The 57,671-nt window shown below is 34.2% G+C and carries 46 protein-coding genes; 27 read left to right on the forward strand and 19 right to left on the reverse strand.

Going from position 1 to position 57,671, the window contains the following annotated elements; translation table 11 throughout:
* The 7 genes from A4F88_RS20595 to A4F88_RS20625 form a co-directional block, all read right to left on the reverse strand.
* Positions 1 to 8,345: DUF7507 domain-containing protein (locus A4F88_RS20595; protein WP_082815826.1), on the reverse strand; the 8,345-nt coding region annotated here is incomplete at its 3' end.
* Positions 8,346 to 9,017: 672 nt separating this feature from the next.
* Positions 9,018 to 11,561: a sodium-translocating pyrophosphatase gene (locus A4F88_RS20600; protein WP_068844661.1), complete on the reverse strand. Its 2,544-nt coding sequence runs from the start codon at positions 11,559 to 11,561 to the stop codon at positions 9,018 to 9,020.
* A 112-nt stretch (positions 11,562 to 11,673) separates the two neighbouring features.
* Positions 11,674 to 12,204: an inorganic diphosphatase gene (locus A4F88_RS20605; RefSeq protein ID WP_057121406.1), complete on the reverse strand. Its 531-nt coding sequence runs from the start codon at positions 12,202 to 12,204 to the stop codon at positions 11,674 to 11,676.
* 133 nt (positions 12,205 to 12,337) lie between these two features.
* Positions 12,338 to 12,937, reverse strand: a complete 600-nt coding sequence (locus tag A4F88_RS20610; RefSeq protein ID WP_068844662.1) for a DNA-3-methyladenine glycosylase family protein — start codon at positions 12,935 to 12,937, stop codon at positions 12,338 to 12,340.
* 47 nt (positions 12,938 to 12,984) lie between these two features.
* On the reverse strand, positions 12,985 to 14,037 hold the full coding sequence (locus tag A4F88_RS20615; RefSeq protein ID WP_068844663.1) for an acyltransferase: 1,053 nt from the start codon (positions 14,035 to 14,037) through the stop codon (positions 12,985 to 12,987).
* 50 nt (positions 14,038 to 14,087) lie between these two features.
* Positions 14,088 to 16,589: a DUF5686 and carboxypeptidase-like regulatory domain-containing protein gene (locus A4F88_RS20620; RefSeq protein WP_068844664.1), complete on the reverse strand. Its 2,502-nt coding sequence runs from the start codon at positions 16,587 to 16,589 to the stop codon at positions 14,088 to 14,090.
* A 67-nt stretch (positions 16,590 to 16,656) separates the two neighbouring features.
* The gene (locus A4F88_RS20625) at positions 16,657 to 17,634 is read right to left on the reverse strand and encodes a pyruvate dehydrogenase complex E1 component subunit beta (RefSeq protein ID WP_068844665.1); all 978 of its coding nucleotides are present in this window, start codon (positions 17,632 to 17,634) and stop codon (positions 16,657 to 16,659) included.
* 490 nt (positions 17,635 to 18,124) lie between these two features.
* On the opposite strand from A4F88_RS20625, the gene A4F88_RS20630 reads away from it, so the two are divergent.
* The 4 genes from A4F88_RS20630 to A4F88_RS20645 all read left to right on the forward strand — a co-directional run bounded on the left by A4F88_RS20630 (position 18,125) and on the right by A4F88_RS20645 (position 21,705).
* A complete protein-coding gene (locus A4F88_RS20630; RefSeq protein ID WP_068844666.1) occupies positions 18,125 to 18,871 on the forward strand; it encodes an electron transfer flavoprotein subunit beta/FixA family protein in 747 nt (248 codons plus the stop codon).
* 145 nt (positions 18,872 to 19,016) lie between these two features.
* A complete protein-coding gene (locus A4F88_RS20635; RefSeq protein WP_068844667.1) occupies positions 19,017 to 19,985 on the forward strand; it encodes an electron transfer flavoprotein subunit alpha/FixB family protein in 969 nt (322 codons plus the stop codon).
* 168 nt (positions 19,986 to 20,153) lie between these two features.
* On the forward strand, positions 20,154 to 20,777 hold the full coding sequence (locus tag A4F88_RS20640; protein WP_068844668.1) for a bifunctional nuclease family protein: 624 nt from the start codon (positions 20,154 to 20,156) through the stop codon (positions 20,775 to 20,777).
* A gap of 76 nt (positions 20,778 to 20,853) precedes the next feature.
* Positions 20,854 to 21,705 (forward strand): thymidylate synthase, encoded by an 852-nt coding sequence (locus A4F88_RS20645; RefSeq protein WP_068844669.1) that lies wholly within the window; start codon positions 20,854 to 20,856, stop codon positions 21,703 to 21,705.
* A 35-nt stretch (positions 21,706 to 21,740) separates the two neighbouring features.
* Here A4F88_RS20645 and A4F88_RS20650 read toward each other — a convergent pair whose 3' ends face one another.
* Positions 21,741 to 22,037: an isoamylase early set domain-containing protein gene (locus A4F88_RS20650; protein WP_068844670.1), complete on the reverse strand. Its 297-nt coding sequence runs from the start codon at positions 22,035 to 22,037 to the stop codon at positions 21,741 to 21,743.
* A gap of 238 nt (positions 22,038 to 22,275) precedes the next feature.
* Here A4F88_RS20650 and A4F88_RS20655 point away from each other — a divergent pair, with 238 nt between their 5' ends.
* From A4F88_RS20655 to porT, 4 genes are all read left to right on the forward strand, one after another.
* A complete protein-coding gene (locus tag A4F88_RS20655; RefSeq protein ID WP_068844671.1) occupies positions 22,276 to 22,620 on the forward strand; it encodes a 2TM domain-containing protein in 345 nt (114 codons plus the stop codon).
* Positions 22,621 to 22,632: 12 nt separating this feature from the next.
* Entirely contained in the window at positions 22,633 to 23,115 is a 483-nt protein-coding gene (locus A4F88_RS20660; protein WP_068844672.1) for a dihydrofolate reductase, read from the forward strand.
* A gap of 583 nt (positions 23,116 to 23,698) precedes the next feature.
* Positions 23,699 to 24,430: a bifunctional demethylmenaquinone methyltransferase/2-methoxy-6-polyprenyl-1,4-benzoquinol methylase UbiE gene (gene ubiE / locus A4F88_RS20665; RefSeq protein WP_068844673.1), complete on the forward strand. Its 732-nt coding sequence runs from the start codon at positions 23,699 to 23,701 to the stop codon at positions 24,428 to 24,430.
* Position 24,431: 1 nt separating this feature from the next.
* The gene (gene porT / locus A4F88_RS20670; protein ID WP_068844674.1) at positions 24,432 to 25,142 is read left to right on the forward strand and encodes a type IX secretion/gliding motility protein PorT/SprT; all 711 of its coding nucleotides are present in this window, start codon (positions 24,432 to 24,434) and stop codon (positions 25,140 to 25,142) included.
* Between the two features lie 9 nt (positions 25,143 to 25,151).
* Here porT and A4F88_RS20675 read toward each other — a convergent pair whose 3' ends face one another.
* Positions 25,152 to 25,880 (reverse strand): TrmH family RNA methyltransferase, encoded by a 729-nt coding sequence (locus tag A4F88_RS20675; RefSeq protein ID WP_068844675.1) that lies wholly within the window; start codon positions 25,878 to 25,880, stop codon positions 25,152 to 25,154.
* A 37-nt stretch (positions 25,881 to 25,917) separates the two neighbouring features.
* On the opposite strand from A4F88_RS20675, the gene tamL reads away from it, so the two are divergent.
* From tamL to accD, 3 genes are all read left to right on the forward strand, one after another.
* The gene (tamL, locus tag A4F88_RS20680; protein ID WP_068844676.1) at positions 25,918 to 28,479 is read left to right on the forward strand and encodes a translocation and assembly module lipoprotein TamL; all 2,562 of its coding nucleotides are present in this window, start codon (positions 25,918 to 25,920) and stop codon (positions 28,477 to 28,479) included.
* 60 nt (positions 28,480 to 28,539) lie between these two features.
* Complete coding sequence (fbaA, locus tag A4F88_RS20685) at positions 28,540 to 29,607, forward strand: class II fructose-bisphosphate aldolase (protein WP_068844677.1); 1,068 nt, start codon at positions 28,540 to 28,542, stop codon at positions 29,605 to 29,607.
* A 70-nt stretch (positions 29,608 to 29,677) separates the two neighbouring features.
* On the forward strand, positions 29,678 to 30,532 hold the full coding sequence (accD, locus tag A4F88_RS20690; RefSeq protein WP_068844678.1) for an acetyl-CoA carboxylase, carboxyltransferase subunit beta: 855 nt from the start codon (positions 29,678 to 29,680) through the stop codon (positions 30,530 to 30,532).
* 94 nt (positions 30,533 to 30,626) lie between these two features.
* Here accD and A4F88_RS20695 read toward each other — a convergent pair whose 3' ends face one another.
* The 3 genes from A4F88_RS20695 to A4F88_RS20705 all read right to left on the reverse strand — a co-directional run bounded on the left by A4F88_RS20695 (position 30,627) and on the right by A4F88_RS20705 (position 34,180).
* The gene (locus A4F88_RS20695) at positions 30,627 to 31,511 is read right to left on the reverse strand and encodes a cupin-like domain-containing protein (RefSeq protein WP_068844679.1); all 885 of its coding nucleotides are present in this window, start codon (positions 31,509 to 31,511) and stop codon (positions 30,627 to 30,629) included.
* A gap of 277 nt (positions 31,512 to 31,788) precedes the next feature.
* Positions 31,789 to 32,835, reverse strand: coding sequence for an NAD(P)-dependent alcohol dehydrogenase (locus A4F88_RS20700; RefSeq protein WP_068844680.1), 1,047 nt, complete (start codon positions 32,833 to 32,835; stop codon positions 31,789 to 31,791).
* Positions 32,836 to 32,932: 97 nt separating this feature from the next.
* Positions 32,933 to 34,180, reverse strand: a complete 1,248-nt coding sequence (locus tag A4F88_RS20705; protein WP_068844681.1) for an ABC transporter permease — start codon at positions 34,178 to 34,180, stop codon at positions 32,933 to 32,935.
* A 166-nt stretch (positions 34,181 to 34,346) separates the two neighbouring features.
* Between A4F88_RS20705 and purH the strand changes: the two genes are divergently transcribed.
* The 6 genes from purH to rodA all read left to right on the forward strand — a co-directional run bounded on the left by purH (position 34,347) and on the right by rodA (position 41,587).
* Positions 34,347 to 35,873: a bifunctional phosphoribosylaminoimidazolecarboxamide formyltransferase/IMP cyclohydrolase gene (gene purH, locus A4F88_RS20710; RefSeq protein ID WP_068844682.1), complete on the forward strand. Its 1,527-nt coding sequence runs from the start codon at positions 34,347 to 34,349 to the stop codon at positions 35,871 to 35,873.
* A 54-nt stretch (positions 35,874 to 35,927) separates the two neighbouring features.
* The gene (locus tag A4F88_RS20715) at positions 35,928 to 36,956 is read left to right on the forward strand and encodes a rod shape-determining protein (protein ID WP_007804822.1); all 1,029 of its coding nucleotides are present in this window, start codon (positions 35,928 to 35,930) and stop codon (positions 36,954 to 36,956) included.
* Between the two features lie 110 nt (positions 36,957 to 37,066).
* Positions 37,067 to 37,891 carry a rod shape-determining protein MreC gene (gene mreC, locus A4F88_RS20720; RefSeq protein ID WP_068844683.1) on the forward strand — a complete coding sequence of 275 codons (825 nt, stop codon included), beginning with the start codon at positions 37,067 to 37,069 and terminating at the stop codon, positions 37,889 to 37,891.
* The gene (locus A4F88_RS20725) at positions 37,884 to 38,390 is read left to right on the forward strand and encodes a rod shape-determining protein MreD (RefSeq protein ID WP_068844684.1); all 507 of its coding nucleotides are present in this window, start codon (positions 37,884 to 37,886) and stop codon (positions 38,388 to 38,390) included. Before mreC ends, A4F88_RS20725 begins: the two co-directional genes overlap by 8 nt.
* The gene (gene mrdA, locus A4F88_RS20730; RefSeq protein ID WP_068844685.1) at positions 38,387 to 40,336 is read left to right on the forward strand and encodes a penicillin-binding protein 2; all 1,950 of its coding nucleotides are present in this window, start codon (positions 38,387 to 38,389) and stop codon (positions 40,334 to 40,336) included. The genes A4F88_RS20725 and mrdA overlap by 4 nt, the downstream gene beginning before the upstream one ends.
* Positions 40,337 to 40,351: 15 nt before the next feature.
* Positions 40,352 to 41,587 carry a rod shape-determining protein RodA gene (gene rodA / locus A4F88_RS20735; RefSeq protein ID WP_068844686.1) on the forward strand — a complete coding sequence of 412 codons (1,236 nt, stop codon included), beginning with the start codon at positions 40,352 to 40,354 and terminating at the stop codon, positions 41,585 to 41,587.
* A 231-nt stretch (positions 41,588 to 41,818) separates the two neighbouring features.
* Here rodA and A4F88_RS20740 read toward each other — a convergent pair whose 3' ends face one another.
* The 6 genes from A4F88_RS20740 to xrtF form a co-directional block, all read right to left on the reverse strand.
* Complete coding sequence (locus tag A4F88_RS20740) at positions 41,819 to 42,499, reverse strand: DedA family protein (RefSeq protein ID WP_068844687.1); 681 nt, start codon at positions 42,497 to 42,499, stop codon at positions 41,819 to 41,821.
* 131 nt (positions 42,500 to 42,630) lie between these two features.
* Complete coding sequence (locus A4F88_RS20745) at positions 42,631 to 42,972, reverse strand: heavy-metal-associated domain-containing protein (RefSeq protein WP_068844688.1); 342 nt, start codon at positions 42,970 to 42,972, stop codon at positions 42,631 to 42,633.
* 54 nt (positions 42,973 to 43,026) lie between these two features.
* Entirely contained in the window at positions 43,027 to 45,033 is a 2,007-nt protein-coding gene (locus A4F88_RS20750; RefSeq protein ID WP_068844689.1) for a TonB-dependent receptor plug domain-containing protein, read from the reverse strand.
* Between the two features lie 114 nt (positions 45,034 to 45,147).
* Positions 45,148 to 45,546 (reverse strand): HYC_CC_PP family protein, encoded by a 399-nt coding sequence (locus tag A4F88_RS20755; RefSeq protein ID WP_068844690.1) that lies wholly within the window; start codon positions 45,544 to 45,546, stop codon positions 45,148 to 45,150.
* Between the two features lie 45 nt (positions 45,547 to 45,591).
* Positions 45,592 to 46,038 (reverse strand): exosortase F system-associated membrane protein, encoded by a 447-nt coding sequence (locus tag A4F88_RS20760; RefSeq protein WP_068844691.1) that lies wholly within the window; start codon positions 46,036 to 46,038, stop codon positions 45,592 to 45,594.
* Positions 46,028 to 46,564 (reverse strand): exosortase family protein XrtF, encoded by a 537-nt coding sequence (gene xrtF, locus A4F88_RS20765; protein WP_068844692.1) that lies wholly within the window; start codon positions 46,562 to 46,564, stop codon positions 46,028 to 46,030. Before xrtF ends, A4F88_RS20760 begins: the two co-directional genes overlap by 11 nt.
* A gap of 72 nt (positions 46,565 to 46,636) precedes the next feature.
* Here xrtF and A4F88_RS20770 point away from each other — a divergent pair, with 72 nt between their 5' ends.
* From A4F88_RS20770 to A4F88_RS20790, 5 genes are all read left to right on the forward strand, one after another.
* Positions 46,637 to 47,092 (forward strand): GAF domain-containing protein, encoded by a 456-nt coding sequence (locus tag A4F88_RS20770; protein WP_068844693.1) that lies wholly within the window; start codon positions 46,637 to 46,639, stop codon positions 47,090 to 47,092.
* Between the two features lie 33 nt (positions 47,093 to 47,125).
* Positions 47,126 to 47,821 carry a toxin-antitoxin system YwqK family antitoxin gene (locus tag A4F88_RS20775; protein WP_068844694.1) on the forward strand — a complete coding sequence of 232 codons (696 nt, stop codon included), beginning with the start codon at positions 47,126 to 47,128 and terminating at the stop codon, positions 47,819 to 47,821.
* Between the two features lie 48 nt (positions 47,822 to 47,869).
* Entirely contained in the window at positions 47,870 to 48,811 is a 942-nt protein-coding gene (locus A4F88_RS20780; RefSeq protein ID WP_068844695.1) for an energy transducer TonB, read from the forward strand.
* Positions 48,812 to 48,971: 160 nt separating this feature from the next.
* Positions 48,972 to 49,238, forward strand: coding sequence for a 30S ribosomal protein S15 (rpsO, locus tag A4F88_RS20785; RefSeq protein ID WP_007804772.1), 267 nt, complete (start codon positions 48,972 to 48,974; stop codon positions 49,236 to 49,238).
* Between the two features lie 163 nt (positions 49,239 to 49,401).
* A complete protein-coding gene (locus A4F88_RS20790) occupies positions 49,402 to 51,546 on the forward strand; it encodes a polyribonucleotide nucleotidyltransferase (protein WP_068844696.1) in 2,145 nt (714 codons plus the stop codon).
* A 99-nt stretch (positions 51,547 to 51,645) separates the two neighbouring features.
* Here the strand turns inward: A4F88_RS20790 and A4F88_RS20795 are convergent, their stop codons facing one another.
* A complete protein-coding gene (locus tag A4F88_RS20795; RefSeq protein WP_068844697.1) occupies positions 51,646 to 52,716 on the reverse strand; it encodes a fatty acid desaturase family protein in 1,071 nt (356 codons plus the stop codon).
* Between the two features lie 106 nt (positions 52,717 to 52,822).
* On the opposite strand from A4F88_RS20795, the gene A4F88_RS20800 reads away from it, so the two are divergent.
* The 5 genes from A4F88_RS20800 to A4F88_RS20820 all read left to right on the forward strand — a co-directional run bounded on the left by A4F88_RS20800 (position 52,823) and on the right by A4F88_RS20820 (position 57,668).
* A complete protein-coding gene (locus A4F88_RS20800; RefSeq protein WP_068844698.1) occupies positions 52,823 to 53,785 on the forward strand; it encodes a hypothetical protein in 963 nt (320 codons plus the stop codon).
* 237 nt (positions 53,786 to 54,022) lie between these two features.
* Positions 54,023 to 54,451: a hypothetical protein gene (locus A4F88_RS20805; protein WP_068844699.1), complete on the forward strand. Its 429-nt coding sequence runs from the start codon at positions 54,023 to 54,025 to the stop codon at positions 54,449 to 54,451.
* A gap of 146 nt (positions 54,452 to 54,597) precedes the next feature.
* On the forward strand, positions 54,598 to 56,328 hold the full coding sequence (locus A4F88_RS20810) for an ATP-binding protein (protein WP_068844700.1): 1,731 nt from the start codon (positions 54,598 to 54,600) through the stop codon (positions 56,326 to 56,328).
* A gap of 143 nt (positions 56,329 to 56,471) precedes the next feature.
* Entirely contained in the window at positions 56,472 to 57,218 is a 747-nt protein-coding gene (locus A4F88_RS20815; RefSeq protein ID WP_068844701.1) for a LytR/AlgR family response regulator transcription factor, read from the forward strand.
* 198 nt (positions 57,219 to 57,416) lie between these two features.
* Positions 57,417 to 57,668: a hypothetical protein gene (locus A4F88_RS20820; protein ID WP_068844702.1), complete on the forward strand. Its 252-nt coding sequence runs from the start codon at positions 57,417 to 57,419 to the stop codon at positions 57,666 to 57,668.
* Positions 57,669 to 57,671 lie beyond the last annotated feature (3 nt).

Below are 57,671 nucleotides of genomic sequence, written 5' to 3' on the forward strand. Positions count from 1 at the left end.
ACATCATCTCCTTTTGGATCTTTTCCTGTAGCAGTGGCTAAATTATATACCATACCGGCATCGATATCTGCCTGGGTTACGGTGTGGACAGCTGTAAATGTTGTGCTGTCTGAAGCTCCAACAGCTAAACTTGCCAATGGCCCTCCGCTTACTACTGCATTGTTATCGGTTACAGTGATGTTGGTCAAGGTTGTATTACCTGTGTTTTTAACAACAAAGGTGTATTTTACCTGATCTCCTACGTTGGTTTTTCCATCACCGTTCACGTCTACAAATGCTCCGTGTTTGGTAATTGAAATACCTGAGTTTGGATTAGTTGGGATGTCGGTTGGACAACCTGCCGGATTGGTACAAGCCGGATCTGGGTTACCCGGATTCTTTGGATCTTCTGGTGTAGAAGGTACATCTTTTCCGTCTCCATCAACTGTCGCCAGGTTCGAAACTACGCTCACTCCTGTAAGGTCTGCAGCTGTTTTTACTACAAAACTGTAACTTCTGCTGGCGCCTACTGCAAGGTTGGTATCTGTAAAGCTTACAGTGCTGCCTGTTAGTGTTCCGCCACTTACATAAGTGGTATGGGCCGGTAGGGCATCACTTACTGTTAGGGTATTGATGGTGGCACTTCCGGTATTTTTTACCGTAATGGTATAGGTTAAATTTTCATTGGCTTCTGCTTTGCCATTGTTGTTGGCATCGGCTACGGTTTTAACGACTGTGAACTGAGGCGCTGTATCGGTTGGGATGTCGGTTGGACAACCTGCCGGATTGGTACAGGCCGGATCTGGGTTACCCGGATTCTTTGGATCTTCTGGTGTAGAAGGAACATCTTTTCCGTCTCCGTTTACTGTCGCCAGGTTCGAAACTACGCTCACTCCTGTAAGGTCTGCAGCTGTTTTTACTACAAAACTATAACTTCTGCTGGCGCCTACTGCAAGGTTGGTATCTGTAAAACTTACAGTACTGCCTGTTAGTGTTCCGCCACTTACATAAGTGGTATGGGCCGGTAGGGCATCACTTACTGTTAGGGTATTGATGGTGGCACTTCCGGTATTTTTTACCGTAATGGTATAGGTTAAATTTTCATTTGCCTCGGCTTTTCCATTGTTGTTGGCATCGGCTACGGTTTTAACTGTCGTAAAAGCTGTACAATCGTTAACCGTTACAGTTACTTTTTTTCTAGGACTTTCGCAGAAGTCTGTTCCCTGTACTGTTACATAATAGTCTTTTGTTGATGTTACTGCTGGCGAATATTTTGCTCCTGTATACAAAGCAACAGTTGCCACTGCATCATTATACCAATTAAATATAGGATTTTCGATGTTAGTAGTGGCTGCCTCAAGAGTCGCTGTACTGCCTTTGCATATTGTTACATCACTAACCGTGAGATCTGAAATTCCAGCCGGTTTGTTCACTTTAACTGCTGCTGGCAATGAAGATGCCAGGCAATTAAATTTGCGGGATGCAATATTCGTTGGTGCCCCTACAACAACTCTGTAAAATCCTTCCTGAACAGATGATTGGTTCAAAACTGCTGTATTTGCCCCGCTTACTGCTGTCCATGAATCCCATGAAGTTAAATCATTAGTTGGACTGTAATACCATTGATAAGAAGGAGTTGAACCAAATGTACCATCATCAACATAAGAAGCTGTCAGGCTTAATTTGTCATCTTCACAATATTTTGCAGCCAATCCGCTTATGGTTACAGGTGGTGTACAAGCATGTATTTCTATATCATCTAAAGCAAAATCATTTCCTGTACCTCCACTAACATTATTAATGATACGTAAACGTAAATCATCCATATCTACTGGCACTGTAAAATTGAATCCGTATTGTACCCATTTAGCATTATTAGCCGGGATATCTCCTGTATAATATTTTGTTACAACACTGCCATCAACAGGGTTTTCTAAAACAAATGTCAAATTAGGTTTAATGGTATTATTGTTCTTATATACATTGGCAATCCATGTTGAGAAATACAGTTTAGTTCCTGAACAAAGTTTACCTAAATTTGCCTGATAAAATTGTGCTGGTGGATAATCAGCATTTATCTGTAATGAATATCCTTTAGTAGGGTCTCCAAAAGAAGTATGATCGTCTATATTGTGAATCCATGCCGGATGGTTTTCTCCTGCTATCTTTGTAATAATATATTGTCCATCATCAGGATGCCCATCATTAGGATAGATACCCCCACTAATTGCATTTGCTATTTGTGTAGCATTAACATAACTCAGACCTACTACCTGAGCTATTCCTGAAGATTTAACAAGAGGATCTGAAGAATTATTTCCTCCAAAATCTTCTTTATATAGTAATGATCCTGTAGTTGCACATTGATCAGGATTAATGATGCCACAAGCATTGCTTAAATAAACGTTTACCTGTTTTGCGGCTGCTTTATTTTCAAGTATTCCTGTACCTTGTACTGTAACAAAGTAGGTTAAAGCTGCAGAAGATACCGGAGCAATAAAACTCGTGGTGTTGGTACTTGTTCCTGCTATTGTTGTTAATGAAGCATTACTATACCATGTGAATATAGGACTGCTAACTGTTGTGCTGGTTGCTGTTAAAGCTGCGGATGTATTAGGACAAGCTGATACATCAAATACATCTAAATCAGCTAATGTTGCTGTACAAGAACCAACTGTAACGGGTAATGTAGCTGTTGCAGTACATCCGCCTCCGGCACTTGAGGCTGTATATATAATATTGGCATTTCCTACTGTCAATGCAGTTGCAAATCCTGTTATAGAATCTATAGATAGTACAGCTGAATTACTACTACTCCATTTTCCTCCTGCTGGCGTTGCTGCCATAGTTGCAGTACCGCCTATACAAGTAGGTACTGATCCTGTTGTACTAATAGTTGGTGTAGTTGGTGGTGTATCTAAGGTAACAGCTAATGTTGATGTAAAATTACATCCCGCCGCAGATGTTACGGTTATTGCATATGTACCTGCATTTGCAGATGTAAATGAAGGAATAGTTAAAGTTGTTGATGTTGCATCAAGACCTGCTGTAAATGGTGTACCATTTAAAGTCCATACAATACTATTGATAGGGCCAATAGGTGCTACACTAATTACAGCCTGTTGTCCTTCGCAAACAGCAGGTGCAGGTGTTATAGTTAACAAACTTGTTGCCGAAGTGCTTAACATTGTAAGTGTTTCTTCGATACTGATACAAGCTCCAATTATTTTAACATCATAATCTCCGGCTGTAAGACCCGGGAATTCATTTGAGGTTTGTGCAGCAGAATACGTAGCTGAACCTTTAGGTTTATATTGATAAGTAAAAGGTCCTGCTCCGATAGCATTTACAATTAATGTACCTGTAGTTCCAGAACATACTACCCCACCAGAATTGGTTTTATCTAATGTTAAAGTACCTCCATCTACTATTGTGATTGTTTTTTCTATTGGGTAGCCCGAAGACAAACATTCTCTGTCATTATACATGAAATACTCCGGATATACGCCTATTTTATAAGTTCCTGCTGGTAATGTATAAAGTGGTGTTCCAGTTGAACTAAGTGCAGGGAAGCTAAATTGAGTTCCGTCCTGTGGCATCATTACTTCAGAATCTTTACCAGTAGGACCTGTATAAGCAGGTGGACCAGATATAATTTCTGCATGTGCATTTGCAAAGATATTATCAGTCATACCAGGACCATTATCAGTATCATAAGTATGAAATACTTTACCGTTTCCGTCGACACCTGTTATAGAGCCATAAATAGCATGGTTAGAACCACTCGCACAACCTGTATACCACAATTTGTCCAGCTCATAAGATACAATAGGGGCAACAACATTTCCAGTAATTGTTTGATTTCTGCAAATACCTCCTGCTCCATCGCCATAAGCAACATTCAGTGTGTAATTACCGGCAGGAAGATCCTTAAATATTGTTGTATAACCATAAACCCCTGTACTGCTTGTTTGCACATAAGGAGCCGGAATAGGGCTTAAAGCAGCTGGTGCACTGGTAATCGTATAGGTAATAGGAAACGGTCCTGCTCCTATAACACCTGTTATACTTATATTTACCTTGCCCAAAGTACATCCTTGTGATATCTGAGTCTGGACATCCTGAGTTACAGGCTTGTATTTGTATTTACCTCCAGGAGAAGTAGCCGTAATATTATATAAATGACCTATAGCATCTTTGGCTGTTATATAGTAAGTTCCCGCAGGTACGCCAGGAAGCGCGTACGTCCCTTGAGTCGAATCTGTCCAATCAGGGAAAGTGTATACTTTTGATGGGTCGTTTGCATCAGTTACCGTTATATTTGTTATAGGAAAACATGGTCTTGTATTCCATTGTACCATTAAAGCCAATCCTCCGGATGCACACATATCTGGAGATGCATAGCTATCTGTAGTTACAGAAATTGCCGGATTCTGAATGTTGACCCAAGCAGAATTAATATAGGTACCTGTACATGGGTTTAATATTCTAATACGATATTGGGTTGGGGTAAACGGAGTATAAGCTACATCCAAACTTGTATCTCCCGGTGGCAAAATCGTGTAACTTGTTGTAACAGCAGGTGATCCTGTAGTAAAATCCAGTATGTAAGTCAGTTTACTAGTGTCTGCTGTAATAGGGGTAACACCATCAGCTTTATATAGTTCGATATAGGGTGTAATAGCCCACAAATCTAATGCCATATGATTACAATCGCTGCCACGACCAAAATAGGTTTGTGCATTACGTATTTTAACTGAACCTAAAGCAGAAAGATCAAGACCTGTAACTTTTACATTATCTTCCCACACTGTTGTATTACAAGCATCTTTGGCATATGCAGTATATGTTCCCGGAGGTACTCCTGTAAAAGTTACAGTACCAAGAGAGTTTGTCTCTGATGCTATTGTAGTACCTCCACTATTAACAATCCAATAGTCTACTGGCTGCTTTCCTAATGTGGAGCCGTAAGTAATTGTACCTGCACCTCCACAACCCGTACCGCCTGACACTGTTATTGGAGTTAATTTTAACTGTTTATATGGTGAAGTAACTGTTACTGGTGCTGATGTTAAACCAGCAGCTCCAGTAGTACCATCATAAATTGTAACTGTATAAGTACCCGGAATCAGGTTATCAAATATATTAGCTGTTGGTCCGGTTACTGGTCCAACAGAAACTCCTGTTGTTGTATTGGTAAGTTTATATTGTGCCACTAGCGGATCTACTGTCCAGGAAGTAGAAGCCGTAACACTACAATCGCTTGCACAGGTACCATTTGTACCTGCAACTGTAATACTTGGTCCTACTGCTGTTATAGCTACCGGTTTAATGTCTGTACAACCACCTGTAGCAGTTGCTTTTATATAATACGTTTTATTGCCAGTGATCGTCACAGCACTTGGTGTAGTTACTGGTATAGTACATGCCGCATCTGTATAATAATCTAACGTAGCAATATTCGTGCTTCCTGCTGTAATAGCAGCCACCGTTAGATTTACAGTCGTTCCGGAAGTTACTGTAGCCGGGTTTGTAATAACCAATGCAGGTACTGGATTTACTGTTACGGTTATTTTTTGTTTAGGCAAAATACAGCCGCTTGCAGATGTTCCTTGTACATAATAATCTGTTGTTGTGGCAGGGGTTACCATAGCTGATGCCAATACTGTTGTCTGGTCAGCAGCATAGTAAATATAAGACGCGACACCGCTTACGGCATTGGCAAGGTTTACAGTAGTTCCTGCACAAACTGCAGCAGGATTTGCAACTACTAAGTTAAGATCTGTAGCTACAGTTAATGCAATAGTAGATGTTACTGAACAACCTGCAGCAGATGTAGCCTCTACGGTATAGCTGCCGTTGTTTGTCGTTGTAAAATTAGTAATATCTATATGATCTAATGCAGCACCTTGTTGGATAGTACCATCTGGCAATGTCCATTGATAATTGGTAACTGGACCAATTGGTATCGTTTTTAATTTAACAGAACCTCCTGAGCAGACACTGCCACTTGTAGCGCCCTCTACTGAAAGCAACGAAATTGTTTCTGCTATTGATACAGTCAAATCTTGAGTAACGGTATTATTACATTGGTCTTTTACCGCCACTGTATATACTACACCTGCAGTTAATGCTGGGAAAACATTACTGGCTTGAAATGCACTGTAACTAGTATCCGGATCACCTTTCTTTTTATAAGCATATTGCAAAGGTGCTGAAGTACCTGTTGCTACTACAGTCAAATTACCCTTAGTAACTCCTGAACAAACCAAACCTCCAGAATGCTGTACATCTACTACTGGTAAGGAATAACGATCAATTGTGATAGTTTGACTGTCCGAATAACAATTTGGATCGACATACTGCCCTTTAGCTGGCGCAATTCTTATAGTATATGTACCCGGATTTATGTTAGTCCAAAGGTAATTTATACTATTTTGAGACTGGCGTTTAACAACTGTGCCACTTGCATCAATAAGACTAATCCAAACCCCATCTGCAGTGCTAGAACTAGCCGGAACAGGGTTTCCTGCCATATCTGTGTAATAATATGGAATGTTAAGATCGTACACACCACAACCATTAACATTAGTAACAGAGGTTACATTTCCTAAATGCAAGCCTTTATAATTTTGTGTGTTATCGAAATTTGTAATGGGTACCGTTCTACAAGGACCAGCTCCAGTGTCACCAAACGCAAGTGTAAAGCTATAGGTACCATAAGGAAGATAATAACCAAATGGATAAGTAATTTGTGTTGACCCATCCAGATTTTTATCGGTTGTATTATTTACTGTAACACTCTTGCCTACCATAGAAGCGGGACCAGATGTGACAGTAAACGTAACAGGGAAAGGACCAGTATTTGTTTTACCTATACCATAATTAAAATCATAAAGTCTTCCCGTAAAACCGCAATTATTAGAAGCTAAACTATTTCGAGGATTTGGGCTCATTGCAAACGCTGGCAACACTGGTGATGGCACCACATATGTTCCCGATATTGTAAGTCCCTTTGCATCTGTCATGATTATTTTAAGCGTATGACCAGGAATAAAACCAGTAACATCCCCAGTAGTATATGTGCTTGTTATCTTATAAGAAGTGGCACCAAACGAAGGGTCGGCTAACAAGGTATTACCAGCTGTTTGATCATACACTTCTATTTTCATTGGCATACAAGTTAAGTTATCACCAGCATTATTGGCAGTCACTTGCAAACCAGTATTAGTTACACTACAATTGTCACTGTATGTATAGTTCATTGACCCAGTTAAACCATTAAAGGCTTTATAGGAGTAAGTTGCAGTAGCTGTAACAAAGTGATCACACCCATTTCTAAATTGAAAAGTAAAGTCAACATTTGCATTAGTTGTTAACGTGAATGGTACAGATGCAGGCATATCAGAGGCAACCCAAGCCGACCAATTACCATCAGGTGTCCCCACCCTATACTCTATATCTTTTTGATATATATTTAAGATTTTACCTGATGCATTTTTCATTGTGCAGCTAAAAACAGTTATCCCAGGTGTTGGGGTTACTGTCATCATATCACAACCACTATTTTCTCTAAAATATACATTGGGGCTTGGGCTACCTGTTGAAAGAATTGTTGCGCTCAAAGAAGTTCCGGTCGAAACATCATCATAATTAGTTACTGTTATTCCTCCAGCCGCACTTGTCATTGTATTACCACAAGCATCTTTTACTTCTACAGAATAGGTTCCTACGGGTACACTGGTAAACCTATTTGAACTCTGTGGCCCCATAACAAGTGCTCCTGTAGTCTTATTAATCAAAGAATAAGACAGAGGAGCATTGCCTCCTGTAGCGTTTACAATTAGTATCCCTCTAGGTCCACATACAGGTGTGGTCAAATTATCATAAGTAGGTACTACCGAAGAAATAGAAATACTTGTATAGCTGTAATTGATGGTTACACTTTGTGTAATTGGTGTTCCATTAGTATTATCATCCCAAACTTGTACTGTATAAGTACCATTGGCCAAGCCTGGAAAACTACTGCCCGGACCAGGGATTGTATAGGTAGACGGCCCTCCAAGTAACGCATACTGCACTGGACCAGTTGCACCCGATACTGTTACATCAATTATGCCACCGTTAATACAACCAGTAGTCGATGTTACCACACTAATTGTAGGCCCTACAGTTGTTTCAAAAAATAAAGTACTGTTATGTTTAGACAACATAGCATAGACACTCTCAACGTCCTTTTTGCCAGTAGTCCAGTGTTTCGGATCACTCCAATCTTTCTTACTTTCTGTATGATAATGCGTAGTGGCTCTGGTGTTTAGGGAAACCAGTAAAAAAAGAGCCAATAAAATAAAGTACTGTTTTTTCATGAGATTAAATTATTATGCTTTTATTATTCTTTAAGTAACTAAAATTCAAAACTGTAGGTTTTAATTCGCAAAACTATTTTGAATATAGATTTAGAATAGCCACAAGAAGTTTTTAAAATAATATTTAAAGACACAAAATTTTAATATGTAGGAAATAATCCCTTATATATTTTTTTTAATGCTTTTTGACGGTGTTTTTTAACATATAAGCCCAAAAAAGAGTGTGTTTTTATCCCCTTTTTTCTCTGTTAAATCATAAAAAAGAGCTCAAATGAGTAAAAAAAGGGCAAAAAAAAGCTGATACAGGAAATTTTGTACCAGCTTTACTCACTCATTTATCGCCAAAAATGACTAAACTCTTATTTTTTATAAATTGCCTGCTTTTAATTTAACTTTAAGATTTTATTAATAAGCCTTTTTTATAACTCATAAAACAGGTGTTGAATCTGCTCAAAAATGGCGTTTTATTTATTTTAAAATACCTGCCTCATTTATAGAAGTGAAATATATTTTCACACCTGGATTATTGCATTCAAAAACCTGTATTTTGAGGTGTTATAATTGCTTTTATAAATTGTAAATAGCAGGATTAACAATGTTATTCTAAAAGAAAACTGCCCGAAAAATACTTTCGGGCAGTTTTTTTTAAGTTTTACTTTATATTGTTAGAGCTTATTTTGCGGCTTCAATTTTTGCTTTTACCTCAGCTTCGGTGCCTTCATAAACTTGGGTGGTTGTTTTACCGTTTTCTGTTTTGGTTACTGTTCCAACCGTTTTTCCGTTTACAGTTGACAGATTCACTTCGACCCTTTTGCTATATTTGGTTGTATCAAAACAATCGGTTTTTTGATATTTTCCATCTGCATCATAATGTGCCATACATTTTGCTGTTTCCTCAGCAGAGCATCCTTTTTCCTTGCACATTTTAATGCATTCTTCTTTGGTTAACATCGAATGGTCACCACATTTGGAGATTGTTCCTGCATGCATTTCGGTTTTGGTACAGCAAGATCCCATTCCGGCATTATTGGCTGTAGCATGTCCTGCTCCTAAAATTGGGGCAATGACTAAACCTATTAAACAGGTTAATTTGATCAGGATATTCATTGATGGTCCTGAAGTATCTTTAAACGGATCTCCTACAGTATCTCCGGTCACAGCCGCTTTGTGTGCATCTGAACCTTTATAAGTCATTTCACCATTGATTAAAACTCCGGCTTCAAATGATTTTTTGGCATTGTCCCACGCACCTCCGGCATTGTTTTGAAAAACAGCCCAAAGTACTCCTGAAACGGTAACTCCTGCCATATATCCGCCCAGCATTTCAGCAATCAATTGGTTGTTGTCGCTATATACCAGTTTTCCTAACAATACAATTGCAATTGGAAAACCAATAGTCAGGATTCCTGGCAACATCATTTCGCGTAAAGCGGCTTTGGTAGATATTTCTACGCATTTTCCGTACTCAGGTTTACCTGTTCCTTCCATAATACCCGGAATTTCCTTGAACTGACGACGTACTTCGTATACCATATCCATTGCTGCTTTTCCAACAGAATTCATCGCCAGAGCTGAGAAAACTACCGGAATCATTCCACCAACAAACAACATGGCCAGAACTGGTGCCTTAAAAATATTGATTCCGTCAATTCCTGTAAAGGTTACATAAGCTGCAAACAAAGCCAGCGAAGTTAAAGCTGCAGATGCAATCGCAAATCCTTTTCCGGTTGCAGCGGTTGTGTTTCCAACTGAATCCAAGATATCGGTTCTGGTACGAACTTCTTTTGGCAATTCGCTCATTTCGGCAATTCCTCCTGCATTATCAGAGATTGGTCCAAAGGCATCAATTGCCAATTGCATGGCTGTTGTTGCCATCATTGCAGAAGCTGCCAAAGCCACTCCGTAAAAACCTGCCAGAGCATACGAAATCCAGATTGCCACAGCAAACAATAATACAGTTGGAAAAGTGGAGATCATTCCGGTTGCCAAACCTGCAATTACGTTTGTTCCTGCTCCTGTAGATGATTTTTGAACAATCGCCATAACTGGTTTTGTTCCTAATCCTGTATAATATTCAGTCACTGATGAAATCGCCCCACCTACAACTAATCCTACCAAAGTAGCATAGAAAACACGCATGGATGAAATGGCTTTAGATCCTTCTCCAAAGAAACTCATTTGCATGGTTTCTGGTAACATATGTTTTACTAAGAAGAAACAGGCGATTGCGGTTAAAACAATCGATACCCAGTTTCCTATATTTAATGCTTTTTGCACTTGTGCTTCTTTGGCATTATCATCTGAAATTTTTACTAATGTGGTTCCAATAATAGAAAATAAGATTCCGAAACCGGCAATGGCCATTGGCAATAAAATTGGACCAATTCCGCCAAAAGCATCCTGAATGCTTCCGCCCATATCTTTAATTACATAATTTCCTAATACCATTGCAGCTAAAACGGTTGCTACATAAGATCCGAACAAATCGGCTCCCATTCCGGCAACGTCTCCTACGTTATCTCCCACATTATCTGCAATTGTGGCAGGATTACGCGGATCATCTTCCGGAATTCCGGCTTCTACTTTACCTACTAAATCAGCTCCAACATCGGCAGCTTTAGTGTAAATTCCGCCTCCTACTCTGGCAAACAGAGCAATTGATTCTGCACCTAATGAAAACCCTGCCAGCGTTTCTAAAACTACTGTCATAGTCTCAGTATCTTTCCATACTCCGCCTGAAAAAAGATTAAAGAAAATGATAAAAAAGGTTGTTAGACCTAAAACAGCTAAACCTGCAACACCCAAACCCATTACAGTCCCGCCGCCAAAAGACACTTTTAATGCCTGTGGCAAACTGGTACGTGCAGCCTGTGTAGTTCTAACATTTGTTTTGGTGGCTATTTTCATTCCCATATTCCCAGCCAAAGCTGAGAAAAATGCTCCGAAAATGAATGCGATTACAATTAATAAATGTGTTTTTACTCCCGGAATAAAGGTAATGCCCGCTAAGGCTATACTTGCAATAATAACAAAAATGGTTAATAGTTTATATTCTGCTTTGAGGAAGGCTAATGCTCCTTCGTAGATGTAGTCTGAAATCTCTTTCATCTTGCCATCTCCGGCATCTTGTTTTAAAACCCAACTCCTTTTTATTCCCATGAAAAGTAATCCTAAAATTGCCATGACAATTGGCAAGTAAATCATAAATGCATTCATAATATTTTAATGGTTTTGGTTAATAGTCAATAAACTAACTAAAACGAATTTAAACAAAAAAGCAATACTCCTAACGGAATATTGCTTTTTTTATAAAATATGAAGGCGAAAATTATTTAATGCTAAATAATCCTGCTGGTTTGTTTTCGATGTCGTCAAAACGTTTTGTACACTCTGCAATAATAGCATAAGCTTCGTTTACATCTCCCCATCCTTCTACATCTACTTTTTTGTTTTCAAGATCTTTGTAAACCTGGAAGAAATGCTCGATTTCTTTTACTAAGTGTGGGTTAATATCTGAAAGGTCGTTTAGAGAATTCCAGATTGGATCTGAAACCGGTACACAAATAATTTTTTCATCCGGTCCTTTATCGTCTGCCATATGGAAAACCCCAATTGGTTTTACTTCCATAACACATCCTGGAAAAGTTGGTTCGTTTACCAAAACCAATACATCAAGAGGATCACCATCAAGAGCTAAAGTTTCCGGAATAAATCCGTAATCAGCCGGGTACATCATCGAAGAGAATAACATTCTGTCAAAACGCATTCTTTTAATTTCAAAATCGTACTCGTATTTATTTCTGCTTCCTCTTGGTATTTCGATTAATACATCGAAAGTTGTTAGTTTGTCTGCGGTCATTTTCGTTTTTTATTATTTCTATAATTTCGACTGCAAAAGTAACTAAACAATCCTTTTTTACAATGAAAAAAGTGTATTAATCTCTGTATTTTATCCATTAATTAATATACTTTTCTTTTTATGTAACAGACAGTTAATATGTAATTTTCCGATTGCGCTTTTTTAGGTAATAATGCCAGAGCAAATAGGTTGCATAAGATCGATACGGACTCCATTGTTCTGCATGAATTTCCATTTCCTGCTTATCATGAATATCCAGTAGTTCTTTGATGGTATTTATAACTGCAATATCGCCTAGCGGAATTAAATCGGGTTCTTCCAGACAAAACATTAAATAGATATCAATCGTCCAGTTTCCGATACCTTTTAATTTAATTAATTCTTCGCGAACTTGTTTTGCTGATTTTGAAGCCAGACTTTCGATGTCCAGTTCTTTGTTTAAAACGGCTTCTGCCAAAATTTTAATGTATTTAGTTTTTTGCCGGCTTACGCCAAGATTTCGAAATTCTTCATCTGATAAAACTGCCATCGTTTCAGGATTGCAGGTCGTATAGGCTTTGATTTTTAAAAATGTGGCTTTTGCCGAATCTACAGAAACCTGCTGTTCGAGAATTAATAAGACTAAAGTATCAAAACCCTGCGGACGCCTTGGAATTTGTGGTAATCCATATTTCTCGATAATTTCCTGAAATATCGGGTTTTTATTGGTTAAAAAATCAATGGCTTCCTGCATAACTGAGATTGTTTATCCTAATAATACCATTTTATTTTTTCATTATTCTACCCTGATATGTATTTCCCGTAAGGTATTTTGTTTATGGAATATATTACGACTGCCGAAATAAACAAGCAAAGTAAAGCTATAACAGGTACTGCAAATATAGGATTTGTAACATAATTATGGATTCCTATTTCTTTTATTACAGTTAATGTTAAAATATGTACCAAATAAATTCCATAGCTATATTTGCTAATAAAATTAACAACTTTATTTAAAGCAGGATTGAAGATTTCAAAATTCTTAAAAAACAGAAAAACTCCAATAGACACTATCAAAACATTTAAGGTATCATAATTATAAAAATACCCGTTAAAACTATTCGTCTTTTGGGATAAAAAATAAGTTCCAAATGCAGTAATACTAATTCCGATTATGATTAAAAACAGGGCAATTAAATAAATCGATTTTCTAGTAAAACCAAAAGATTTAATTGATAAATAATATCCTAAAACAACATACCCTATAAACCCTGAGAAATAAGTCAGATCAATATTAATTTTAAATCCGGACAAAATGGGCTGATTGATGGTTAATGTAAAAACCCATATCGACAAAAAATATAAAATTTCTTTTTCGGTTGCGTTTTGAATCCATTTACTTATGATTGGAATGAAAAGGTATATTCCAATAATCATGTAAATATACCAAAGATGATAAGAACTCCCTTTTTGTAATAAATGAATTATCCATTTAATACTTTCGAGAAAAGACATTCCATGATCTTCAGAAATTTTATGCCTTAGAGCAAGAATTGCATAAATAAAACTCCAAAATAAAAAAGGAAAAACTATTCGGGAGAATCTTTTCTTTAAGAAATCATTTAGTTCATAAGTCTTTCCCAGCATTAATGCACCTGTAAGCATTACAAATACTGGTACACAAAAACGTACCATGCTGTCATAAATATTACCGGTCCACCAAACAAAATCAGAAACACGACCAAATTGATATAAAATCTCTGAAGTGACATGTAAAAAAATCACACTAAAAGTTGCTACGACTCTTAGATTAGTTGTCCAAATCATTTTACTACCAACCTGGTTTTCGCTCATAAAACAATACTAATCAATTATAATCACAAATTACAAAGTTTCCAAATTAATTAGAAATAGAACCCGAAAGATCCTTTTACTGCAAATTTATTAGCATCGGGAGTGTTTAGATAACTGCCTCTCCAAGAGAAATCGATACGGAATACTTTGAAGATATTTCCAATTCCGGCATTGTATTCCCAATATACATTTTCAGGAGCATTATAAGGCTGACCTGAAGCATTTATGGCTCTGTTGGCATTCGAAATAGTTCCGTGAACAGCTTTAATACCTACAAATTCTCTCCAGTTTAACTTTCGCATAAACGGAACTCTGGCAAATAATCTTCCGCCAAAATCATGGTTCCATTGCAAAGTGGTATATTGATCTGTAATGAATTCGTAGAAATTCAGGTTACTAAATGTGTTCTCAATTGTAAAATAAGTCTGGTTACCCGGAATTACACTCATTAAGCCTAACGGAATTGTTCCCCAGGTTTTTCCGGTTTCCAGAATAACATTTGATCTTCCTAATGGTCCTATAATAATAGGCTGTTTATAAAACAATTGTACTTTTTCGTAAGCAAAGTCACTGTCTAAAACGCCTTTAAGTCCATAACTAAAGTTAACAAAGAAATGGCTAAAAGGACTGTCGACTAAATCTCTTTCTACTCCGTAACCAATCGTTTTACGGTTTGGCATATATTCAAACTGAATATTGGCTTCTGATTGTTTTACACTGCTTTGTATTACTCCGGCAGGATTTGCTGCAGATGGTAAAGTCGTATAATAATCTAAACTAAAAGTTTTGGATGCCGACTCTAATGTACGGTATGAAAAACCTGCCTGAACAATGAAGTTCTTTTTAGGTTCCATTTCAATCGAAACATTACTCAGGTTGATGTTGGTCAGTTTTCCGTTACTTCCGGTTGTAAACAAGGCAGATGACGCAAAACTTCGTCCCAAAATATCATTGGTTGTGGTTAAACTGGCTCCTATTTGTTCAATATCGCGCCTGTTTCCTCCTGAAATAATGAGTCGATTTTTCTTATCCAGCATCCATTTTCCGGAAACACCATATTTAAATTTATTATCGTCAAATCCGTAAGCTGTATAAGCTTGTATACGCCAGGGATCATTTGGACCAAAATAGGTTCTTCCTCCTGCTCTTATTCGTAATCCTTCGACTTCATTGTATCCAAATGTGGAGAAAATTGGCCCGTAATCGAAGTTCTTAAATTCGACATAACCGCTTCCTAAAATCGAGACCAGACTATAGAGCTGCTTAAACCGCTTAACCGTTTGCAGTGTATCTAACATTTTATAAATACCTGCTTCGTCTTTATTTAATTTCTCAAATCGGTTTGCTTCCCAAAATTCAGGCGGTCGCTCGTAAACTGTATTGTCTATAAAATTGACTTCTTCTTTATAAAACTTCTCCGGTTTCTGAATATTGAATTTATGGTTTCGATACAAAGTAGTTCGCTTTCCATAAACTCCTTTTGATTTTTCTTTTTTATTTAAAGCAAAATCAGACATCATATAGTCACGTGTCAATAGAAAAACTGAATCGTTTTCTACTTCAAATTCCTGCTCGATATAAATATCTTTTACCCAGTTAATATTGGCGCTTTTGGTAACACCCATATTAATTTTCTTGATAGCAAAAGTGGTATCATTAACCCAAAAATCTCCTTTAAAAGTCAATTCGTTTTTACGTCTTGGATAAAAAACAATATTATAACACCATTTTTTATCGACATAAGCACTGTCTTTTAATACATAATTATAAACATCAATTCCGGTTCTTGATAGCGGACTTGTAAAACTTTTATCAAAAAACTTCAGGTGATTGTCGTAAATATTATAATCTGAATAAAGATCTTTTACAAAAGATAAAATCTGTTGATTCCCGTTAAAACCAGACATTTTATTTCCGGTCAGGTTTTCTTTTACTTTCTTTATCTTGTTATCGCCGTAAACATCATAAACGGATTCGTTGATAAAAATAGGCAGATAGGTTTTTCCTGTAACTTCTGAGGTATCTACATGCTTAAACACAAACTCCATTCCTTTAAAGAGCTTGTTTTTCATAAAAGCACTATCAATCGTGTTCATATCGAACTCGACTTTTTCGTACTTCTGCATTTGATACTGATTGAATTGGTACAGACCGTTTTTACGTTTTCTTTCCCAGATTTTTCGAAGAATATCTAATGCCGGATTATTCTTTTTCGAGGTTTTTCCGGTATAAATTACAACTTCATTAAGTGCTTCGGCTTCGCTTAAAACAATTTTAAAATCATAATTTACTGCTTTTTCCAAAGGAACTTCACGATCAGAAAATCCTGCCGAGGTAACCAATAAAGCCGTGTAAGTATTTGGAGATTCAAGATAAAAACGTCCGTCTTCATTAGAAACTATTCCGGTATTTGAACCTTTAAAAACCACATTCGCAAACGGAACAGGCTGATTTGATTTATCCAAGACAATTCCGCTCACTTTCGTTTGTGCAGTAGCAATATTTACAAGAGCAAATACAAAAAACAGGCTGAGTAAAATTATTCTTTTCATAATCTGGCAAAAAAAAACTTCATCAATTAATATGACTGATGAAGTTCTATAAGTATTGTTTATTTTCTTATTTGTACATTACTTTCTTTACTGCTTTCACTACATCACCAGCATTTGGTAACCAGTCTTTCAGTAAAACAGGAGAGTAAGGTGCTGGAGTATCTGCAGTTGTAATACGCTGAATTGGCGCATCAAGGAAATCGAATGCTTGTTCCTGAACGATATAAGTAATCTCAGATGAAACACTCGCAAATGGCCAGGCTTCTTCTAATACTACTAAACGGTTTGTTTTTTTAACCGATTTAATGATTGCATCTTTATCCATTGGACGAACTGTTCTTAAGTCGATAATTTCACAAGAAATTCCTTCTTTAGCTAATTCATCAGCAGCGATAAAAGCTTCTTTGATAATTTTACCAAAAGAAACAATAGTTACATCTGTTCCTTCGCGTTTAACATCAGCAACTCCTAACGGAATTGTGTATTCTCCGTCCGGCACTTCACCTTTATCACCATACATTTGCTCAGACTCCATAAAGATTACCGGATCATTATCACGAATAGCCGATTTTAAAAGCCCTTTTGCATCATAAGGAGTTGAAGGTACCACTACTTTAAGACCCGGAGTATTTGCAAACCAGTTTTCTAAAGCTTGTGAGTGAGTTGCTCCTAATTGACCTGCAGAAGCAGTTGGTCCGCGGAAAACGATAGGCACATTAAATTGTCCACCTGTCATTTGACGCATTTTAGCAGCATTATTTATAATCTGATCAATACCAACTAAACAGAAGTTGAAGGTCATATACTCTACAATTGGACGACAGCCGTTCATTGCTGAACCTACTGCAATTCCTGTAAAACCAAGCTCAGCAATTGGAGTATCGATTACTCTTTTTTCACCAAACTCAGCAAGCATTCCTTTTGAAGCTTTGTACGCTCCGTTGTATTCTGCAACTTCTTCGCCCATTAAATATATGGATTCATCGTGACGCATCTCTTCGCTCATCGCTTCACAAATGGCCTCTCTAAATTGTATTGTTCTCATATTTTATATTGTATGTTGAATTTTCTGAAGAGCAAAAATAAATATTTTAAATAACTTAAAAGCATAAATTGAATTTAAAATCGCATGAACTTCTTTCTCTCCTTAGCTTTTAACTTTTTAAAGTTTATTGTGATATTTACGAAATCGATATAATAGACTTAAAATTCATTAAAATTATTTTTCAGACAAACTTCAATTCATTTGTTAATTCCTGCCTCTTTAAAATCCTTCCATCTAAACGTAAAAATTCAAAAATTAGTATTTGTAACCGTAAAATTTAACCTTTGTCTGAGCTCTAAGCATTATGAAATTCCTAACAATCAGACCAAATGGATATTATTTTTATTTTAGTTCCCGATAAAAGTCATTCAAAAACACACAATCTTCGAAATCGTAATAGTTTTAAAAAATATTATGCATGCATAGTATAATTATTCCAAATTAAATTCTAAATTTGTAAAAGCATATTATAAATTCAAAATATATACTTATGAAAATACTAGTTTGCATCAGCCATGTGCCTGATACTACTTCAAAAATCAACTTCTCCAATGGTGACTCAGAATTTGACACTAATGGCGTTCAATATGTAATTAATCCTAATGACGAATTTGGACTTACACGTGCTATCTGGTTTCAGGAGCAACAAGGTGCAAATGTAACTGTTGTAAATGTTGGAGGTCCTGATACTGAACCAACATTGCGTAAAGCTTTGGCAATTGGTGCAAACGAAGCAATTCGTGTTAATGCAAACCCAACTGACGGATTTTTTGTTGCAAAACAACTTGCTGAAGTAATTAAAAACGGAGGATATGATCTTGTAATTGCAGGAAAAGAATCTCTTGACTATAATGGCGGAATGGTTCCTGGAATGATTGCAGGAATTTTAGGTTTTAACTTTTTAAACTCTTGTACAGCTTTAACAGTTGACGGAAATAATGTAAAAGCAGTTCGTGAAATCGATGGTGGAAAAGAAACTGTAAGCACTACCCTGCCATTAATTATTGGAGGACAAAAAGGTCTTGTTGAAGAAAAAGATTTACGTATCCCGAATATGAGAGGAATCATGACAGCAAGAACTAAAGCCTTAACTATTCTTGAGCCAGTTGACGCTCCTGTAAATACAAAAGCGGTGAAATTTGAAAAACCAGCTCCAAAATCAGCTGTGAAATTAGTTTCTGCAGATAATTTAGATGAGTTAATCAATTTATTACACAACGAAGCGAAAGTGATTTAAGATTGTAGAGTTTAGATTTTAGATTGCAGACCGCAATACTAAATCTAAAATCAACATTTGATTCACTTCAAGATCTAAAATCAATAATCGTTTTAGATTTCATTTTCAAGAATCTGAAATCTAAAATCTAAAATCTAAAATTGTTATGTCAATATTAATATATGCAGAATCTGCAGAAGGAAAATTTAAAAAAGTAGCTTTCGAATTAGCTTCTTACGCAAAAAAGGTAGCCGAAAGTTTAGGAACAACTGTTACAGCTTTAACAGTGAACATTAGCGATGTAAGCGAATTAGCTAAATACGGAGTTGATAAAGTATTAAAAGTAAACAACGATAAATTAGCTGGTTTTACTGCTAAAGCTTATGCTGATGTAATTAAACAAGCTGCTGAAAAAGAAGGAACAAAAGTAGTTTTACTTTCTTCTACAACAGACAGTATTTATCTTTCATCATTAGTTGCAGTAGCTTTAAATGCTGGTTTTGCATCGAATGTGGTTGGATTACCGGTAAGCACTTCACCATTTCAGGTAAAAAGAAATGCTTTCTCCAACAAAGCTTTTAACATTACTGAAATCAATACTGATGTAAAAGTACTTGGTTTAGCTAAAAACTCATACGGAATCTTCGAAAATGCAGGATCTGCAACTGAGGAAGATTTTAACTCAACAATTGGAGACAACGACTTTGGAGTAAAAGTAGAATCTGTAGAAAAAGTAAGCGGAAAAGTATCTATCGCTGATGCTGACATCGTAGTTTCTGGCGGACGTGGATTAAAAGGTCCTGAAAACTGGGGATTAGTTGAAGATCTTGCTGCTGTTTTAGGAGCTGCAACGGCTTGTTCTAAACCTGTTTCAGATCTAGGATGGAGACCTCATAGCGAGCACGTTGGACAAACAGGAAAACCAGTTGCAACAAACTTATATATTGCAATAGGAATTTCCGGAGCAATCCAGCACATTGCAGGTATCAACTCATCAAAAGTTAAAGTAGTAATCAATAATGATCCTGAAGCTCCTTTCTTTAAAGTAGCTGATTACGGTGTTGTTGGAGACGCATTTGAAATTGTACCTCAATTAACAGAAAAATTAAAAGCTTTTAAAGCTCAGCATTCTTAAAAAATTTAAGAATTCTCTTCAAAAATATAGCTGCCTAAAAACAAGATAATTGTATCTTTGTTTTAGGTAGCTTTTTTGTTCCATATTTTTTGATTAAAATTGCACTTTTATTTCCCTATCAAAAAAAGTATAAAAATGAGGCGCTAAGTGCCCTTTTTACAAACATATATGAGTCTAGTAAAATTATCCATAAAAGGAATTTCATACAGTCAAACTCAAAATGGCGCTTATGCCTTAATTTTGAATGAAGTGGATGGCGAGAGAAAATTACCTATTGTTATTGGTGCTTTTGAAGCCCAATCGATAGCTATTGCCTTAGAAAAAGAAATTAAACCGCCCCGCCCGCTAACACATGATTTATTTAAAAACTTCGCAGAAAGATTTGATATCGTTGTAAAACAAGTCATTATTCATAAACTTGTTGACGGTGTTTTTTACTCCAGTCTGATTTGCGAAAGAGATAAAATCGAAGAGATTATCGATGCCAGAACTTCTGATGCAATCGCTCTTGCCCTACGCTTTAACGCACCGATTTTTACCTATAAAAACATTCTGGACAAAGCCGGAATTTATTTAAAATCAAACACAGCAGATTCTGACCAGGGCGCTCAGGAAATTGATGATGTACTTTCTAATCCTGAAACTTTTGGACGTGAAGAAGAAACCAATCAATCCGGAGATGTTTATGCTAAACATAGTCTACAGGAACTAAACGAACTGTTAGACCAGGCCGTTTCTCAGGAAGATTACGAAAAAGCAGCTAAAATCAGAGACGAAATCTCGAAAAGATAAAATTACTGTTTAATCGTTGATTTGTTTATTCGTTAAATCGATTAAACAATTAAACGAATAACCGAATAAACAAAACATGAAACAATACTTAGATTTAGTAAAACACGTTTTAGAAAACGGCTGTCAAAAAGGAGACCGAACCGGAACCGGAACAAAAAGTGTTTTTGGCTATCAAATGCGTTTTGATTTAAGTGAAGGTTTCCCAATGGTTACAACCAAAAAACTGCACTTAAAATCAATTATTTACGAATTACTTTGGTTTTTAAAAGGAGATACAAACGTAAAATACCTTCAGGAAAACGGAGTTAAAATCTGGGATGAATGGGCAGATTCTAATGGTGATTTAGGCCCGGTTTACGGACATCAGTGGCGCAATTGGAACAGTGAAGAAATCGATCAGATTTCGGAATTAATCACTGAGTTAAAAACAAATCCAAACAGCCGCAGAATGCTGGTTTCTGCATGGAACCCTTCGGTTTTGCCGGATACTAAAAAATCTTTTGAAGAAAATGTAGCCAACAATAAAGCTGCATTGCCTCCTTGTCATGCCTTTTTTCAGTTTTACGTAGCAACTCCGGACTTAGAAAAAGGAGAAACAAAAGGAAAACTATCCTGTCAATTGTATCAGCGAAGTGCCGATATATTTTTGGGAGTTCCTTTTAATATTGCTTCTTACGCATTACTAACTATGATGATTGCGCAGGTTTGCGATCTTGAACCAGGAGAATTTATTCATACTTTTGGAGATGCACACATTTATAACAATCATTTTGAGCAATTAGAATTGCAACTAACACGTGAACCAAGACCATTACCAAAAATGATCTTAAATCCGGGAATTAAAAACATATTTGATTTTGATTTCAGCGATTTTACACTTGTCGATTACGATCCGCACCCTGCTATAAAAGGCAGCGTTGCTGTATAATTATAAAAACAAAATCCGCTAAAAAGCGGATTTTTTTATACCACTAAAACACTATTTTCACTTCCGGCATAATCATTCCATTTGTAAAAATCTGCTTCAGGATCATTAACATAAGCCCCGTCGATCACATACTTAAATTCGTAAATCGCATCTTTAACCAAATCATAAGTTGCTTTAAAAGTTCCGTTTTTCAACTTGCTTAAAGTTCCCTCTGAAACATTCCAGTTATTAAAATCACCAACAACTGCTGCCGAATCAGCATCTTTGGCGTCTATCGAAAATGTAACTTTAACAACCGGCTTCGTTTTAATAAATTGTTTCTTCAAAGACATAACTATTTCGTTTTTAGATTTATACAATAAAATTACACAAATTCACCTGAACATTCTATCGCACTGTAACCGATTTATGATTATAGCAAAAACAACAACTTATTTTCATTACATCTATAATTTAAACGGCTTTATTTTTCGCATTTAAAACTCCCAGAAGGTTTTAAAACAAATATTTATGAATCTAAACATGGTGTTTTCAAAATAAATTTTAACTTTATGATCTCATTTATATCTTATGGAAAAAGAAGTGCACGAACAATACGAGTATGCCAGAAGACGTATTAGACAAAAAAAAATCCTGTATTTTCATTTTGTTCTCTTTCTGCTTGGAAGTTTATTTATATTCATTGCAAATCGATTTTTCGGCTTTGGAGCATCTACTGAACAAAATTGGTGCTTATGGGGCATTACTTTATGGTTTTTCGTTTTTATACTTCACTTTATAAAAGTTTACATTACAGATCGTTTCATGAATAAAAAATGGGAAAGAGAGCAAATTGACAGACTTGTTGGTTTACAGCAAAAAAGGATCAGTCAATTAGAGTCCAGAATAAACGAGGATACAGAAAATAAAATTTAGTTTGAGCACATTATGATTATAATGATTGCGGCTGTTGCCGAAAATAATGCCCTTGGAAAAGACAATGATTTAGTATGGCATCTGCCAAACGATTTTAAAAGGTTTAAATCGCTTACAACTAATCATCATATTATAATGGGAAGAAAGACATTTGAAAGCTTCCCTAAACCGCTGCCTAACAGAGTTCATGTTATCATTACACGCCAGAAAGACTATCAAGCCGAAGGCTGTATTGTTGTAGACAGTATTGAAAAAGCAATTGCTGCCTGCCCTGAAAATGAAGATTCTTATATTATAGGTGGAGGAGAAATCTACAATTTAGGCTTACCTTATACAGATATTATAGAAATAACCAAAGTACACCATACTTTTGAAGCTGATGCTTTTTTTCCTAAAATCAATTCAAATGAATGGCAGCTTGTAGAAACAGAAGAAAATTTTAAAGATGAGAAACATCTTTATGATTACACTTACGAAACATACATCCGAAAATAAAAAAACACCCTCTTTTGAAGGGTGTTTTTTAAAAACGATTGATTTCATAGATACAATACTTTCCTGAAATAGTTTTTGAAAAAATCACAAATGTCTAAGAAACATCTGAAATAACTGAATAACATAAATGTTAATTGAGAACGAATCTCAAAAGCGCCTTTAATAACAAATACCACTAAGATATTAAAGGCAAGAAAATTAAAATTTCCAAAAACAAATTTAATCCTAAGAACGTATTTCGCACTTTAATAATGTAGTATTAACCCCAAGAAAATACTTTTAAAACTATTTACAAGAACAAATCAGTACCAGTGCAAAAAAAATACTTTTTTGATTTTAAGCCATTGTATTACTATCAATCATTAAATTTTAATCATTTTTACTTTGACAAAATTGGCTATAAAAACTTCATTCCACAATACCCACTTTTGGTGATTTTTTCAAAATACCTGATTTCGGTGATGCCAAAAATTCCAACATCAAACAATGAATTAAAAACCTCCTTATAAAACATTTAAAAGGACAATTTAAAAAACCAATAACAGTTAAGACAGATTGTATTATATTTGCTTAAATAAAAAAAATGTCTGAAAAAATAACCCCATATAAAGACTCTTCTTTAGGAAAGAAAGAGCAGGTTGCTCAAATGTTTGATAACATCTCCGGCAACTATGATAATCTAAACCGTGTCATTTCTTTTGGAATTGACACTAAATGGAGAAAAAAAGTATTAAAGATCGTTTCAGACACAAAACCAAAAAACATTCTGGACATTGCAACAGGAACAGGTGATCTGGCTATTTTAATGTCACAAACCAATGCTGAAAAAATTATTGGCCTGGATATTTCAGCAGGAATGCTGGAAGTTGGAAAAAAGAAAGTTGAAGCAAAGAACTTATCAAATGTTATTGACTTAGTTTTAGGGGACTCTGAAAAAATACCTTTTGAAGACAATTACTTTGATGCCATAACTGTAGGCTTTGGAGTTCGAAATTTTGAAAATCTTGAAAAAGGTTTTGCTGAAATTTTAAGAGTTTTAAAACCAAATGGGGTATTTGTGATTTTAGAAACCTCTGTTCCGGACAAAACACCATACAAACAAGGATATAAGTTTTATAGTAAAAATATTTTGCCTATTATTGGTAAATTATTTTCTAAAGACAATTCGGCTTATGGTTATTTGTCTGAATCTGCGGCTGCTTTTCCATATGGAGAAGCCCTGAACAATATTTTGAGAAAAATTGGGTTTATAGATGTTGTGGCTATGCCTCAAACTTTTGGCGTTGCAACCATTTATTCTGCATCTAAAAAATAGTATGAAAAAAACTGTAGTCTTAATTTTATTAGTCTTAACGACAAAAGGATATTCTCAATTTGCTAAAAGTATGTTTAGCAAAGATCCTATTATTAATCTCGAAAACTGGCAAAAACAGCGCGTCTATTTTGGATATTATCTTGGGTTCAATAGTTTCGACTTTAAATTTGACTACAAATCTCCCGGTCCGGATATTCAGGTAAAAAAGACTACTGGTTTTAATGTTGGTGTAGTTGCCGATTTAAGATTACAGGAATACATAAACTTACGTTTTGAACCAGGCTTATACTATACAAAACGCGATTTGTTTTATCCTAATCTGCCTTTACAGAAAGATTATTTAAGAGAGGTAAACAGTACTTATATTCACTTTCCTTTGTTACTTAAATTCTCCTCTTTACGTACCGGAAATATTCGTCCGTACCTGGTTGGCGGAATGTCTACTACACTTAATTTATCCAGCAACTCAAAATCGCAGGATGATAACAACGAAGGAAAATTCAGAGTAAAACCATGGACAGCTGCTTATGAGCTAGGTTTTGGAATTGATATTTTCTCTGAATACTTTATTTTCTCTCCTTCAATTAGAGGTATGTTTGGTATTACTGACGAGTTAATTCGTGATAATCCGGCAAAAGGACCTAGCCCATGGACTGATAATATTGATTCTATGAAATCGAGAGCGATTTTAATAAATTTCACTTTCCATTAAAACAAATTCTTAACTATTTCGTTTAAATTCATTAAGAATAATTGCTGTTGCTGTAGCTACATTTAAACTTTCGGTTTTTTGCAGCTCTCCAAACCTGGGAATTGTTAGTCGGCTTGTAACCATTTTTTCAATCTCTGCCGAAATACCATTGGCTTCATTACCCATTATAATGATTCCATCCTGAGGCAGACTCGATTGATAAATATTATCTCCGTCCATAAAGGTCCCAAAAACAGGTAATCTTGTTTGAGTTATAAATGATTTCAGATCAACATAATTTACGTTTACTCGGGTAATAGACCCCATTGTTGCCTGCACAACCTTTGGATTATAAATATCAACGGTTTCTTTGGAACAAACAATTTGTTTGATACCAAACCAGTCGCAAAGGCGTAAAATTGTTCCTAGATTTCCGGGATCACGAATATCATCCAAAGCTAAAATCAAACCTGAATCTGTTATTTTCTTTTCGGCAGGGATTTTAAAAACTGCCAGACAGGAATTTGGAGTAGATAAAGCACTTATTTTTTTAAGTTCCTGGTCATTAATTAAAGTTCGTTTTGAAGAATCGACTGCCTCAAAATCGTTTAGAGTGGTATACAAATGTTCTAATTCAAAATTGGATTGCAACAATTCTTGAATTACTTTTACTCCTTCGGCGAAAAATAATTGATTTGCAAAACGTTGCTTTTTTTGATGTAAACCTGAGATAAGTTTTATTTGGTTTTTACTAACCATAAAATAATGTACTTTTGAATTAAATATTTTACAACACTTGAAAAATAATTCTACAAAAATAACAGCATTTATTCTAATAGCAACACTTATTTGCGCCTGTAATGCTGTAAAAAGAGTTCCGGACGGAAAAAATCTTCTTGTAAAAAATACTATTCTTGTAAATGGAAAGGCTACAAATGACGAAATAGCTTCTAACCAAATGTATCAAAAACCTAATGGTACGCTGTTAGGCTACAAATTACGCTTAAACATGTACAATCTGGCCAATCTAAATCCAGACTCTACTTATCAGGCTAAATTTAAAAATCATCCGGGCAAATATGAACGCATGTCTAAAATTTATTCAGCAAAACAAGTTGACCGTCTTGGGCAGTCTTTTTACTACAAAGGGATTCATGAATTCTTAAAAAACACTGGAGAACCTCCTGTTATTATTGACACTGCTAAGACCAAAAAATCACTTTTACGTTTAAAATATTACTATTTCAACAATGGTTATTTTAATGTAACAACAGATTACAGCATTGATAGTGTTGCCAGAAAAAAAGCCAAAATAAACTATCTTATTACTACTGGCCCGGCATACATCCTGGATACTATCAAAACCAATATTATGACCCCGGCCTTGGATTCATTGTATAAAAACAACAATGAACCTTCATTTATAAAATCCGGAAAACAATACAAAACTTCTGATTTTGAAGAAGAAAAAAACCGTGTTACCACTTATTTCAGAAATCATGGTGCTTATTTCTTCCAGCCTACTTATGTTACTTTTGATATTGATACTATTGGCAAAAAAAACAAAGCCAATGTAACCTTAATTGTAAATAACAATAATATTCAGGAAAAAGATTCCAGCAGAACCGAGCCTTTTAAACTATACAAAATTAGTGATGTTAATATTTACACTGATTATTCGGCATCAAAAGCAAAAAGCAAAATTACAGACAGCACCACTTACAACAACTTTAATTTATACAGTTTTAAAAAATTAAAATACAAGCCTCGTGCAATTACTGATGCTATCTTTATTAATAAAGGAAGTACTTTTTCAGACACAAGAACAACCCTTTCTTCACGATATTTGAACAACCTGAAAATCTTTAATTATCCATCAATTCAGTATGAGGTGGACAAGCGCGATTCGACAGCGCAATCTTTAATTGCCAATATTTACCTGACACCAAGAAAAAAATATAGTTTTGGCTCTACTCTTGATTTTACACACTCTAATATTCAGGATTTCGGAATTGGAGGAAGTATTTCGGAAACGATTCGAAATGTATTCAATAGAGCAGAAACATTAGAAATTTCAGCTCGTGCAAACATTGGTTCCTCAAAAGACATGGCGAATCCTAATAATAATTTCTTCAATGTCTCAGAATATGGAGTTGATTTAAAACTGAATTTCCCAAGAATCCTGATGCCTTTTGGAACTGAAAAAATTATCCCTAAAAGAATGATTCCGTCCACAAGCATCACAGCAGGTTTCTCTAAGCAAAGAAATATTGGTTTAGATAAAGAAAATTTCACTGGTGGATTTGCTTATAACTGGTCTCCTAAACGAAATAATACAGCAAAACTTGAATTACTAAATGCTCAGTTTGTACGTAATTTAAATCCTGATAATTATTTCAATGTATATACTTCATCTTACAACGAATTAAACAGCATTGGTAAAGATCACAATATAAATCCTAAGAATTTTGACAACCCGATTGATAAAAATTTAATTATCCCAACCGGAACCACAGGTTTTACAAGCGATGTATTAGGAAACAAAACAGATTTAGTTTCGACAGATAAACAATATCAGGAAGTTGAAAGTATTGAAGAAAGACGAAAACGTCTGACTGAAAATGATTTTATTTTAGCGACTAGCTTTTCTTTTACCAAAACCACTAAAAAAGATCTTGCTGACAATACTTTTTATCAATTTAAAACAAAAATAGAATCTGCAGGAACTTTATTATCAGCCATTTCCAGTGTTGCAAATTTACCTAAAAACACAAATGGTAATTACGAAATATTTAATCTGGAATATTCAGAATATATTAAAACCGAATTCGATTATATCAAACACTGGGATTTTGGTAAAGAAAAAGTACTGGCCGTAAGAAGCTTTTTTGGTATTGCAATTCCGTTTGGAAATTCAAATTACATCCCCTTCTCCCGAAGTTATTATGCAGGAGGTTCAAATGATAACCGTGCATGGCAGCCTTATGATTTAGGACCGGGAAGTACAAATGCCGTAAACGACTTTAATGAGGCAAACATGAAGATCGCATTTAGTGCAGAATTTAGATTTAAAGTTTTTGGAGATGTTAAAGGAGCCATCTTTGCAGACGCCGGAAATATCTGGAATGTGCTCGATAATGTGACCGACGAGAAAGCAAAATTCTCTAACGTAAACGATTTAGCTGAAATTGCTTTGGGTTCAGGATTTGGTTTACGATACGATTTAAGCTTTTTTGTTATTCGTTTAGATTTAGGCTTCAAGACTTATAATCCGGCGCATGACAAAGGAGATCGCTGGTTCAAGGAATATAATTTTGGGCACTCGGTTTTAAATTTTGGAATAAATTATCCGTTCTAATGCTAATTAATTCTTATTTTTGCAACCTAAAAACTAAAAACAACTATAAAAAAAATTAGAATGGCACACAATATCAAACCCGGAGTAGCTACAGGAGATCAGGTACAGGAGATTTTTAATTATGCAAAAGAAAAAGGTTTTGCATTACCTGCAGTAAACGTTACTGGGTCTAGCACAATAAACGGAGTTCTTGAAACTGCTGCAAAATTAAATGCACCGGTTATTATTCAATTTTCAAACGGAGGAGCTCAGTTTAACGCTGGAAAAGGTCTTTCTAACGCTGGTGAAAAATCAGCTATCGCTGGTGGAATCGCCGGAGCAAAACACATCCATACTTTGGCAGAGGCTTATGGTGCTACTGTAATTTTACATACTGACCACTGTGCAAAAAAATTATTGCCTTGGATTGATGGTTTATTAGATGCTTCTGAAAAACATTTTGCTGAAACAGGAAAACCATTATTCAGTTCTCACATGATCGATTTGTCTGAGGAGCCAATCGAAGAAAACATTGAGATCTGCAAAGAGTACTTAGCAAGAATGAGCAAAATGGGAATGACATTAGAAATCGAACTTGGTATTACAGGTGGTGAAGAAGATGGTGTTGACAATTCTGATGTTGATAGCTCAAAATTATATACTCAACCAGAAGAAGTAGCTTATGCTTATGAAGAATTATCTAAAGTAAGTCCTAAATTTACAATTGCTGCTGCTTTTGGAAACGTTCACGGTGTTTACAAACCAGGAAACGTAAAATTGACTCCAAAAATCTTAAAAAATTCTCAGGATTTCGTACAAAACAAATTCAACACTGGTCATAACCCGGTAGATTTCGTTTTCCACGGAGGTTCAGGTTCTACACTTGAAGAAATCAGAGAAGCTATTGGATACGGAGTGATTAAAATGAATATTGATACAGATTTACAGTTTGCTTATACTGAAGGAATCCGTGATTATATGGTGAACAACATTGAGTATTTAAAAACTCAAATTGGTAACCCTGAAGGAGCTGATGTTCCTAACAAGAAATACTATGACCCAAGAAAATGGGTTCGTGAAAGCGAAGTTACATTCAACACAAGACTTGAACAAGCTTTTGCTGATTTAAATAACGTAAACACGTTGTAATTAACAATTAACAATTGACAATTGATAACTAATCTTATCAATTGTCAATTATCAATTATCAATTAAAAATATGGCTTGGTTTAAAAGACAGGAAAAAGGGATTACGACCGCTACAGAAGACAAGATGGACGTTCCGAAAGGATTGTGGTACAAATCTCCTACCGGAAAAATTATTGATGCTGACGAATTAGCAAGAAACTTATTTGTTAGCCCTGAAGATGATTTTCACGTTCGAATTGGAAGCGCAACCTATTTTGAAATCTTATTCGACAACAATGAGTTTGTTGAATTAGACAAAAACATGACATCAAAAGATCCTCTGCATTTTGTTGATACAAAAAAATATGCTGACAGATTGAAAGATGTAATGGAGAAAACTCACCTGAAAGACGCTGTGCGTACAGGAGTGGGAAAATCTAAAGGAAAAGAACTTGTAATTTGCTGTATGGATTTTGCCTTTATTGGCGGATCTATGGGAGCTGTTGTTGGAGAAAAAATTGCCAGAGGTATTGATCACGCGATCAAAAACAAGTTGCCTTTTGTAATGATTTCTAAATCTGGTGGAGCCCGTATGATGGAAGCTGCTTATTCTTTAATGCAATTAGCAAAAACTTCTGTGAAATTGGCTCAATTGGCCGAAGCAAAATTACCTTACATTTCGCTTTGTACTGATCCAACTACCGGAGGAACAACTGCATCCTATGCGATGCTAGGAGATATCAATATTTCTGAGCCAGGTGCTTTGATTGGTTTCGCAGGTCCTCGTGTGGTACGTGATACTACAGGAAAAGATTTACCGGAAGGTTTTCAAACTGCTGAGTTTCTTTTAGAGCACGGTTTCTTAGACTTTATCACGCCTAGAAAAGAATTGAAAGACAAAATCAATTTGTATATCGATTTAATTCAAAACAATACTATTAGATAGTTTCAAAACTTCTAAAACACTTAAATCCCAAGAAAAATTTCCTTGGGATTTTTTTTTACACTCAATTTACTCAAAACAGCAACCTTTAAGTATCTTAATTTCTAGGCTTGCCATTTTTCAATTCTTTATCAGCAATCTTAAAAGCCAGCTTCTCACGCCATATAGCATAACGTTCTCTAAGAACTATTTTCATACCGCTATCTACTGCACCATGCATAAATAAACTCCATACACTTGCCATTTTTCTAATTATTGATCTATCCCATGCACGCAATGTTAGAGAAAAAGAGCCATCTATGTAACGCATCCAGTGCCACATTCCCGTAGGCATAAATAAGGTATCTCCATGCTCCAGAAAAACTTCGTAGCCTTCGACGCCTTTTAAAGCGGGAAATTTTTCAAAATCAGGATTGGCAACATCATAATCTTCCAGAGCATAAGTAGTATTAGGAACACAGTAAAGTCTCTTTTTCCATTTGTTATCAAATAATATAATATGCTTTCTTCCTCCAAAATGAGTATGAAAAAGGTGAGGCAAATCGATATCATAATGCAAAAAAGTAATAGCACTCGATCCTCCAAAAAACATCGCAGGCATGCTTTCAATAAAACCTCCCATTAATTCTTTTGGAACTTTTATGTCATGAACTAATTCGGGTTTGTGTTTAAAAAGATTAAAGAAAAAAATACGTAACTGAGTGGGTTCGCTTTTTATCAAATCCAGATAATCACCAAATTTCATACTGGCAATAGAGGCATTAATTACTTTTGTTGGATCTGCTTTAGAATTATCAACTAGCTTTACCTCAATATCTCCTGCAATTTGCTTAAAATAATCTGTTGACCATTTTTCGCGCGCAGGCCAGTCTTTTGTTAATCCTTTTATAATTAAAGGCTTTCTTTTATCTAAATAGTTCTTTTTAAAATCTTCCCGGGAAATAGACTCAACAAGATCAACAGGTTTTAATATAAAGCTCATTTATTCAGCAATTTAGATTATCTGTTTACCAAATTTATTTAATTATTTCCAGTTGATAACGTTTACAGTAAATTATTACAAAAGAAAAATCGTTATAGCCTCTCAAATGGTATCGATAGAATATCACTTCACTTTAAAAACATCAAACTCCCAGCCATTTTATTTTCAAGACTAAATAATCAAACAAAAAAAACCGAAGAACGTTTCTTCGGTTTTTGTTTTATATGGATTTCTAAAAGATGTAAAGCATTTACTCCATTCAATAAAACATCTAAACCTATTTTAAAGAAGCCATATCAATCACAAAACGATATTTTACATCGCTTTTATTCATACGGTCGTAAGCCTCATTAATATACGACATGTCGATTATTTCGACATCTGAAGTAATATTATGTTCTGCACAGTAATCCAGCATTTCCTGAGTTTCTCTGATACCGCCAATCAAACTTCCAATAATACTTCTTCTTTTCATTATCAAAGTAAAAACAGGAATTTCTGCCGGAGCAGGCGGCGCACCCACTACAATCATCGTTCCGTTTGTCGTTAATAAATTCAGATAAGCATTATGATCGTGTTTTGCTGAGACAGTATTGAGGATAAAATCGAAACTATTTGCCAAAGATTCCATTGTTGCAGGATCTGATGTTAATGCAAATTTATGTGCTCCTAATTTTTTAGCATCTGCTTCTTTTGAAGGAGAATGACTCAACATAGTAACTTCGGCACCAAAAGAAACGGCAAACTTAACCGCCATGTGCCCCAAACCACCCAATCCTAATACTCCAACTTTATGCCCCTTACCTACTTTTAAATAACGCAATGGAGAATAAGTGGTAATTCCGGCACATAATAATGGGGCAACTCCTTTGATATCTAATTTTTCAGAAACATGGAGTGTATAACTTTCATCTACAATAATACTGGTTGAATATCCGCCTCGGGTTGGAATATCTGTTCCTCTTTCGACACTATTGTAAGTTCCTGTCATTCCTTCGTCACAAAACTGTTCTTCTCCGGATTGACAACTTGGACATACTCTGCAAGAATCAACAAAACAGCCTACTCCTGCCAATTCTCCTACTTTAAATTTAGACACTTCACTGCCTACAGCAATGATTCGGCCTACAATTTCATGTCCGGGAACTAAGGGATAATTAACAGGGCCCCAATCTCCTTTTGCGGTATGAATATCGGAATGGCAAACGCCACTATACAAAATTTCTATCTGAACCTGATGAGCACCAACTTCTTTTCTTTCAAACGTGTAGGGTTTTAACGGATTTACAGCATCATATGCCGCATAAGCTTTTACTGGTATCATATTATCGCATTTTTAATTAGGGTATTAAAATTACGACAAAAATCGGCAACTAGATAAAAATTGATGTTGTAAAAAGATTAATGATAATGTCCGTCTTTTACATTCCGGTTCTGATGGCTTCAACCGGATCTAAATTTGCTGCTGAAATAGCCGGTAAAATCCCGGAAATTAATCCAATCAATGCCGCAAGTCCGGTTCCTAAAAGTATATTCCCTAAACTTAAAACAAATTCAAAATCAAGAGCTTTTGTCAAAATCAAAGCAATTCCCCAAACCATCAGCAATCCAATAATTCCACCAATTACAGAAAGAATAACGGCTTCGAACAAAAACTGAAATAAGATAAAACGATTTTTAGCTCCCAATGATTTCTGAATTCCAATTAAATTAGTTCGTTCTTTTACAGAAACAAACATAATATTTGCAATCCCGAAACCTCCCACTAAAAGAGAAAATCCGCTTATAATCCAGCCAACAACATTCATCTGTCCTAAAATCCCATCAATAAAATCTGTAAAACCAGAAAGCACATTAATGAAAAAATTATCCATTTCCCCTGCTTTCATTCCGCGAATGGCTCGCAATTTTTGTGCGACTTCGGCTTTATAAGCCTCCATATCAATCCCTTTTACAGGCTTTAGAACAATTACCGGAGTCATCGCATCACTATCACCATACATTCGTCGTAAAAAATTAGTAGGCAAATAAACTGATGTATCATTACTGTCTCCAAAGAAACCGGCACCTTGTTTTGCAATAACACCAATTACGGTAAAACGTTGCCCGTATAAGCGAATATTTTTTCCAATAGGATCACTTGTACCAAAAAGTCCTTCGGCAATATCATACCCCAAAACTATAACTGCCGTTCCTGAATTGGATTCTGATTCATTGTAAAATCTTCCTTTATCAAAACTCAAGCCTTCAATATCGACCATTTCGCTTGACGAAGGAACAATATTAACATCACTAACAGTTTTTGAATCGTATTTTAAAGTTTCATGTTTTACAAAAAGCTGATATGCGACTTGTTCTGTATTATTAAGTGAATTTTTCAAACCAATGTATTCGTCATATTTTACATTTGGAAACTGTTCTCTCTTCCATTGTGGAATTTCAGATGGCCCAAAGCAAAACTTCATTAAATAAATTGTATTTTTATCCAAACTACTCAAGTCTTTTGAAATTTTTCGGTCTAAAGAATCGACTGCTGCCAAAACAGCAATAATTGAAAAAATACCAATTGTTACGCCCAATAACGATAACAACGTACGTAATTTATTATTTCGTAAAGCGTTTATCGCAAAGCTTAAACTTTCTTTCAATAATCGTAGATAAACTAGCATATATTCATATTTTTCAATAAAGTAAAATTCAATAAATTAAAATCAAAAACCTAATAAAAGTTAACTTACTCATCAGTAGATTTTTTTAGCATAATGTTACATTAATTTTCTTTAAAATAATATATAAAAAAACTACTTTTGCAGTCTCAAAAATCATAACTACACAATGAGCACAACTAAAACAATACAATCAGCATTAATTTCAGTTTTTTCGAAAGACGGACTAGAGCCAATCGTTAGAAAGTTACACGAACAAAACGTAACTCTATACTCTACTGGAGGAACAGAAGATTTTATAAAAAATCTTGGTATTCCGGTAGTTCCGGTTGAAGATATTACTTCATTTCCTGAAATTCTTGGCGGAAGGGTGAAAACTTTACATCCAAAAATCTTTGGCGGAATTTTAAATCGTCAGGATAACGAAAGCGATGTACAGCAAATGAAAGAATTCGATATTCCGCAGATTGATTTAGTTATTGTTGATTTGTATCCATTTGAAAAAACAGTTGCTTCCGGAGCAAGCGAACAAGATATCATTGAAAAAATTGATATTGGCGGAATTTCATTAATTCGTGCCGGTGCAAAAAACTTCAAAGACACTGTAATTGTAGCTTCTGTAAATGAATATAGCTTACTTCTTGATTTGATTACAGAACAAAATGGAGCTACAACCCTTGAAAACAGAAGATTGTTAGCAACTAAAGCATTTCACGTTTCATCTCATTATGATGGTGCTATTTTTAATTATTTCAACACAGACGAAACAATTTACAAAGAAAGCATTGCAAATGGTCAGGTTTTAAGATATGGTGAAAATCCTCATCAAAAAGGATTTTTCTTTGGTGATTTTGATGCGATGTTCAAAAAAGTTCACGGAAAAGAATTATCATACAACAACTTATTAGATGTTGATGCTGCTGTAAACTTAATTGCTGAATTTAAAACTGACGGACCAACGTTTGCCATTTTAAAACATAACAATGCTTGTGGTTTAGCTTCAAGAAAAACAATTAGCGAGGCATATTTGGCAGCTTTGGCTTGTGATCCTACATCTGCTTTTGGCGGGGTTTTGATCTCAAACACTAAGATAGACCTAGCTACTGCACAGGAAATCAACAAACTATTCTGCGAAGTAGTGATTGCTCCAAGTTATGATGATGAAGCTATTACAGTTTTACAAGAAAAGAAAAACAGAATTATATTAGTTCAAAATGATGTTGAATTACCTTCAAGACAAGTAAGAACATGTCTTAATGGTTTGTTAATTCAGGACAGAAATAATATTACGGATAATAAAGAGCATTTAAAAACCGTTACAATTACAGAACCTACTGCTCAGGAGATCGAAGATTTGATCTTTGCTTCTAAAATCTGCAAGAATACAAAATCAAACACTATTGTATTTGCTAAAAACGGAACATTGATTTCATCCGGTACAGGTCAGACTTCAAGAGTTGATGCTTTAATACAAGCAGTTGACAAAGCAAAAGCTTTTGGATTTGATTTAACTGGTGCTTCGATGGCAAGTGATGCATTTTTCCCTTTTCCGGATTGTGTAGAATTAGCCAAAAAAGCAGGAATAACAGCTGTAATTCAGCCGGGAGGCTCAATAAAAGACGAATTAAGCATAAATTATTGCAATGAAAACAATCTTGCAATGGTATTTACAGGAACTCGTCATTTTAAACATTAATTTGTTTAACTTTGTTCAAAATAATTTATAACATTTTAAACCCCTAAAAAACTTATGGGATTTTTTGATTTCATGACCGAGGATATTGCGATAGACCTTGGTACCGCAAACACTTTAATCATTCATAATGACAAAGTTGTTATTGATAGTCCGTCGATCGTTGCACGTGATAGAATATCAGGCAAAATCATTGCTGTTGGTAAGGAAGCCAATATGATGCAAGGTAAAACGCATGAAAACATCAAGACCATAAGGCCTTTGAAGGATGGTGTAATTGCTGATTTTGACGCTTCAGAAAAGATGATTAATATGTTCATCAAAAGTATTCCGGCGCTAAAGAAAAGAATGTTTACTCCAGCCTTAAGAATGGTAGTATGTATTCCGTCTGGTATTACTGAGGTTGAAATGCGAGCTGTAAAAGAATCTTGTGAAAGAGTAAACGGTAAAGAAGTTTACTTAATTCACGAGCCAATGGCAGCAGCAATTGGTATTGGCATCGATATTATGCAACCAAAAGGAAACATGATTGTTGATATTGGTGGTGGTACTACAGAGATTGCTGTTATTGCTTTGGGCGGTATTGTATGCGACAAATCTGTAAAAATTGCAGGTGACGTATTTACAAACGACATCGTATATTACATGCGTACACAACACAACTTATTTGTTGGAGAAAGTACAGCCGAAAAAATAAAAATTCAAATTGGTGCGGCTATCGAAGATCTTGACGGACCACCTGAAGATATGTCTGTTCAGGGTAGAGACTTACTTACCGGTAAACCAAAACAAGTAGATGTTTCTTATCGTGAGATTGCAAAAGCATTAGACAAATCAATTCAGCGTATTGAAGACGCTGTAATGGAAACGTTATCTCAAACACCTCCGGAATTAGCTGCTGATATCTACAACACGGGTATCTATTTAGCTGGTGGAGGATCTATGTTAAGAGGTCTTGACAAACGTATTTCGCAAAAAACAGATTTACCTGTTTACATTGCCGAAGATCCATTAAGAGCTGTTGTTCGCGGAACGGGAATGGCACTTAAAAACATTGCAAAATTCAAAAGTATCTTAATTAAATAAGATTCGAAATAACTATAAATATATTTTTATAAGAGTTAGATGAGTTCAGTCTAACTCTTATAAAATCTGAAACAAAAAGCATATCCTGAAACAAAATAACCAAACAAGAAATGCAGCAAATTTTTAATTTCATTATAAGAAACAGTAATCGATTGCTGTTTTTGCTGCTTTTAGGTATTTCGTTGGCTCTCACCGTTCAATCACATTCTTACCATAGAAGCAAAGTAATCAGTTCTGCTAATTTTTTAACCGGAGGTGTTTATGAAAGAATCAATCGTGTAAACGAATATTTGAATCTAAGAACCGAAAATGACGAGCTTGTACTTGAAAATGCAAGACTAAAAAGCCTATTATTTAGCAAACAAGATACCGCAAAACTACCTTTACCAGACAGTGTAAAAGGAGTTAAACCTCAGGACATTATTGTTTCAAAAGTTATTCATAACTCATATAGTACCCATGAAAACTTTATTACTATAAATTCAGGAGCAAATGATGGAGTAAAACCTGATATGGGAGTAATAAACAGTTTAGGAATTATTGGCGTTATTGATGATACTTCTCCACGATATGCAACCGTGGTTAGTATCCTGAATATGAAATCGCAGATTAATGCCAAGATTAAAAAATCAAATCACTTTGGGTCATTAACCTGGGATGGAAAAAGCACCGGATTTGTTCAACTGGAAGATGTACCTAGATTAGCTTCTATCAGAAAAGGAGATACCATTGTTACAGGTGGTCAGTCTGTAATTTTTCCTGAAGGAATCAATATTGGAACAGTTGATAAAATTTACATCAAGAAGAACACAAGTTATTACGTCATAAACGTTAAATTATTTAATGATATGACAAACTTGGGTCACGTTTATATCATCAAGACTAAGGACAGAGAAGAACTTATTAATTTAGAAAACAAGGAAAAAAATGAATAGCGCTTTGTTAGTCAATATTTTTCGATTTATTATTCTACTAACAATTCAAGTTGTTATTTTCAATAATATGAATTTTTTAGGGTATATAAGTCCCTTTCCATATATCTTGTATATTATATTATATCCGGTAAACAGCAACAGAACAGGCTTAATTGTTTCTAGTTTTTTACTTGGATTAATGATGGATATGTTTTGTAATTCAGGAGGAATTCATGCAACGGCATGTGTTATTCTGGCGTATTACAGACCCTATATCTTTAAATTTTCTTTTGGATTGAGTTATGAATACCAAACAATAAAATTAAACGACTCCTTAACTCCGGAACGGTTTTCATTTATTCTAGTATCTGTTGTACTGCATCATATTGTACTTTTTGTACTTGAAGCTTTTCAGTTTAAATTTATTTGGGACATCTTGCTCCGAACATTATTTAGCTCTATATTTACAATAATCACCTCAATTATAATAATTTATCTTATTAAGCCGAATAAACGATGAGAAAAATTCTGCTGCCCTCTTTAATTATTATTGCAGCATCTTTGCTAGTGATTAGGATATTTTACCTACAGGTTGTTGATGATACCTTTAAGTTAAAATCAGAAAATAATGCCATAAAGAAAAAATACGACTATCCTGAAAGAGGTTATATTTATGATCGAAATGGCAAGTTATTAGTTGCCAATCAGGCTTCTTATGATATCATGGTTATTCCAAGAGAAATCAAAGAAGATCTTAATATTGGTGAATTCTGCGCATTATTAAATATTACCAGAGAAGACTACGACAAAAGAATTGCAAAGGCTAAAGTGTATAGTCCGAGATTACCATCTGTGTTTTTATCTCAGTTAAACAAAAATGAATTTGCCGCTTTTCAGGAAAAAATCAGAAAATATGAAGGTTTTTATTTCCAAAAACGTTCACTTCGTGATTACGAAGTAGATTACGGTGCAAATATTTTTGGATTTATTACGCAGGTAAACGAACGATTAATTGCCAAAAATCCTTATTACAATAGTGGAGATTTAATTGGACAACAAGGTGTAGAACAAAGTTACGAAGAAATTTTACGTGGTGTTAAAGGTGTAAAATACATCCAGAAAGACAAATACAACAGAGAAATTGGCTCTTACAAAGATGGTAAATACGATACTATCGCTGTTGCCGGAGAAGACATTAATCTAACAATTGATGCTGAACTTCAAAAGTATGGCGAGGAATTAATGATTAATAAAAGAGGAGGAATTGTTGCAATCGAACCTAAGTCAGGAGAAATTCTGGCGCTGGTAACCGCTCCATCTTATGATCCGGGTATTTTAGTTGGAAGACAAAGATCCAAAAACTACACTTTATTGTATCATGATTCTATCGCAAAACCTTTATACGACAGAGGACTTTTAGCAGAGTATCCTCCTGGGTCTCCATTTAAAATCCTGACTGGTTTAGTCGCTTTGCAAGAAGGCGTTATCAATGAGCAAACTACTTTTATGTGTCATCATGGATTTAGTTATGGCCGAGGACGTTTCATGAAATGTCACGGTTTTGGTCCGCATCAGTTACACAACGGAATTTACAATTCATGTAATACTTATTTTGCACAATCTTATATGTTGACCATCAACAAATATAAAGATCCGGGAAAAGCTGTTGACGTATGGAGTGATCACGTGAAAAGTTTTGGATTAGGTCAGTTTATGGGCTACGATTTACCAATTGGTAAACGAGGAAATATTCCAAATTCTAAAACCTATAAAAAAATCTATCCTAACGGTGGCTGGAGAAGCACAACAATTGTATCGAATGCGATTGGTCAGGGAGAAGTTTTAATGACCCCTATTCAGTTGGCAAACATGATGGCGACAGTAGCAAATCAAGGTTATTACTACACACCTCATATCATTAAAAAAATTGAAGGCAAAAAAATTGACGCTAAGTTTACCACAAAGCACGTTACTACAATTGATCAGAAATATTTCCCTCCTGTAATAAGTGGTTTATTTGATGTATACAACAAAGGAACGGCTCATGCACTTCGTGTAGAAGGTATTGATATTTGTGGAAAAACAGGTACTGCAGAAAACTTTGCCAAAATTAACGGTAAACGAACACAACTTAAAGACCACTCTATTTTTGTGGCTTTTGCCCCAAAAGACAATCCAAAAATTGCTATTGCAATTATGATTGAAAATGGAGGATTTGGTGCTACCGTTGCTGGTCCGATTGCGAGTTTGATGATCGAGAAATATTTGAGAAAGAAGATTACAAGAACGGATCTGGAAATTCGTGTTCTTAATAAAAGTTTAGCAAGCGAATATGCAAAACTAGGCGGAATGAACGCAGCCAGCGCAATTGAATCGACTCCAAAAGATTCTGTTATGAGGGCCAAAATCCTGAAAACAAAAGTAGAAGTTAAGAACACACCTATAGACACCACTAAAGAAAACTAACAAAGATTATTTCAAATGAAAAATCAAAGTGTAAAAAACAACATTGACTGGATAAGCGTTTTTATCTACATTTCGTTGGTCGTATTAGGGTGGTTAAATATCTATTCCTCATCATTACTATCAACTGAAGGAACTTATCAGAAACAACTTATTTTCATTGGTTGTACTATACCATTGATTTTTGTTGTACTTTTTGTTGACGGAAAATTTTATGAGAAATATGCCAGTATTATTTTTGGAGTTTCTCTATTATCACTGGCTGGTTTATTTCTATTTGGAAAAACAATTGCCGGACAAAGATGTTGGTACGCTATAGGAAGCTTTACTCTACAACCTTCAGAGTTTGCTAAAGCCGCTACATCATTGGCATTAGCCAAATACTTAAGTGACACGCAAATAAACTTAAAAGAGACAAACAGGCAAATTCAGGCTTTGGCTATTGTATTTCTGCCTGTGTTATTAATTTTACCACAACCTGATCCGGGAAGCGCTTTAATTTACAGTATTTTTATCATTGTACTATACAGAGAAGGCTTACCATCATGGTATGTCTGGACAGGTTTTATCACAATTTTATTATTTGTTTTAACGCTCGTTTTAGAACCATATGCTGTTATTTTAATTGCCTTAGGTGTATTGCTTATCATTCACTTTAAAGGAAGGGCCGTAGATCGAAACATTATTTTGAGCGGGATTTTATTAGCTATTATCTCTGCCTTTGTTTTATCTGTAGATTATGTTTTTGACCATATCTTCAAACAACACCATCGTGACCGTTTTAACATATTGCTTGGTAAAACTGTAGACATGAAAGGTATCGGATATAATACAAACCAATCAGAAATCGCGATTGGATCAGGAGGCTGGATTGGGAAAGGTTTTCTGGAAGGAACTCAAACCAAAGGAGGATTTGTTCCGGAGCAACATACCGATTACATTTTTACCACTGTTGGAGAAGAATGGGGCTTTGTAGGCTCGCTGGTTGTAATATCACTTTTTGTGGGTTTACTACTTAGAGTTATTTATTTAGCAGAAAGACAAAAAACAAAATTCAGCAGGGTTTATGGCTATTGTGTTGCCGGAATTTTATTCATTCACTTTTTTGTAAACATTGCAATGGTTATTGGAATCTTCCCTACTATTGGAGTTCCTCTTCCTTTCTTTTCTTATGGAGGTTCCGGACTTTGGGGATTCACTATTTTGTTGTTTATTTTCCTAAAAATGGATGCCAATAAAGTAAATGAGTGGTAGCATTTAAAAAGAGATCTTAAGCTAATCCGAATTGGTCGCAGTGTTTGTTCAATCAATCGTTTTAAATCTAAAACAGCTCTCTAAAACGACTTAAAAATCTCAATACTAACACAACAGACAGAGATATCACATCTAATGATTTTAGTCATCAAAAAAGACATCTGATAAGTCATTTTCAAGCATAAAAAAAGGTCCGAAGTTAAACTTCGGACCTTTTTTTATAGGCTATTATTAAATGTGTTCGCTTGGTCTTTTCTTTAAAAGTTTAAGTAAAACCGGGAACGTTGAGATAATGATAATGATAATAATGATATATTCTATATGTTGTTTTAAGTCTATTCCGTGTTTCAGAAAAACACCGTATAAATAGTGCCCTGAAAAGATTAGAATAAATGACCACAAAAACGAACTCAAAACATTAAAGAACATAAATTTCTTTTTATCCATAGAAACTATTCCTGCAATGATTGGAGCAAAGGTTCTGAAGATTGGAAGAAAACGTGCGTAGATAATCGCTTTTCCACCATATTTTTCGAAGAAATCTTTTGATTGTAACAAGTATTTCTTTTTAAACCAGAAAGAATCTTCTTTTTTAAACAAGTAATATCCGCTTTTGGCTCCAAACCAATATCCGGTCATATTACCCAAAACTCCCATTATTGCAACCAATGTAGAAAGTAAAAATACATTTATAAAATCTGCCGGAATATCGACAACGTTTTGCATTAGGTCCCTGCTATAAATTCCTGCTAAAAAAAGCAGACTGTCTCCCGGAAGAAAAAATCCTGCAAAAAGTCCTGTTTCAGCAAAAACAATAAACAAAACAATAAATAAACCAATTTGAAAACCACCGATACTTAAGGTAATATAAAATTCAGGGTTGATTAATTGAGTCCAATCAAAATTATTCATAAATGCGTTTGGTTATATTTATAAGTTCGTGAAATTAACAATAATTTGCTTTAACCACAATAAATTGCCGTATTTTAAAGTTTAATTAACTATTAAAAAGCCCAAGTCTACACCTGGGCTCTTAAGAATAATTATTCTCTTACATACTTACAACAAGAATGTAAATTTTCATAATCAGTATCAGTAGCTTTTACCTCTTTTGTATCGTGTCCAACTTTAGCAATAGCTTTGTTTAAATCTTCAGGAGAAGATTTCTCTTCATTTAAAATTACGGCTAATTGATGTGAACTGATATCCCATGTTGCCGATTTTACTCCCGGAACTCCATAAGCAGCTTTCTCAATACGCTTTTTACATTGTTCGCAATTACCATTTACTTCTGTAGTGTATTTTAAATTTTTATTTTTTTTAGTTTGAGCCTGAGCCGAAAATCCTAAAAAAGTTACTAATGCAATTAAAATTATTCTGTTCATCTTATTTATTATTTATTGTTATTGAAATTATTTTTTGCAATTGATACTGCTTCTTTATTTTATTTTAAATCGTAATCCTGCGTAATACATTTGTCCAAAGATTGGAGCATAGGCAACAGAAGCATCAAAATTAGGACCAAATGGATCTGCTGCTCCTAAGATCGCTTTTTCCTGTCTGTAATTACCAATATTCTCCCCTCCTGCATAAACCTCTAATACCGGAGAAATAACTCTTGTTACCTGAACATTCATTACTGCATATGAAGGCGAAAAGTCAGGAAACTGATCTGCAACAGGATTCGACGCCGTGTATGGCAATTGTTGTTTTCCGGACCAGTTAAAAGTATAATCAAACTTCCATTGTTTACCATTGTTCAAATTCGTTTCATATTCTAAATTTCCTAAGAAACGATGTTTTGCCTGTAACGGACGCTGAAAATTTCCTCTTAAATAATCCGTTTGAATATCATAATATTTATATGCTGTTCTCAAATTCAGATTATGAATTAACTCATAATTAAACTCTGCCTGAAAGCTGTTTGCAAATGATTTTCCTTTTAAATTATAGAATAAAACCTCTTGCGGACTTTGCATCAAATCAACCACTGCCTGATTTTGAAAATCGGTACGATACACATCAAAACCAACCTCAGCATTTTTATTAAAAAGACGGAATTTTTGAGAAAAACTCACTCCGTAATTCCAGGCTATTTCAGGATTCAATCCATAAATTTTTCCTGTATTATCCAGAATCGAAAACGTTCTTGAACTTGCGAAAAGCTGTTGATTTTCGGCAAAAATATTAGCTGATCGTTTTCCTCTTCCTGCAGAGAAACGGATTACTCCATTTTTCCATGGATTATATCTCATATGAAGACGTGGCGTTACAAAAAAACCTAATCGGTTATGATTATCTACTCTTCCACCTAAGATCAGACTAAAATTATCCGTATTATCATAAGTATATTCAAAAAATGCCCCAACTGAATTATCAATTCTACTGTAATCATTTACATTCACAAATTCCTGATACTGATCATAAGTAAAATTCAAACCTGTCGAGAATTTGTGTTTTGTATTATTGATGATTGAATTAAAAATTAAATTCGAATAAAAGCTGTTTTGTCTGATATCATACAGATTTAAACCAAAATAAGAGTTCTGATTGTGGCTGTTAAAGGCATTTTGAAACCCAATACTCTGATATGGCATATCTTTGAAAACATATCCAATTTTTGTTGAAACATCAAAACGTTCCGTATTAATCTCAGATCCCCAATGATTAGTTGTTCCGCGATCAGTATCTTTATCAAAATCAACTTCTCCGGTTTGTTTTTTATCATTCATATACCTGAAATTGATAAAACTCACCAAACCGCTTTCCGGATTATAATACTGATAACGATTCAGTACGTTAATTTGCTTTCCTAACGGATTATCCAGAAATCCATCATTATTCATATCATTCTTGGCTACACGGGCATTTCCATGTACAAAAAGACTCGTAGCCCATTTATCAGAAAGTTTTTTATTGAAATGTGTATTCAATTCAAAACGGGCATCTGTAGAACCATAAGCATTTAAGAAAAACGGAACATCGTTTAAAGGTTTTAAAAGCTCTGTATTTATTTGTCCCGAAATACTCTCGTAACCATTTACAACACTCCCCGCACCTTTTGTAATCTGAACACTTTCTATCCATGTTCCGGGTGTAAATGACAATCCGTAAGCCTGAGAAGCTCCACGAACCGAAGGAAGATTTTCTTCGGTAATCATCAGATAAGGACTTGTTAAACCAAGCATTTTTATTTGCTTAGTACCTGTTAAAGCATCAGAAAAATTAACATCAATTGAAGGGTTGGTCTCAAAACTTTCAGCCAAATTACAGCAAGCTGCTTTTAATAATTCTTTGCTTGTAATAACAGTTGTATTGGCAGTTAACGTATAGGATTTTTTTAATCCTTTTTGCTTTTTGGTAATTTTAACTTCCTCTAAATCTTCTTGCGAAAAAACAGAAACCGAAAGCAAAAACATAACAAAAAGCATTATATTTTTTTGCATAAAAAATGATTTTAATGTTTATTAGATAAATTGCTTTTGAAAATTTCCAATTGAACAGAAACTAACAAATAGCAGCATACAAGCCCAAATAAGGCTTGATTCTAAACATTAAAATCAGGAATAAAAAATGTACTGATGATATAACTTAAATAAAGGGGGCGCATTCGCATCAGAATAATACGAAATGATCTGATTGCTTTTGAAATTTGGAACTGATAAAAAAGCAATAGGTTTATACTCCTGAATTACAGCAGGAAAAGCAAGCTGAAAAAAGAATATCTTGAAAGTAGCATTATCTGATTTTTTCTCAAAATGAACTACTTTATCTTTACAACAAGATGATTTTTTTTCAGAATCGCCACAACATTTCTTTTCAGGAGATGCAGTAGCTGTAGTATTCAATGAAACCGAAGCAATTTCTCCTCCGCAATAATGTACATCAAAAGCAAAGCCTATGTTGGAGACCAACAATAGAAACGCTAATAATAATCCTGTACACTTTTTTAATTTCATACTGCAAAACTATTTAAAAGTCTTTAAAAAAAATCTAATAAAATGTTATTTTTTTAAATTTTGCTGCTGGTAATAAAATGCAGGGATAAATAATATGACAAATAGTGGCTGAATAATAAATCGTCGTACATAAAAAAGAAGCCAGTTCCATTCTGAAAAAGATTCCAGAATTATAAAAAAGACTGCAAAAAGTATAACCGCAAAAACTCCATATAAAAAAACACTAAATTTTAGCATATCGCGATCCCGAAATAACGTATAAATAAGTATTAAAGACAAAACACTATTTAATATAAACCGCAACAAAAGACTGCAAAAAAGTTTTAAGCCATCTGTTTGAGGTAATGGCAAATTTTTAAAATCTAATTCAAAATAAACCAGGAAAGGATCGTAAAAAAGTTTGTTTTCAAAAGTCCTGATAATAGCAAAACACAATACAATTAGAATTGCAACCAGAATTTTAAATTTATGCTCCAGAATTCTATTTAGCATATTTTGAAAATTTGTTTACCCATATCACCCACAACAGAAATACCAATCCATAAATAACCAAAGGAAAAAGTGTACCGTGTAAAAAGTGTCCGTTTTGAGGAAAATAAAACATTAAAACGGTCAGCATCGCAATACGTGATACATTTAAGATATAGATAAGCAAGGTTCCTGACAAAACAAAAATGAATGTTGTTTTACATTTTCCGGAGAAAGCAATTATAAAAGAAATAAACAGAATAATGACACTAATAGCATTACAACCTTCAACAATTCGGATAATATACTTTTTATTGTACCAAACTTCTAACCAGGAATCCACGGTGCTTTTATAAATTTTAATATCACAATTAAATACATTCATTAATTGCTCTACATTACGACCAACGATGTTTGTTATTCCATCGACATCATTTGGCCCAAAACTGTCCAGATAAAGTTTGTAAAACAATGTAAGCACAATATATACTCCAAAAAAAGTACTTATAAAAATCAGGAATGGCTTAAACTGGATCAGATATTTTTTCAAGTGGAATTTTTTTTCAAATTTATGTATTTTTTGAGTTTAGCTTTAAATACTTTTGTATAAAATTTTCACATTATGACATTTCAGGAATTACAACCAAAAATAACTGCTATAGTAGCTGACACAAAATTAGTTAGAGACGAAAAATTATTAGCAATCTGCCAACTATTAAACGAAAATATTGAATATTATAACTGGGTAGGTTTTTATTTTGCCAATCACGAAAACAAAACTTTACACTTAGGCCCGTATGTAGGGGCTGAAACGGATCATACTGTTATTCCTTTTGGAAAAGGAATTTGCGGTCAGGTAGCAGAGAGCAATGCTAATTTTGTGGTTCCGGATGTGGCTGCACAAGACAATTATATTGCCTGCAGTTTTACGGTGAAATCTGAAATTGTTGTTCCGTTATTTGTTGATGGCGTAAATATTGGTCAAATCGATATTGACAGTCATGTTATTGACCCATTTACAGAAGCTGATGAAAGATTTTTAGAATTCGTAAATCAGGAAGTTGCTAAATTATTCTAGAATCCCTATTTTTAGTATAAAAAATAGACCAGAATGAAAAAAAGCATTTTCACAGCGCTTCTTGCTATAATTTCTACTGGTCTATCAGCACAAATTAACATGGTCTCGAAAAAGATTTTTCTTGACTCGTTAAATCGTGAAACCACTTCTCCAAACTACAGTTATACCAGAGTAATTACCAATTATTCTCAAAAAAGCACGAGATACGTTATTACTGATTTCTACAAAAATGGAAGAAAGAAAATGACCGGTGCCACTCTCGACAAGGATATACTGAAAAAAGATGGAGAGTTTATTTGCTATTATAAAAACGGAGCAAAAGAATCTGTTATAGAGTATTCTGAAGATCATAAATCAGGCAAAGAAATTAATTGGTACGAGAATCAAAGCAAAAAGTCCGAGAAACAAAATCTCTGGGATCCTAAAACAAAGAAATCTCAAACTTTGATTCTTAATTGCTGGAATGAAGATAAAACACAAACTGTAACCGACGGAAATGGAGAATATGAGGAAACGGAACAGTTTGTAACTCAAAAAGGAGAGATTAAAAATGGTCTAAAACAAGGTCTCTGGATTGGAAATGATAAACTTCGCAAAACCACATTTAACGACAATTACGATAAAGGAATTCTAATTTCGGGAATTAGTATAGACGAAAACAATGTAAAATATTCCTATGCTTCTTTAAGTGAGAAGCAGAACCCAAAAAAGGTTTTTAGATCAAAGTGAACCTATAACCACCGCAATTTTAGAAATACTATTTAGTACAAACAATCAATGAAAAAAACTCTATATTTCCTGGTAGCATTGTTTCCAATGTTCCTTTTTTCGCAAAACGCATCAGACAAAGTCGTCTATTTTGATTCGATTGGAAAAGATGCTTCAAAAGAAAACCATAACTCTTATAGAATTATAAAAGATTATTACACTGAAAAAGATTTATATCAAATTAAAGATTACTATAAGTCAGGTGTATTAAAAATGGAAGGAAATTCTAAAACTAAAGACGGATTTTCTAAAGAAGGCAAATATGTTTACTATTATGAGAATAGAAATAAAAAAAGAGAAGAAAACTATATCAAATCAAGATTAAACGGAAGTTTTTTAGAATGGTATGAAAATGGTAATCCTAAATTAATTGGAGAATATTTTGAATCTGAAAACGGATTTAGTTCAGATATGAAAATTGATGACTTTTGGAACTCCAAAAATGAGCATACAGTCAAAAATGGAAACGGTTTTTTTGAAGAAGATCGTGAAAAATTTTCAACAAAAGGAAATTTAAGAAATGGACTTAAAGATGGAGAATGGAAAGACATTAATAAGATTACAAAATATCAATACATTGAAATCTATAGCAAAGGAAAGTTCGTTTCCGGAAGAACCATTAATCCCAATGGAATAGAAAATCAATACGATGCCCTGGAGACAAAACCATTACCTCAAAAAGGGATACCTGATTTCTATAAATTCATTGGAGCTAATTTTGTAAAAACAAAAGAAGCTGTCGCCAATAAAATATCCGGAAAACTAATTGTGCGGTTTGTGATTGAAAAGGATGGTAAAATTGTTGAACCAAAAATCCTTAAATCATTAGGATATGGTCTGGACGAAGAAGCTATTAGAGTAATTACAAGCTATGAAAACTGGATTCCGGCAAAACAAAGAGGTATACCTGTCAGAGTTCAGTACACTATACCTTTAACGATAACAAATTAACATAACAACAATGAGATATAGATTACTCAAATAACATAAATCAATACCCTATGTTAAGATTCTTTTATTTTTGTTTGATTCTTTTGTTTTTTTAATCTAATTTTGCACCCGTCTTACAAAGGATGTATGACATACATAAAAATCATTAAATAATATTGGAATGTATTTAACTAAAGAAAAGAAAGAAGAGATTTTCGCACAACACGGTGGTGCAACAAACACTGGAAGCGCAGAAGGTCAGATTGCATTGTTCACTTACAGAATTTCACACTTAACTGAACACTTGAAAAAAAATCGTCACGATTACAACACTGAGCGTTCACTTGTACTATTAGTAGGTAAAAGAAGAGCTTTGTTGGATTACTTGAAAAAGAAAGAGATCAACAGATATCGTGAGATTATCAAAGTATTGAATATCAGAAAATAATCAATATAGAAAAGAGGTGCGAGAGTGCCTCTTTTTGTTTTTACATTACAAGCATTTTATAAGAAAAAAAGTTTGGTTTTTCATTGGGTTTTAGAAACAACAACTACACACACAACAACTACAACACAACTAAAACCCATTGTATAACCAATAAGGAAAAATTATGATTCCACAATTATTTGTAGAAAAGATCGATTTAGGTGATGGCAGAAGCATCACAATCGAGACAGGGCGTTTAGCAAAACAAGCTGACGGTTCTGTAGTAGTAAGAATGGGAGACACGATGATACTTGCGACAGCAGTTTCAGCCCGTACCTCCAACCCAGGCGTTGATTTTTTACCATTAACAGTAGATTATCGCGAAAAGTTTGCAGCAGCTGGTCGTTTCCCGGGAGGTTTCTTTAAAAGAGAAGCACGTCCAAGCGACAGTGAAGTATTAACAATGAGATTAGTTGACCGTGTTTTACGTCCGCTTTTCCCAGACGATTACCATGCTGAAACACAAGTTATGATTCAATTAATGTCTCATGACGAAAAAGTTATGCCGGATGCATTAGCAGGTTTAGCTGCATCTGCCGCATTAGCAGTTTCAGATATTCCGTTTTATAACTTAATTTCTGAAGTACGTGTTGCACGTATCGACGGAAAATTTGTTATCAATCCAAGCAGAGAAGATTTAGAAAAATCTGATATCGATATGATGATTGGTGCTTCTATGGATTCTGTTGCAATGGTTGAAGGAGAGATGAAAGAAATTTCAGAAGCAGAAATGGTAGAAGCCATTAAATTTGCTCACGAAGCTATAAAAGTTCAAATTGTTGCTCAACAAAAATTAAGAGCAGCTGTTGGTTCTCCAGAATACAGAACTTACGAAGGTGAAATTGAAGACGAAGCTGTTTACGCTAAAGTAAAAGCTGCCGCTTACGATAAATGCTACACTATTGCACAGGAAGCTTCTGGAAAAAGCGAAAGAGGCGAAAAATTTGCAGCTGTTAAAGAAGAAGCGAAAGCCTTATTTACAGAAGAAGAATATGCTGAAAACGCTGATTTAGCTGGTTTAGTTGGAAAATATTTCTACAAAACAAACAAAGAAGCTGTTCGTAATGTAATTCTTGAAAAAGGAATTCGTTTAGACGGAAGAAAGACTACAGAGATCAGACCAATCTGGTGTGAAACTGATTACTTACCAAGAGTTCACGGTTCTTCTTTATTTACACGTGGAGAAACTCAAGCTTTGGCAACTGTAACTTTAGGAACTTCCAGAGAAGCAAACCAAATCGATTCTCCATCTGAACAAGGTGAAGAGAAATTCTACTTACACTATAACTTCCCTCCTTTCTCAACTGGTGAAGCAAAACCACTAAGAGGAACTTCAAGAAGAGAAGTTGGTCACGGTAACTTAGCTCAAAGAGCCTTAAAAAATATGATTCCTGCAGATTGTCCTTATACAATTCGTGTTGTTTCTGAGGTTTTAGAATCTAACGGTTCTTCTTCTATGGCAACTGTTTGTGCCGGAACAATGGCTTTGATGGATGCTGGAGTTCAAATGGTAAAACCAGTTTCTGGAATTGCTATGGGATTGATTACTGACGGAGAGAAATTTGCTGTATTGTCAGACATTTTAGGTGATGAAGATCACTTAGGAGACATGGACTTTAAAGTAACCGGAACTGCTGATGGTATCACAGCTTGTCAAATGGACATCAAAATTGATGGTTTACGTTATGACATTATGGAGCAGGCTTTAGGTCAGGCACGTGATGGACGTTTACACATTTTAGGTAAATTAACTGAAACGATTGCAACTCCAAGAGCTGACGTAAAAGCGCATGCACCAAAAATCATTACCAGAACTATTCCTGGAAACTTTATTGGAGCATTAATCGGACCTGGAGGAAAAGTAATTCAGGAATTACAAAAAGCTACCGGAACTACTATTGTAATCAACGAAGTTGACGAGCAAGGTGTTATCGAAATCTTAGGTACAGATCCTGCTGGAATTGAAGCAGTATTAGCAAAAATTGCTTCTATTACTTTCAAACCACAATTAGGAGAAGCATACGAAGTAAAAGTGATCAAAATGCTAGATTTTGGAGCTGTTGTTGAGTATACTGCTGCACCAGGAAATGAAGTACTACTTCACGTATCTGAGTTAGCTTGGGAACGTACCGAAAATGTTGCCGATGTAGTTAAAATGGGAGACGTTTTCCAAGTGAAATACTTAGGAGTTGACCCTAAAACTAAAAAAGAAAAAGTGTCTAAAAAAGCACTAGTTCCAAGACCTCCACGCGAGGAGAAAAAAGAGTAATCAGATCTTAGTTTACTAAAGGTTTATTCATAGAAAACCCCAATTCATTCAGTTGAATTGGGGTTTTTCGTTCAAAACTACGTAACCATTATTTCTCAATTAGGGATTACCCATTTTATGCAAATGCACAAAATGAGAAAACATCATCTCGAATAATGTTTTATGATGATAGGGCTGCTTGTACTTTCTTGCCGTCTCTTCGATTATTTCATTTATTTCACTATAATTAGTATGGCAAATATTAGGAAAAAGATGATGAGCCGCATGGCAATTTGAACCACCACTTAAAAACCTTGCCCAGCCTTTATTTGCATTCCAGTCACAACTCGTATGAAGCTGATGAACTGCCCATGTATGTTCAAGAAATTCACCTTCAGGCTGAGGATAATCTGCACCATCAAAAAAATGTGTTCCAACAAGCATAATAATAAAAACCATAGACGTAAAAGCACTGGCAGTAAAATAACTTAAAACGATAAAACTCCATGAAAAATTAGAATACAATATTGGAAAAACCAATACTAAAGAAAAATAAAAGATCTTATAAAATATAAATCTTAAATACAATTCCACCTTAGAGACACCTCTTTTCATCCAATCATACTCATTCGAAAATAAATACACCCAATCACTCATAAAAACAGAATGCAACAGAGTGAACATATAAACAAATGGCGCATAATAAGCCTGATATCTATGTTTTGATTTCCATGGATGCGTTGGACTTAATCTCAAAAAAGGATTTTTATCTATGTCTATATCGCTTCCTTCTACATTTGCATATAAATGATGCGACCTAATATGCCTTAATCCCCAGAGCAAAGGATCAATTCCTACTGTAAGAAAACTAAAAAAATGCAAAACAGCATTTTCCTTTTTATTTTTGAAAGCAGTATTATGCGAAGCATCATGCCCAAGACTAAAACCGATCAACAATCCTGATAATTGAAAGATCAGATATAAAATCCAAAAATTTATTTTGCTTATAGAATCTAAAAAAAGCAAAGAATAAGATAAATAACAAATTAGAGTCCAAAACAAACCTTTAAACCAAAATCTAGAATCACCAAAAGAAACAGCCTTATTATTAAGTTTTTCATATACTTGTTGTTTTAAAGCAGAAAAAAACATTTTTTCCTCTTCCGATTTACTGAAATATTTAGCCTTCATAAACTATTATTATTTTAAAATTACCACGCAAACCTATTGCAATTATCACATTTCAATTTGCCAAAATCAATAAATTTATTTTATATATTTGTGATTATCGCAAATTATGGAATATCAGGAATCATTTTTAAAGGCAATACGAAACAAAATTCCTAAGTCAGTTTCGCTTATAGATCAAATTGCAGCTGTTTTGGAAATCAGCTACGACGCTTCACACAGAAGAATATCCGGAAAGAGCAAGTTTTCTATTGATGAAACTATCAAATTAGCCAATCACTTTAGCATTTCTCTTGATAACTTATTTTCTAAAAAAGAAAAGGTTATTATCGAAAAAACAATTGAAATAGAAACATTAAAAGACATGCTTCACTATTTCAAATCTTCAGCAGAACAAATCGATGTATTAACCAAAAATCCAAATACTATATTATACTATTCTGCAAAAGATATTCCGCTATTTTATTTTATGGAAGGAACGATATTATCCAAATTCAAAGCTTTTGTCTGGCTGAATCTTTTAAATACAAACCAGAAAAAAGTCTCTTTTGAAAATTTTGTAATCGAAGAGTCTTTTGCCCAATACATGGAAAGATTAAAAAATGTTTATGAAAAAACGATTGTAAATGAAATCTGGAATGACACTACCATAAACAGCAGCTTACAGCAAATTTTATATTTTTATGAAGCTGGTCTTCTTAACCTGAAAAATGCGAATGCACTCTGTAAAGATTTAAAAAGAATTATACTTTTGATACAGGAAAAATGTAATACACCTAATAACAACTTTTCTATTTATTACAATGAACTTATACTTTTAAACAACAACATGTTGATTGAAGCGGAAGAAAAACTAACCATGTTTGTGCCTTATACTCTTTTAGGGTACTTTATTACTGATAACAAAGACAGCTGTAAAAATGTTCATCAGTTTTTCAAACAGCAAATAATCAATTCTAAACCCTTAGGACAATCAGGAATTAAGGAGCAAAATTTATTTTTTAATCGTGCTCTCCGGAAAATTGATTATTACAAAGAAAAAATAAACTCTCAGGTTGATTTGTTATTTTAAAACAACAAGTTTATTCTAATTAATTATTAAACAGATAACTCCAATTCAAACAATTGAATTGGAGTTATTTTTTGTTATTTAACAAATCAAATAAATATTTTAAATTGAAAGTTTTGTTGTCGTTTTTTTTTAACGGGAATAAAACTAAAAAAAACACGAATTTTAGTATTCTTTTTGAAAGAAAAAAAATACCTTTAACCCACCAAAAATATAATTATTAACCTTAAACCCCCTATTATGACTTTAAAAGTTAAGCAAAACAAAAAAATCAACACCCTGGATTTTGAATTTAAAGACATCCAAAATTTAACTTATCCTATTCCTCCTTTGGCATCAGCAAACTTTTATGATAATGACGGAGTAAAAACATTAAAAATCTGCGCCACCTTATACATCAACCCTAAAGAGCCAGAAAAGCCAACTGTACAATCAGTATCAGAAGACGGTGATACTTTCACCATTTATTTTGACTACGAGTGGGACAAGGACTCTCCGGACACTTATGATGTTTATTATGTAGAAACAGATTATACATCAGAAACTGTTGGAGACATCACAGAAGTCATTTGTTATTTACAATATACGGTTTCGTCAACTATTGTTGGAGGTGGAGATGGCGAGGATCCAAAAATATCTAGAGGTACAAAGACAAGTGTAAATGATTAATTCAAAAAAATGTCTCTTTATACCCATTAGGTTTAAATCATTTTTTATTAATGAATATCATTTTGTGGTAAATATATAATGATCAAACTTACAATTCATAAATCATTAATACAATCCTTTTTTAGTGATTTTATAAAATGCTAGTAATGACTCAAAAAAAATATAATTTTCTTTTACTGTTGCTTTTTTTACCACTAATAATTTTCTCGCAACAAGAAAAAAGTTCAAACTATTTTGATATTGCAATCCAAAAAAAAGGAAGTTCCTTAAAAAATGGACAATATTTTAACAAAGCGCAATACTTTTTTTTTAAAGAAGAATGGGATTCGACATTAGTATATTCAATGAAGCAATTGAACTCTAGCATTGATTTAGAAACTAAGGATTATTGTCATTATTTTAGAGGACAAGCGTTTAAAAAAAAAGGACTTTATAAACAAGCCTATATAGAATTTAACTTAATAAACAAATCCTTCCAATATTATTATCTAGTAGATAATAATATTGGAATATTGTTTTACTACGAAAAGGACTTTAAGAAAGCAATTATTCATTATCTAAAGGCTGAAAAAGGAATCTTAAAACACAAAGACGATAGTGAAATAGCCTACCTATATGCAAATATTGGAATATGTTATTTACACTTAAACCAATTTACTAAAGCGGAATCTTATTTTACAAAAGATGCCCTTTTAAATCCCAAACAAATTACAAAAGGTGTAGTTCGATCTAATATAAATATTGCAAATTTTTATTACGCCCAATATAAAGACCTACAAGCTATATACTATTTTCAAAAAGCCTATAGATTGTCTAAAAATATAAAGGATTTTGATTTAAAACAAACTACAGCATTCAATATGGCTGTTGTTGAAGAAAACAGAGGTAATTTCAAAAAGGCTTTAGAATACAGAAAAGAATCAGAAGACTGGAAAGACTCCCTTAACAATCAAAATAAAATATGGGCAGTTGCCGATTTTGAAAAAAAGTTTGCTGTAGCTCAAAAACAAAAGCAAATTAAAGTTTTAGAAGTCGAAAACAAACTTAAAAATACACAACGTAACGGTTTGTTTTTTGCCGCCATTGGTTTATTATTAATTTTAACCGGAGCGGTTTACTTATATGGTCAAAAAGTAAGAAATGCCAAAACGATCCTACTCCAAAAAAACAAACTTGACGAACTTAATGCTACCAAAGATCAATTATTCTCTATCGTAAGCCATGATTTAAGATCTTCGGTAAACGCCTTAAAAACAAGCAATGCTAAATTAGCCGCAACACTCGAAACCAAAAATTATGATGAGCTGCATCAGCTTATCATTCAAAACAGTAGTATTGCAAATGGCGCTTATAGCTTGTTAGACAATTTACTGCACTGGGCAATGCTACAAACCAAACAATTGTATTTTCATAAAGAATCAGTTCATTTGTATTCTATTGTACAGCAAATTGAGTACAACTACAAGCCCCTACTTTTAGACAAAGAAATTATTTTTGAAAATCTGGTTTCAAGAAATACATTTATTTTTGTCGATCTGGATTCTCTAAAAATCGTACTTCGAAATTTATTAGATAATGCTATTAAATTTTCTAATCAAAACGGTCAGATAAAGTTTTACAGTCAAGATACAAACGAAAGTTTCTGTCAACTCATTATTGAAGATACCGGAATTGGAATGACCGAGAATACAATTAAAGAACTACTTACGGATAGCGAATTACTAGCCAAAAAAGCTAACTCTGAGATTATAGGAACAGGTTTAGGTTTGCAATTGTGTAAACAAATGATTCAAAAAAATAGCGGAACATTAGCCATTGAAAGTGAGATTAACAAAGGAACTAAAATGATCCTGACATTTCCGAAAACAATTGTTTAAGGATTATGCCATAATAACTTTTTCTAAGAATTGACATTAAAAAATACAACCTAAACGATTCTTATTTCTATAATAATCGTTTAACTTTACTACTTCAAAAGTCTTGTAAAGAAGATACTTGTTTCTCCAAAAACAAATACCCAATGGATAATATTAATGTATTAATTATAGAAGATACTCCGGAACAAAGTGATGCTTTGGTAAAAGTATTGCTTCAAAACAACTATACTGTTACAGGAGTTGCCAAAAGCTTTGCTGAAGCCTTAAAATTATTTTACGAAAGTACAGTAGACATCATAATTATCGATGTTTTTCTGGATGGCAAACCTGATGGAATAACATTTGCTGAATCGATTAACATTATTCCAAATGCATCGAAACCATTTGTTTTTCTGACTAGTTCTCAGGATCGTCAGATATTTGAAAGAGCAAAACTTACCAAACCTTTTAGTTTTTTATTAAAACCTTTTAATGAACTCGAGATTCTATACGCCATAGAAATGGCGCTAGAAAAGTTTTATGCTCAGCCAAATGTTTTTATGAGCGAAGAACAAGATACTGTAGTTACCAATGATTATTTATTTATCAAGAAAAAAAATTCCCTAAAAAAAGTAGCTATAAACGAAATTCTATATATCGAAGTTGAAGAACGCTACTGCAATATTATTACCGAGAAAGAAAAATTTGTGATTCAGATATCCTTAACCAAAATCAGTAATTTATTAGACAAAAACAAATTCGTAAAAACACATCGAAATACCATTGTAAATACGGATAAAATTGAAGAGATCATCCTCGCAGACAATCTTATCATCCTTAAAGGAGATCACAAAATTAATCTAAGCGACACTTACAAAGATTTTTTAAAAAAAATGAATATTTTGTCCTGATAACATCAACTCACAATACGATCATAAATCCTCTCTATTTCGGGAGGATTTTTTTGTTTTTAGAATAAACACAACCATTCACAAAGGTTTTTTGAAATTTCATGACAAGAAAAACGGCTTTCGTGACATTTTAAATTTCATACCAAAAAATGAAATTTACTTTTACCTCCAAGAAACCTCAAATCAAAATTAAAATAAATGAGAATCGCGCTAAACAGACAACTAGACATGAAGATTTTATCGATTTTTAAAAAAATAAAAAATAATCCTTGGGTTGGTATTGCTATTTCATTAACATTAATTATTCCGAGTTTATATGAGATTTTAGACGATGTTACTGTACTAAGAAAAGAATATATATTATTAATTGTTGCCTTTCCATTATACATAAAATCCCTAAAAAAAATATTCGACGATATTTTAAACACTTCTGATGATTATTCAGATTAGATC

Source organism: Flavobacterium chilense, assembly GCF_001602525.1.
GTDB lineage: Bacteria > Bacteroidota > Bacteroidia > Flavobacteriales > Flavobacteriaceae > Flavobacterium > Flavobacterium chilense.

What these genes read in the sequence shown, in the direction of transcription:
- A4F88_RS20600 (WP_068844661.1), bottom strand. Translation starts at nt 11,561, where the DNA reads ATGAATGCATTTATGATTTACTTGCCAATTGTCATGGCAATTTTAGGA.
- A4F88_RS20605 (WP_057121406.1), bottom strand. Translation starts at nt 12,204, where the DNA reads ATGACCGCAGACAAACTAACAACTTTCGATGTATTAATCGAAATACCA.
- A4F88_RS20610 (WP_068844662.1), bottom strand. Translation starts at nt 12,937, where the DNA reads ATGCAGGAAGCCATTGATTTTTTAACCAATAAAAACCCGATATTTCAG.
- A4F88_RS20615 (WP_068844663.1), bottom strand. Translation starts at nt 14,037, where the DNA reads ATGAGCGAAAACCAGGTTGGTAGTAAAATGATTTGGACAACTAATCTA.
- A4F88_RS20620 (WP_068844664.1), bottom strand. Translation starts at nt 16,589, where the DNA reads ATGAAAAGAATAATTTTACTCAGCCTGTTTTTTGTATTTGCTCTTGTA.
- A4F88_RS20625 (WP_068844665.1), bottom strand. Translation starts at nt 17,634, where the DNA reads ATGAGAACAATACAATTTAGAGAGGCCATTTGTGAAGCGATGAGCGAA.
- A4F88_RS20630 (WP_068844666.1), top strand. Translation starts at nt 18,125, where the DNA reads ATGAAAATACTAGTTTGCATCAGCCATGTGCCTGATACTACTTCAAAA.
- A4F88_RS20635 (WP_068844667.1), top strand. Translation starts at nt 19,017, where the DNA reads ATGTCAATATTAATATATGCAGAATCTGCAGAAGGAAAATTTAAAAAA.
- A4F88_RS20640 (WP_068844668.1), top strand. Translation starts at nt 20,154, where the DNA reads ATGAGTCTAGTAAAATTATCCATAAAAGGAATTTCATACAGTCAAACT.
- A4F88_RS20645 (WP_068844669.1), top strand. Translation starts at nt 20,854, where the DNA reads ATGAAACAATACTTAGATTTAGTAAAACACGTTTTAGAAAACGGCTGT.
- A4F88_RS20650 (WP_068844670.1), bottom strand. Translation starts at nt 22,037, where the DNA reads ATGTCTTTGAAGAAACAATTTATTAAAACGAAGCCGGTTGTTAAAGTT.
- A4F88_RS20655 (WP_068844671.1), top strand. Translation starts at nt 22,276, where the DNA reads ATGGAAAAAGAAGTGCACGAACAATACGAGTATGCCAGAAGACGTATT.
- A4F88_RS20660 (WP_068844672.1), top strand. Translation starts at nt 22,633, where the DNA reads ATGATTATAATGATTGCGGCTGTTGCCGAAAATAATGCCCTTGGAAAA.
- ubiE (WP_068844673.1), top strand. Translation starts at nt 23,699, where the DNA reads ATGTCTGAAAAAATAACCCCATATAAAGACTCTTCTTTAGGAAAGAAA.
- porT (WP_068844674.1), top strand. Translation starts at nt 24,432, where the DNA reads ATGAAAAAAACTGTAGTCTTAATTTTATTAGTCTTAACGACAAAAGGA.
- A4F88_RS20675 (WP_068844675.1), bottom strand. Translation starts at nt 25,880, where the DNA reads ATGGTTAGTAAAAACCAAATAAAACTTATCTCAGGTTTACATCAAAAA.
- fbaA (WP_068844677.1), top strand. Translation starts at nt 28,540, where the DNA reads ATGGCACACAATATCAAACCCGGAGTAGCTACAGGAGATCAGGTACAG.
- accD (WP_068844678.1), top strand. Translation starts at nt 29,678, where the DNA reads ATGGCTTGGTTTAAAAGACAGGAAAAAGGGATTACGACCGCTACAGAA.
- A4F88_RS20695 (WP_068844679.1), bottom strand. Translation starts at nt 31,511, where the DNA reads ATGAGCTTTATATTAAAACCTGTTGATCTTGTTGAGTCTATTTCCCGG.
- A4F88_RS20700 (WP_068844680.1), bottom strand. Translation starts at nt 32,835, where the DNA reads ATGATACCAGTAAAAGCTTATGCGGCATATGATGCTGTAAATCCGTTA.
- A4F88_RS20705 (WP_068844681.1), bottom strand. Translation starts at nt 34,180, where the DNA reads ATGCTAGTTTATCTACGATTATTGAAAGAAAGTTTAAGCTTTGCGATA.
- purH (WP_068844682.1), top strand. Translation starts at nt 34,347, where the DNA reads ATGAGCACAACTAAAACAATACAATCAGCATTAATTTCAGTTTTTTCG.
- A4F88_RS20715 (WP_007804822.1), top strand. Translation starts at nt 35,928, where the DNA reads ATGGGATTTTTTGATTTCATGACCGAGGATATTGCGATAGACCTTGGT.
- mreC (WP_068844683.1), top strand. Translation starts at nt 37,067, where the DNA reads ATGCAGCAAATTTTTAATTTCATTATAAGAAACAGTAATCGATTGCTG.
- A4F88_RS20725 (WP_068844684.1), top strand. Translation starts at nt 37,884, where the DNA reads ATGAATAGCGCTTTGTTAGTCAATATTTTTCGATTTATTATTCTACTA.
- mrdA (WP_068844685.1), top strand. Translation starts at nt 38,387, where the DNA reads ATGAGAAAAATTCTGCTGCCCTCTTTAATTATTATTGCAGCATCTTTG.
- rodA (WP_068844686.1), top strand. Translation starts at nt 40,352, where the DNA reads ATGAAAAATCAAAGTGTAAAAAACAACATTGACTGGATAAGCGTTTTT.
- A4F88_RS20740 (WP_068844687.1), bottom strand. Translation starts at nt 42,499, where the DNA reads ATGAATAATTTTGATTGGACTCAATTAATCAACCCTGAATTTTATATT.
- A4F88_RS20745 (WP_068844688.1), bottom strand. Translation starts at nt 42,972, where the DNA reads ATGAACAGAATAATTTTAATTGCATTAGTAACTTTTTTAGGATTTTCG.
- A4F88_RS20750 (WP_068844689.1), bottom strand. Translation starts at nt 45,033, where the DNA reads ATGCAAAAAAATATAATGCTTTTTGTTATGTTTTTGCTTTCGGTTTCT.
- A4F88_RS20755 (WP_068844690.1), bottom strand. Translation starts at nt 45,546, where the DNA reads ATGAAATTAAAAAAGTGTACAGGATTATTATTAGCGTTTCTATTGTTG.
- A4F88_RS20760 (WP_068844691.1), bottom strand. Translation starts at nt 46,038, where the DNA reads ATGCTAAATAGAATTCTGGAGCATAAATTTAAAATTCTGGTTGCAATT.
- A4F88_RS20770 (WP_068844693.1), top strand. Translation starts at nt 46,637, where the DNA reads ATGACATTTCAGGAATTACAACCAAAAATAACTGCTATAGTAGCTGAC.
- A4F88_RS20775 (WP_068844694.1), top strand. Translation starts at nt 47,126, where the DNA reads ATGAAAAAAAGCATTTTCACAGCGCTTCTTGCTATAATTTCTACTGGT.
- A4F88_RS20780 (WP_068844695.1), top strand. Translation starts at nt 47,870, where the DNA reads ATGAAAAAAACTCTATATTTCCTGGTAGCATTGTTTCCAATGTTCCTT.
- rpsO (WP_007804772.1), top strand. Translation starts at nt 48,972, where the DNA reads ATGTATTTAACTAAAGAAAAGAAAGAAGAGATTTTCGCACAACACGGT.
- A4F88_RS20790 (WP_068844696.1), top strand. Translation starts at nt 49,402, where the DNA reads ATGATTCCACAATTATTTGTAGAAAAGATCGATTTAGGTGATGGCAGA.
- A4F88_RS20795 (WP_068844697.1), bottom strand. Translation starts at nt 52,716, where the DNA reads ATGAAGGCTAAATATTTCAGTAAATCGGAAGAGGAAAAAATGTTTTTT.
- A4F88_RS20800 (WP_068844698.1), top strand. Translation starts at nt 52,823, where the DNA reads ATGGAATATCAGGAATCATTTTTAAAGGCAATACGAAACAAAATTCCT.
- A4F88_RS20805 (WP_068844699.1), top strand. Translation starts at nt 54,023, where the DNA reads ATGACTTTAAAAGTTAAGCAAAACAAAAAAATCAACACCCTGGATTTT.
- A4F88_RS20810 (WP_068844700.1), top strand. Translation starts at nt 54,598, where the DNA reads ATGACTCAAAAAAAATATAATTTTCTTTTACTGTTGCTTTTTTTACCA.
- A4F88_RS20815 (WP_068844701.1), top strand. Translation starts at nt 56,472, where the DNA reads ATGGATAATATTAATGTATTAATTATAGAAGATACTCCGGAACAAAGT.
- A4F88_RS20820 (WP_068844702.1), top strand. Translation starts at nt 57,417, where the DNA reads ATGAGAATCGCGCTAAACAGACAACTAGACATGAAGATTTTATCGATT.